Here is a 54,900-nt window from a genome sequence, read left to right as displayed (position 1 = left end):
CGCCCCGCCCGGCTGCACCGCCCCGACCGGACGCCCGTCGAGCACGCCCCCGGCGGTGTCGATCAGCGAGCGGACCGTGGTGCCCATCGGCACGCAGTACACCCCGGGGTTCGCCACGTGACCGGACACGGCGAAGAACTTCCAGCCGACCGAGTCGCCGAGCCCCTGGTCCCGCCACCAGTCCGCGCCGCGCCGCACGATGACCGGCACGTCGGCGAACGTCTCCACCGAGTTCATCAGCGTGGGCCGGCCGTGCAGCCCGTACGTGCCCGGGAAGGGCGGCTTGTTCCGCGGCTCGCCCCGGTGGCCCTCCATGCACTCCAGCAGCGCGGTCTCCTCGCCGAGGATGTAGCCGCCCGGCGAGACGAAGACGTCGAGCTCCAGCCGCCGGCCGCTGCCGCAGGCGTCCGGGCCGATCACGCCGGCCTCGCGCAGCGCGGCGATCTCCGCCCGCAGCACGCGTTCCTCCGGCCCGTACTCGTGGCGGATGAACACCCAGCCCTGCTCCGCGCCGACCACGGCCATGCCCAGCAGCAGCCCCTCGAGGACCAGGTGCGGCTGGTCGGCGAGGATCTGCCGGTCCTTGAACGTGCCCGGCTCGGACTCGTCGGCGTTGCAGACGGCGTACTTGACAGCGCCGTCGGCACCGTCGTCGGTGCCGGCGACCAGCTCCCACTTCTTGCCCGTGGGGAACCCGGCGCCGCCCATCCCGCGCAGCCCGGAGGCCGACAGCGTCGCCACGACGTCGTCGGCACGCACCTCGCCCGCCAGCAGGGCCCGCAGCGCCGCGTACCGATCGGCGACCCCGGACCCGGCCGGGTACGGGTCGTTGGGCCACGGCTCGGTGCGCACGGTCGCGGCGGCCTCGCCCACCCCGTCGTCCCGTGCCGCCGCCACCAGTGAGTCCACATCGGACACCGGGGTGGGGTGCTCGTTGACCGCCGCGGCCGGCGCCACGTCACAGCGCCCGAGGCAGGACACCTCGACCAGCTCGACATCGGCGTCCTCGCCGTAGCGGGCCCGCAGCTCAGCGAGCCGCTCCTCGCCGGAGCGCGCCCAGCAGGACAGGTCGTGGCAGACGTGCAGCGCGACCTTGGCCGGCGGCGTCGTGCGGAAGTGCGGGTAGAACGAGACGAGGCCCTCGATCTCGTACCGCGGTCGCCGCGCCTCGCGGGCCAGCTCCTCCAGCTCCTCGCGCGGCAGCCAGCCCAGCCGGGCCTGGATCGCGTTGAGCGCGGGGATCAGCGACGGCCCGGGGAACTTCCCCGCGCGCGCCTCCACACCCGCAACGCGACGGGTCTGTCCCGCCTCCCCGGAATTAACCCTTGTAGTCACCATGGGCGGATACCGTCCAGTTCGGCTCGTACTTGTGGCTGAGTTGCATCCCGTTCCCCTTGGGTGCGGTTGGCACACGTCATTCCTGCACCCCTACAACCGTCGCGGGCGGTGTGTGATCCGCGCCCAGGGCCTCCACCTGGACCGCGCAGAACTTGAACTCGGGAATCTTGCCGTACGGGTCGATCTCGTCGATCGTCAGCAGGTTCGCCGCCGCCTCCCGGAAGTGAAACGGGATGAAGCAGTTGCCCAGCTGCTCGCGGTGCGACACCCGCACCAGTAACTCGATCACGCCGCGTCGGGACCGCACCCGGACCAGCTCGCCGTGCGCGAGCCCGCGGTCGGCGGCGTCCTTGGGGTGCAGGTAGACCTCGGCGACCGGGGCGATCGTGTCCAGCGCGAAGGACCGGCGGGTCATCGAGCCGGTGTGCCAGTGCTCCAGCAGCCGGCCGGTGTTGAGCACCAGCGGGTACTCCGCGTCCGGCAGCTCCTTCGCGGGCAGCCACTGCGCCGGCACGAGGTGGGCGAGCCCGTCGTCGGTGTTGAACCGCTCGTCGAACATCACCACGGTCCCGTCGGTGTGCTCGGGGTCGTCGTTCGGGTACAGCTTGCCGGACAGCCCGAGGTTGTCGTGGCGCAGGTTGGCGTACGACGGCATGAGCGCCACCATCTCGTCGAACACCTCGCTCGGCGAGGAGTACGACCAGTCCAGCCCGATCCGCCGCGCGATGTCCTGGACGATCTCCCAGTCCACCCGCGCCTGGCCCGGCGGGTCCATCACCTTGCGGCCGAGCTGCACCCGGCGGTCGGTGTTGGTGTAGCTGCCGTCCTTCTCCAGGTAGGACGACGCCGGCAGGATCACGTCGGCGAACTCGGCGGTCTCGGTGAGGAAGATGTCCTGCACCACCAGGAAGTCCAGCGCCGACAGGGCCTTGCGCACCTTGTTGATGTTCGGGTCGGACAGGAACGGGTTCTCGCCCAGCATGTACATGCCGCGCACCCCGCCCGGTTTGAGCGCCGAGCCGACGATCTCGGTGACCGTCAGGCCGCGCTTCGGGTCGAGCTTCGCGCCCCAGGCCCGCTCGAACCGCTCCCGCGTGCCGTCCTTGTGCACGCCCTGGTAGTCCGGGTAGAACATCGGGATCAGGCCGGCGTCGGACGCGCCCTGCACGTTGTTCTGCCCGCGCAGCGGGTGCAGCCCGGTGCCGGGCCGGCCGACGTTGCCGGTGATCGAGCACAGCGCGATCAGGCAGCGGGCGTTGTCGGTGCCGGTGGTGTGCTGGGAGATGCCCATCCCCCAGTAGATGACGCCGGCTTTCGCCTCGCCCCACTCCCGGGCGACCTCGCGGATCAGGCCCGGGTCCACGCCGGTGATCTGCGCGGCTCGCTCCGGCGGGTAGTCCGCGACCGTGCGCGCCAGCTCCTCGTAGTTCGACACGCGCGCCGCGATGAAGTCCCGGTCGATGAGCCCGAGGCGGATCACCTCGTGCATGAGCGCGTTGTAGAACGCCACATCCGTGCCGGGCTTGACCTGGCAGTAGTAGTCGGCGTGCTCGGCGACCGTGCTGGCTCGCGGGTCGACGTAGACGATCTTCGTGCCGTTTCGGCGGGCCTGCTTGAAGAATGAGCTCGCGACCGGGTGGTTGGCGGTCGGGTTCGAGCCGGTGATGATCACGACGTCGGCGTTGGCGACGTCGCCGTAGGTGGTGGACACCGCCCCGGAGCCGACGCCCTCGAACAGCGCCGCGACCGACGACGCGTGGCACAGCCGGGTGCAGTGGTCGACGTTGTTGGTGCCGAACCCGACGCGGATCAGCTTCTGGAAGAGGTAGGCCTCCTCGTTGGAGCACTTCGCCGAGCCGAACCCGGCGATCGCGCCCGGCCCGCCCTCGGCGTGGATCTCCCGCAGCCGCCGCGCGACGAGGTCGAGCGCCTCCTCCCAGGTGGCCTCCCGGAAGTGCGGCATGACCTCGTCGTAGTCCACGAGCCCGCCCGGCTTGCGGCGCCCGTCGCGGCCCTTCTTCCCGCCGCCGCGATCGCCGCCGTCGACCCGGCGGTCGGCGGACATGTCACCGCGCACGTCCGCGGACAGCGGGCCCTTCGGGTAGGCCTCCTCCGTGCGGATCAGCGGCACGGTCAGCCGCTGCGGGGAGGCCGCGTAGTCCCAGCCGTAGCGGCCCTTGACGCACAGCCGGCTCTGCGAACCCGGCTGGTCGCGGCCCTCGGCGAACGCGATCGCGCCCCGCTCCCGGTCCACGTAGTAGGTGAGCGCGCAGCCGACGCCGCAGTACGGGCACACGCTGTCGACCGCGTCCAGCCGCTCGCGCGGCTGGATCGGGATGTTGTTGATGGGCTTGTTGGTCAGCGCGCCGGTCGGGCAGGCCTGCACGCACTCGCCGCAGGTCACGCACGAGCTCGCGCCCATGGGGTCGTCGAGGTCGAACGCGATGCGGGTCGAGTAGCCCTTGCCGGAGCGGCCGATGACGTCGTTGCCCTGGATGTCGTCGCACGCGCGGACACAGCGGTCGCAGAGGATGCAGGCGTCGTGGTTGACGTCGATGACCGGGTTCGACGAGTCGTGGCCCCGCCCGGAACCACACGGCAGGTCGGTGGTCTCGCGGGCGGCGTCGAACCGGTCGGCCAGGTCCAGCAGCAGGTTGTCGCCGGTGGTCGTCTGCTTCGGGTCCTCGGCCCTCGGCGGCTGGTCGGAGATCAGCAGCTCGGTCAGCACGGCCCGGTTGCGCTCCAGGTCCTCGGTGTCGGTCCGGACCGTCATGCCGTCCTCGCACGGGCGCACGCATGCGGCGGCGAAGACCCGCGCGCCGGTGTCGACCACGCACATCCGGCAGACGCCGACCGGGTCGTAGCGTTCGTCGTGGCACAGCACGGGAATGTCGACGCCGACCCGCTTGGCGGCGTCGTAGATCGTGGTGCCCTCCGGCACCGTCACCGAACGGCCGTCGATCTCGGCCGTCACCGTCCGAACGGCCGTGCTCGCCTCGTCGAGAGTCGTCATCCTCGCTCCGTCCTCGGTATTGCATACAGCATACCGTTCGCGCCCGCTGCCCGTGGTGCCGGCCTGGAAGGACGCCTTTCGGACATTGAGCGCCAGGAAGGCGTCCTTCCAGGCGCACGTGGCCGACGCTAGGCGTCGAGTAGAAGATCCGCTAGGTCCGCCGGAACCACCTTGCCTTCCTCGTCCAGCCCGCGTGCCGCGTAGTAGCCGGAGACCATCGACCACAGCCGGTCGGCGCTCAGCTCGGCGCTGCGTCCGGAGCCCAGCTCCAGCGGTGTCGCGAGCATCCGCGCGGGCAGCGTGTCGTCGGCCGCGGTGGCGCCTTCCCGCAGGTTGAACGCCCGCTTCGCCCGCACGATCCGGCGCGCGGCGCCGCGCAACTCGCCCGCGTCGAGGTCCCAGCCGGTGACCAGCGCGAGCAGCCTGGCCCACTCGGTGAAGGGGTCCTCGAACACGCCGCGGAGGAACTTGCACAAGATCATCGAGTCCATGACCGCGGCCCGGTCTTCGGTGTCGACGGCCGCGGCCACGTGTGCGGCGCCGCCGTCGAAGCGGTCCAGCCGCCCGGACAGGTCGGCCTCGTAGGCGCCAGAACGGTTGTGGTCGGCACCGCGGGCGTTCACGGCGAGGCCGAGTGCCATGGACTGCAGGCTGCGTGGCTCGTAGCCGGGCAGCTCGAGCCCCTTGACCTGCGGCGCGAAGTCGATCGAGCCCTGGCCGACCAGCGCGGCCGCGTGGCGTGAGCCGTGCGCGAGCAGCTCCCCCAGGCCCGCCTTGCGCTCGCCGATCTCCTCGAGCGCCCGCAGCAGCGCCGCGCCGTCGCCGAAGCGCAGCCACGGCGCGTCGATGAGGCCCTTCTCCACGCACTCCATGGCCCAGGCGATCGTGCCGCCGGCGGAGATCGTGTCGATGCCCAGCTCGTCGCAGCGCGCGCTGGCGGCGAACACGTCGTCGGGGTCGGACACCCCGCACAGCGGGCCGAGCGCGAACACGTTCTCGTACTCCATCCGCTGGCTGCCGCCGCCCTTGCGAGCGTAGATGTGCTCGCAGCCGATGGAGCAGGACGCGCAGCTGTTGCGGGCCACGCCACGCAGCTCGTGCAGCTCCTCGGCCGCGAGCCGGGGCGCGTCGTCGAACGTGGCGGCGGTGAAGTTGCGGGTGGGCAGCGTGCTGACCGCGTTGAACGCCAGCAGGTTCGCGAGCGTGCCCAGCTCGCGGTACTTGGCGGTGGCCGGGCCGAAGCTGCGCTTGCGCAGGTCGCGGGCGGCGGCGAGGACGCCGGCCTGGTCGGCGACGCCCACCTTGGTCGCCGACTTCACCAGTACCGCCTTGATGTTCTTGGCGCCCAGCACCGCGCCGAGTCCCCCGCGTCCGGCGTGCCGGCCGTCGTGGCTGATCGTCGCGTACCGCACGCCCCGCTCGCCGGCCGGCCCGATGGCCGCCGTTCGCCAGCCACGCCCGAACCGTTGCCGCGCCAGGGTTTCCGTCTCGGCGGCCGGCAGCCCGGCGAGCTCCGGCGCGGGCTCGAGGCGGGCACCGTCACCGTCCACGAGGAGCACGGACAGCTCGTCCGCACGGCCGCGGATCACGATCGCGTCGTGGCCGGTGAGCTTGCCGGCGATGGCGAACTGGCTGGACGCGAGCGCGTCGGTGAGCAGCCCGGTCAGCGGCGACTTCGCGACGACGGCGAACTTGGCGCTGGTGGTCAGCGGGGTGCCGACGAGCGAGGAGAACACGAACGCCAGCGGCGCGGCCGGGTCGAGTGGGTCGACGCGCGGCGGGGCGAGCCGGTGCAGGAGCCACGTGCCGAGGCCGACGCCACCGAGGTAGGAGCGCAGCACCCGGTCTTCCAGCTCCAGGGGCGTACCCGTCGCCGCGCGGCCGCCGGCACCGACACCCACGTCCCCGCCGATGTCCACGACCAGCGCGCGTCCGAAGAAGCCACCCGACGCCATACCCCGACTGTATGCCTCATCCACCGGCGTCGGCCGACAGGAAGGCCAGGGTGTCCCCCGCGACGAGCGGCTGCCGCCCGTCGCCAGTCATCTGGTCCCCGTTGAGCGCGGCCACGACGTGCCGGTCGAGGGTGAGCCCGACCCGCTCGGCCGCCTCCCCGATCGTCGCCGCGCGTACCCGGTGCGGCCGGTGCCCGCCGTTCTTCGCCAGCGCGCCGAACCGCTCGACCACGACCTCCGGCGGCTCGCGGTCCTGAGCCGCCCGGTAGTCCCGCGGGGTGTTGACGTTCACCACGGACTCCAGCTCCGGGTCGAGCCGTGCCAGCGCGGCGTCGGCGAGCAGCTCCGCGTCATCGAGCCGGCACACCGCGCAGTGCTCGAACAGCATGCCCGGGCGCAGCTGCCCCTCGCCCAGCAGCTCGCCGATCAGCCCGGCGAGGCTCGTGCGGTAGGCCGCGGCGAGCGGCTGCCGGTACCCGCGCGCCACGGGCAGCACGACGTCGACGCCGTCGGTCAGCGCGCGCAGCACCCGCCGGACGTACGCCGGGTGCAGGAACGGCAGGTCGGTGGAGCAGACGAACGCGCCCCCGGCCCGGTCCGCGACCGCGGCGAGCCCGCGCGCGAGACCCTGCATCGGGCCCAGCCCCTCGACGGGATCCTCGACCACGGTGACACCGGCGGGCAGGTCCGGCAGCCGCTGCCCGGGCGCGGCAACGACGACGACGGGCCCGTCGACGGTCCGCGCGAGCACGGCCGTCGCGCGGTAGAGCAGCGTCGAGCCGTGCCAGGCCAGCCAGGCCTTCGGCTCTCCCATCCGGGTGGAGCGCCCGCCCGCGAGCACGACGCCCGCCGAAGTCGCCATGTCCGCGAGAATAGCGCGTGGAAGGACGCCTTACGGACGTCGAGCGTCCGTAAGGCGTCCTTCCAGGCGGTTAGGCTTCGGCCTTCGAGAGTGTCCACTCCGGACGGACGTAGTGGCAGGTGTAGCCGCCCGGGTGCTTCTCGAGGTAGTCCTGGTGCTCGGACTCGGCGTCCCAGAACGTCCAGTCGCCGGACAGCTCGGTCACGACCTCGGCGGGCCAGCGCCCGGACGCGTTCACGTCGGCGATCGTGGCCTCCGCGATCCGGCGCTGCTCGTCGCCCGAGTAGAAGATCGCCGACCGGTAGCTGGTGCCGATGTCGTTGCCCTGCCGGTTCCTCGTCGTCGGGTCGTGGATCTGGAAGAAGAACTCCAGCAGCGCCCGGTAGCTGGTCACCGCCGGGTCGAAGACGATCTCGATGGCCTCCGCGTGCCCGTGGTGGTCGCGGTAGGTCGGGTTGAGCACCTCGCCGCCGGTGTAGCCGACGCGGGTGGATGCCACCCCCGGCTGCTTGCGGATCAGGTCCTGCATCCCCCAGAAGCAGCCGCCGGCGAGGACGGCCCGTTCGGTCGACGTGGTCATGGCTCTCTCCTTCTCGTCATGCCGTTCAGCGCCCGGCGGTGGCGTGCCCTTACCCGGCGGTGTGCCAACTCACAGCCGATGCCGGCTCACGAGCCCGCGCGGCGTGCGGCGGCGGACGAGCAGGGCACCCACCGCGAGCCCGGCGGCGGCCGAGCCCAGCACGACCCAGATCCACAATGGCACGATGTCCCCGCCATCGCCGGCGCGCCTGCCGGCGATGGCGGTCAACGCGGTCGGCTCCGCGGCCGCGGTCGCCGGCCGGCTCGCAACCGGCTCGGTCAGCGTGAAGCTCACGGTGCCGCGGACGGGATCGTCACCGGACGCGATCGTGTAGCGGGCGATGCACGGCCCGGCCGGCCCGGACGAGTTCACCGGCATGGTCAGGGTGTTGCCCTCGGCCGTGATCTCCCCGACCGTCCAGGCGACGCGGTCGGCACCGGTCACGAAGATGACGACCAGCTCGGGGTCGACGGGCTCGCTGAACGTCAGCGTGATCCGCTCCGGCGCGGCCGCGAGCGCGGCGCCCTCGGCCGGGTCGCTGCCGGTGAGCGTGATGTCGGCCGCCGTGCCCGCCGCCGTGCCCGGCGCCGTGCCCAGTGCGGCCAGGACGGCGGAGACGACCACGGCGACTGCCACTCGCTTCACGATCAGAACCGTCCTCCACCGGCCGCACCGACCCGAACGACGACGGATGGTAGTCGCCCGCACGCACCCGGCGCGGCGGTAACGTGCCGGACGGCGGTGAGTACCGCCTGCCGACGGGAGGGCCTGATGGCAGTGACCGACCGCGGGCCGACCGGCCTGCTGAGAATCGTGCTGCGCGCCCCGATCTGGCTCTACCGGGCCGGGTTGGGCCGGCTGGCCGGCCATCGGCTGCTCTACCTCGCCCACCGCGGCCGGCGCACGGGAGCACGCCGCGAGGTCGTGGTCGAGACCGTGCGGTTCGACCCGGCCGTCCCCGAGGCGGTCGTGGTGGCCGCGTGGGGCAAGAACCCGGACTGGTACCGCAACCTCCATGCCTCCCCCGCGCTCGAGGTACGCATCGGCGCGCACCGCTGGCCCGGCCCGGACCATCGCTTCCTCGACGCCGACGAGACGCTGGGCGTCCTGCTGGCCTACCGGCGGGCGCACCCGCACGCGTGGAAACGCCTCGCCCCGCTGCTCGGCTTCCCGACCGACCCGGCGGATCCCCGATGGCCGGAGGTCGCCGCCCGGGTGCACGCGATCGCGTTCACTCCACACCGGACGGACGGGTGAGGCGTCAGGCGAAGGCGAAGTAACGCAGCCACAGGTACGGCGCCGCGAGCGCGATCGTGAACAACGTGACGATCGCTCCCTTGCGGGTGAACGCCCAGAACGAGATCGGATGCCCGGCACGCTTGGCGATCCCGAGCACCACCACGTTCGCGCTCGCCCCGACCGCGGTCAGGTTCCCACCGAAGTCCGCGCCGAGCGCCAGCGACCACCACAGTGCCTCGGCATGCACCGGGTTCGCGATGCTCCCCGACAGCTCCAACACCAGCGGACTCATCGTCGCCACGTACGGAATGTTGTCGATCACACCCGACAACAGCGCCGACACCACCAGGATCAGCATGACCGCGAGCAACGCGTTGCCACCCGTGGCCTCGGTGACCAGCCCGGCCAACTCGCCGATCACACCCGTGTGCACCAACGCACCGACCATGATGAACAGCCCGGCGAAGAACAGCAGCGTCTCCCACTCCACACTGGCCAGGTAGTGCTCGGGCCGGCTGCGTGAGATGAGCACCAGCACCCCGGCGCCGAGCAACGCCACGACCGCCGGCTCCATGTGCAGCGCGGAGTGCAGCACGAACGCGACGAACACACCGGTCAGCACGATGCCGCACTTGACCAGCAGGCAGACGTCCTGAATGGCCTCCCGTTCGGTCAGCGCCATGATGTCGGCCACCCGCTCCGGGTCCGCGGTGAACGAGCCCCGGAACAGCCACGGCAGCACGATCATGAACGCCGCCACCGCCACGATCACGATCGGTGCCATGTGCACCAGGAAGTCGTTGAAGGACAGATCCGCCCGGCTGGCGATGATGATGTTGGGTGGATCACCGATCAGCGTCGCCGCACCGCCGATGTTCGACGCGAGCACCTCCGCGATCAGGAACGGGATGGGGCTGATCGCCAACCGGTCGCACACCAGCAGCGTCACCGGGGCGATCAGCAGGACCGTGGTCACGTTGTCCAGCAGGGCCGAGGCGACCGCGGTGATCAGCACCAGCAGCATCATGATCCGCAGCGGCGAACCCTTCGCGCGCTTGGCCGCCCAGATCGCGACGTACTCGAAGACACCGGTGCGCCGCAGGACGCCGACGATGATCATCATGCCGAGCAGCAGGAAGATGACGTCCCAGTCGACACCGGTGTCGTGAGAGAAGAACGCCTCGTCCGAGCTCACCACACCGAGCCCGAGGACGAGGCCCGCGCCGCCCAGCGCGGCGGCGGTCTTGTGCACGCGCTCCGTCGCGATGAGCACGTAGGCAGCCACGAAGACGGCGACCGCGATCCAGGCACTCATGCCGAGTACTCCGTCCGATTCGAGTCAAGCCCACCCCGGGCCGGGGTGGGCTGCCGACCAGACTTCCCGGCACTCCGCATCACAACATGGCGTATCGACCGCCGAGAAGCAAATCGTCCACAGTAGGCGGATCGCGCGCTACCGGCGCATCGTAGGGCACGGTGGTGGCGGTGTGCGGGACGTCTGGTCGGCGGCCGTTCTGGGTCGGCCCGCCGATCCCGGAGCCGTACCCGCGCCGACGCCCGAACAGACGTAGTCTGCGTGCGTGCATGCGAACGAGATGGCCGAGGAATTCCCCGTGGTCAGCGTGGAGGCCGATGCCTGGGACGCCGTTACCCAGCTGGCGGAACGCCGGCTGCCCGGCCTCGTGGTCACCGACTCCGGGGGCAAGCCGCTGTCGATCCTGCCCGCCTCCCAGGTCGTGCGGATCCTGGTACCGACCTACGTGCAGGACGACCCGTCCCTGGCCGGGGTGCTGTCGGAGTCGATGGCCGACCGGGTGGCGGACAAGCTGCGCGGGAAGAAGGTGGGCGCGCTGATCCCGGAGGACGTGCCGGAGCTCGCGGTGGTGAACGACGACGACACGCTCGTCGAGGTGGCCGCCGTGATGGCCCGGCTGCGCTGCCCGCTGGCCGCGGTCACGCGCGGCGACGAGCTGGTCGGCGTGATCACCGCGTCGCGGTTGCTGCAGCTCGCGCTCGCCCCGCCGGCGTAGTGCGGGTTCCCGGAGCGGATCCCAGGACGCGGGCCTTGTCCAACATGGACCGTCTGGGACGATCGTCGCGCGGCTACCCGAGGCGAGTCGGGTCGACATCGAGGCGTGGGGCGGCGAGCCGACGTTCCGCGTGCGTGGCAGGAACTTCGTGTTCGCGAGCCACGACGCCACGGGCATCACCGTCGATCACACTCGGCCGGGAGGACCAAAGCTGATCACCACCGAACGGCCACGCCACCCGGACGCGGGTCAGACGAGTGGCGTGGCCGGGGGTGGTGGCACTCAGGCGGTCGTCCAGTAGTAGCCGTCCGGGGTCGGCACCAGGCCGCCCGCGATGTCGGGTACGCCCTGGCGCTCGCCCTTGCCGTAGAGCACCTGGTCCTTCTTCGCCTTCATGGCCATGTCGACGTGGTCGATGGCCCGCAGCACGCCCTCGTCGAGCTGCTGGTCGGGGTAGGACTGCAACAGGTCGCTGATGCGCTGGCCGGTCGAGAAGACGTCCATGTCGACGGTCGAGACCCCGGACACGAGCCGCACGAACGCCTCGTTGTCCCGCTCGGGCGTGTCGAGGATCTTGCGAGCCTCCCAGAAGTAGGACTTCTCGTGCCGGTTGAAGTCGTAGAACGCGATGAGGAACCGGTAGATGTTCTCGAACTCGTAGCGGTAGCGGTTCTCGAACTCGGCGAAGAGCTTCTCCTCGTCCAGCCCGTGGACGCCCTGCAGCAGGCTGTTGATCGACCGCGCCGCGAGCAGGCCCGAGTACGTCGCGAGGTGCACACCGCTGGACAGCACCGGGTCGATGAAGCAGGCGGCGTCGCCGAGCAGGGCCATCCCGGGCGTCCAGTAGCTCGTCGTGGAGTACGAGTAGTCCTTGCGCACGCGGTACTTGCCGTATTCACCCTCGGTGATCCTGGTCGCCGGCTCCAGCATGTCCTGCATCACCGGGCAGGCGTCGATGAAGCCCCGCATGGCCGCGTCGTGGTCCTGCTGCTGGAGCGCGGCCGCGTGGTTCTTGTCCACGACCGCGCCCACGCTGGTCAGCGTGTCCGACAGCGGGATGAACCACATCCAGCCGTGCTCGAACGCCGAGCAGAGGATGTTGCCGCGGTTAGGGTCCGGCAGGCGCTTGGCGTTCTCGAAGTAGCCGAACAGCGCGATGTTCTGGAAGAACTTCGACACCACGCGCTCGCCGACGTACTTGTGGAACTGGCTCTTGTTCCCGGATGCGTCCACGACGAAGCGGGCGCGCGCGGTCCGGGCCGTGCCGGTGTCGTCGACGAAGTTCGCGCCGACCACGCGCCCGTTCTCGACGATCAGGTCCTTCACCTCGTGGTTCTCCCGCACCTGCACGCCGCGCTTCTTCGCGTTGTTCAGCAGGATGTGGTCGAACTTGGCGCGCTCGACCTGGTAGGAGTAGTCGACGCCCGCCTTCTTGAGCTCCTCGGCGTCGCCGAAGGTGAACGACCACGGCTCGTCGCTGCTACCCCAGCGGAACACGCCACCGTACTTCTTGACGAAGCCCGCGTCGTGCACGTCGTCCAGGCAGCCCAGCATGCCGCAGATGCCGTGCACGACGAGCGGGAGGAGCGACTCACCGATCTGGTGGCGGGGGAACGTCTCCTTTTCCAGCAGCAGCACGGAATGGCCCTGCATGGCCACCAGCGTGCTCACCGTCGAGCCGCTGGGACCTCCGCCGATCACGATGAGGTCGAACTCTTCGTCAAGCTCAGGCATTTGCATACTCCCAGCGATGTCGGGTCACGTCACGGGTCGTCGGGCCGCGGGAGCGGACATGCGAAAGTGGGATTCCGCCCACTACTGACTCCGTATTCGGCCGCGCGCTGCCGAATACGGAGAGTCCGACGTCCGGCTGAAATCGTCAACGGCTGCGGAGGACAATGGCAGCACGGCGAACTCCCGATGGCCTGATCATCAAGAACGAAATAGCCTGCTTCTGGAGTTGGTCGGAGGCGGACGCTACTACATATCCGCGCGAGTTCGGAAGCCTTGGGCCGAATGGCCCACGACGGTAGTGGGATGCACACACCGCTCTGGCAGACTCGTCGGCGTCCAAACGGTCCGTCCGCCTCGGACGTTCTCTCTTCCTTGCCCCACAGGGAATCCAGATACTAGGACCGGCCTCGGTGCCGCCGGACACCGGGTGGGTCACGGACCCGGGACGGTCGCATCGTTGCGAATTCGGCCGGGCGAAACCCACGGGGTCCCTTTTGGAAATGCGTGGCATTCAGAGGGCCGACGTCGACCCGTCCGACGGTTTCGGTGTGCGGGCGTAGCGGCTGGTACCCACCGAGTCGATCATCGAGCGCACCGCGCCGGGCTCGCCGGCGAGCATGACCGTCCGGTCCCGCACCGCCGCCAGCCAGCTCGTGTGGCCCAGCCAGACCCCGGTCAGCGCGCCGAGGGTGCACGTGACCCGTACCGAGATCGCCGTGCCGGGCTGCGCCCGCCGCGCCGTCGCGCCGAACTGGGACAGCACGAGCCACCACCGCCGGGCGGCCGAGGCGTCGACGAAGTCGAACTCGACGGTGAGCGGCTGGGCCGGCAGCCGGCCCGGGTCGATCTCCCGGCAGATGTCGAACATCAACAGCTCGGGGTCGAGGTCGCCGACGCGCGGGCTGTCCAGCCAGCGCTGCCCCCACCGGCCGAGCTGCGCCACGATCGGCGCCAGCTCGTGGCCCGCCTCGGTGAGCCGGTAGCGCTTCTCCCCGTCCGCCCCCGCCCGGCTGGTCACCACCCCGAGGCGTTCGAGCGTCCGCAGCCGGTCGCCCAGCAGCGACCGGGACAGCTTCGGCAGGCCCTGGGCGAGCTCGGCCCGGCGCTCGCCGCCGTGCAGGAGCTCCCGCACGATCAGCAGCGTCCAGGTCTCGGTCAGGACCTCGATAGCTCGCGCGGCCGGGCAGTGCTGCTCGTAGCGGTACACGCGATCACCCGTCCACCGGCGTGACCAGTACGGGCAGGTCGGCCCACCCGGCCTTCCCGGCGGCGGCGTGCTGGACGCTCCAGTCCGGGCACAGCCTGCGCACCAGCCGCAGCCCGCAGCCGAGTGGCCAGCCCGCGCCGGTCGACGGCGTGGCGTCGTGGACCTCCAGGCGGACGACGTGGCCGGGCGCGGGCAGGATCAGCCGGATCGTGTAGGGCGCCTGGGCGTGGTGGAAGGCGTTGGTCAGCAACTCCCCCACCACGACCGTCGCCTCCCGGACCGCGCCGGACGTGCACCCGCGCAGCGGCGTCTCGAGCCGGCGGCGCAGCTGCGACAGGAACGCGGCGTCGGCACTCGCGAGCCGTGCCTCGCCGAGCAGCCGGTTGAGGTCGGCCCCACCGGCTCGCGGCACGTCGGTCATCGCGGTCTCCGCCGCCCGGGCATCGGTGGTTGACCCGGCGGGGTGAGGCCGACGACCGGTACCTCGAGGGCCAGCTCGGCCCACGTAGTCCGGGCCCGCGGTCGCTGCTCCACACCCCACCGGGTCGAGAGGCCGGCGACCAGGACCAGGCTGGGGTCCGACAGGGAGTCGTCCGGCTGGGCTGTGCACTCGTCCACGAGGACTGCGAGCGCCCGGCGTCCGTCCATGACGGTCAGGCGCAGCACATAGGGCGCCGCCATGCGGCCGCGCGCGGCCGCGACCAGCTCGCCGGTGACCATGCTCGCCCACAGCCGGGGCAGCGCCGGCAGGTCGCGGAGCGCGCCGTGAACCCAGGCCGCCACCAGCTCGTCCGACGGTTCGTCGTCGGTCGGCAGCAGCAGGACCGCGCTGTCCTCACCGCGGTCGTCACCCCATGGCGAGCTCACGACGACAATCCTCAGTGCTTTTCACGCTGATCAACCTGACGACTAGCTGACAATTCACCTGCCGTACCGCGCCGAGCCGTACGATCGGCGCTGACCATGGGTAGTACGACACGATGACCACGACCCTGCTGCTCGTCGAGGACGACGCACGCATCCGCGAGGCGCTGCGGCTGGCGCTCGCGGACGAGGGCTACCGGGTCGTCGAGGCCGCCACCGGCGAGCAGGCACTGGACCACCTCGCCACGGACGCGCCCGACCCGGACGTGGTGCTGCTCGACCTGATGCTGCCCGGCATCGACGGCCTGCAGGTGTGCTCGCGGATCCGTGAGCGCAGCGACCTGCCGATCATCATGGTCACCGCGCGCACCGCCTCCCACGAGGTGATCGCCGGGCTGGAGGCGGGCGCCGACGACTACGTGACCAAGCCCGTGGACGCCGGCGAGCTCGCCGCCCGGATCAAGGCCCTGCTGCGGCGTACCCGCCCCGCCGGCCAGGACGACACGATCGAGCTGGGCGAGCTCATCGTGCGGGTCTCGGAGGGCCGGGTGCTGCGCGGCAGCGGGAAGGACGCCGAGGAGATCCCGCTGACCAAGACGGAGTTCCGGCTGCTGTGCACGCTCGCGGCCGCGGGCGGCGCCGTCGTGACCCGCGAGCAGCTGCTGGAACGAGTCTGGGACTACGGCTACTTCGGCGACACCCGCCTGCTCGACGTCCACATCAGACGGCTGCGGCGCAAGATCGAGCCGGACCCCGGGCAGCCGACGGTGATCGTGACCGTCCGCGGCGTCGGCTACCGGGCCGAGGTGGAGGACGGCGGGCCGTGAGCCGGATTCCCTTGCGCGCCAGGGTGATGGTGTGGTTCAGCCTGGTGACGCTCGTAGTCGCCGGAACGTTCGCGCTGGCGACCTGGTACCTGTCCACCGGCTACATGATCGACCAGCGCGAGCGCAGCGCCATCAGCCAGGCCGGCGGCAACGCCCGGCTCGTCGAGGCCGTGCTGCGCCGCGACCGCACCGGGCTGGAGGAGCTGCTCACCGGTCTCGGCGCGGAGGCCGAGTCGGCCGTGCTGCTCGTCGACGACGGGGACTGGATCAGTGGCGGCAACCTGGTGGATCCCAACCGCCTGCCCACCGGGTTCCTCGACATGGTCAAGCGCGGCACCTCCGCACACCAGCGCACGACGCTGGACGGGGCGCCCGTCCTGGCGGTCGGCCTGCCGCTGCACGAGGCGTCCGCCACCTACATCGAGGTCTCGCCCCTGCGCGAGCTGGACCGGACCTTCCGGTTCCTGAGCTGGATCCTGCTGGCCGGCACCGTGGCGAGCGGGTTCGCCGGGGCGCTGCTCGGCCGCTGGGCCACCACGTACGCGCTGCGCCCGCTGCGCAAGCTCACCGACACCGCGGCGGAGGCCGCCCGCGGCGACCTCGGCGTCCGGCTGCCGCCCACCCGCGACCCGGACCTGATCCCGTTCGCCGACGCGTTCAACGACACCGCCGAGCGGCTGCAGCAGCGCGTCGCCCGGGACACCCGCTTCGCCGGTGACGTCAGCCACGAGCTGCGCTCCCCGCTGACCACGATGCTGAACGCGATGTCGGTCCTCCAGCGGCGCAGCGGCGAGCTGCCGGAGGGGACCCGCCAGGCGGTCGACCTGCTCGACACCGACCTGCGCCGCTTCCGGCGGATGGTCGACGACCTGCTCGAGATCTCCCGTGGCGACCAGGACACCGACCGGTCCACCTTCGAGCTCGTCGACCTCGCCGCGCTGGTCCGCGTCACCGCCGGGCAGCACGGGCCCGTGTCGGCCGGCGCGCTCGACGTCGAGGCCGCGCCGTGGGTGCTCGCCGACCGCGTTCGGCTCGAGCGGGTGCTGACGAACCTGCTGGACAACGCGGCCCGGCACGGCAAGGGCTTGGTGCGCCTGGGCGTTCTGACCCGGGACGGCCAGGCCCGCGTCGAGGTCGACGACGCCGGCCCGGGCGTGCCCGCCGAGGCCCGCGAGCACGTCTTCGAGCGCTTCGCCCGCGGCTCGCCCGCGGACCGCGACGCAACCGACAGCGGCGTGGGGCTCGGGCTGGCGCTCGTCAGCCAGCACGTGCGCCGACACGACGGCCAGGCATGGGTCGAGGCACGGCCCGGCGGCGGCGCGCGGTTCGTGGTCGAGCTCCCGGAGGTGGCCGAGTGACCCGCCGGGCGGCCGCGGCCGTCGCCGGCCTCGTGCTCGCCGTCGTCGGTTCGGTCAGCTGCGGGGTGAGCACCCAGGACGAGCCGCTGCCGATCGAGGACACGTCGATCCACCAGACCCCCGCCACGCCGAGCGTCGAGACGGGGCCCGCGACCGCCCCGTCCCCGCCCGACGACTCTCCGCAGTCGTCCACGCAGTCGTCCACGGTCACGCCGCCCGCGGTGCCCACGACCACCCCCGAACCCTGACTACGATCTCCGTCGTGTCGGGCGAGGAGCTCACGGACGTCACAGAGGTCACCGCGCTCGCCGAGCGGTACGGACTGACGCCGCTTCCGGTGGAGGGCGGCCTGTTCCGGCGGACGTGGGCGGGCCCGCCCGACGCGGAGGGCCGGCCGGCGGGCTCGGCGATCATCGCGCTGTTCTCGGCCGACGGTGACCTATTCTCGGCCATGCACCGGCTGCCGATCGACGAGGTGTGGCACTTCTACCGCGGCGACCGCCTGGAGCTGCTGCTGCTCGACCCGGACGGCGGCGCCCGGGTGGAGACGCTGGGTCCCGGGCCGGGCGAGCACGTCCAGCTCACCGTCCCGGCCGGCACCTGGATGGGCGCGCGGGTCGCGGCCGGTGGCCGGTGGACCTTGTGCGGCACCACGATGGCTCCCGGCTTCGTGCCCGCCGACTACGAGAGTGGCGACGCCGACGAGCTGTGTGCCCGCTACCCGGAGGTGGCCGGACGCATCCGGGCGCTGTGCCGGCCGGACGCCGCGCGGCGGTTCGCCGACGAGTCCAGCGACGAGTCCAGCGACGAGTTCACCGACGGGCTCGCCGATGGGTGAGCTGCCCGACCTGGCCGGCACGGTGACCCTGGTGACCGGCGCGAGCGGCACCATCGGGAGCGGCATCGCGCTGCGGTTCGCCGCGGCCGGCAGTTCCGTCGCCGTGCACTACCACCGCGACCGCGCTCGCGCCGTCGCCCTCGTCGAGCGCATTCGGTCCTCCGGTGGCACGGCCCGCGCCCTGGCCGCCGACCTCACCGACGAGGCGGCGTGCCGGCGTCTCGTGGCGGACGCCGCGGCGTGGTCCGGCCGGCTGGACGCTCTCGTCAACAACGCCGGCATCCAGCCGGTCGCCGAGCTCGCGTCCATGTCGGCCGGCACGTGGCGCGCCATGTTCGAGGCGAACCTGACGAGCGCGTTCTCCTGCACGCAGGCCGCGGCGCGGGTCATGCGCGAGACCGGCGGCAGCATCACCCACATCGCGTCGATCGAGGCCGCGCGACCCGCGTTCGGGCACGCCCACTACAGCTCGGCGAAGGCCGCCCTCGTGATGCACGCCCGGGCGGCGGCCCTCGAGTACGGCCCGCACGGCATCCGCGTCAACACGGTGTCCCCCGGTCTGATCGACCGTCCGGGCCTCGCCACCGACTGGCCCGAGGGCATCGACCGCTGGCACCGGGCCGCTCCGCTGGGCCGCCTCGGCGATCCCGCCGACGTCGGCAACGCGTGCGTCTTCCTCGCGTCACCGCTCGCCGCCTGGATCACCGGCCACGATCTCACCGTGGACGGCGGAGTCTCCGCGCGACCCGGCTGGTAATCGTCCACACGAGACGGTTTCGTCCCGTGTGGACAGAGCGGTGAAACCGGCTCAGTACCAGTGCGGCCGCCCGAAGACCCGACGACCCGTGCCGCCGAGGAGGGCGAGAACCGCGCCCACGACGACCAGCACGATGCCGATCGTCCACAGGATTGAGATGTTCGCGACCAGGCCGATGACGAGTAATATCGCGCCGAGAACAATCACGGGGGACTCCTTCGGAGAGAGTCGACGAGCGACTACCGGATCCCGGTCGAGCGAATACCGGATCCTCGTCGAGGGAGGTACCCCCCGCTCCGACCGCCAAACGCGGGGCCGGTCCGCGTCCGCCTACGCGCCGACGTCGCGTCCGGGCAGTGCCGGGTTCGTCGTCGCCCCGGCGCTCGCGCTCCCCACCTGAGCCTCGTACTTGGCGAGGACCCCGGTGCGGTGCGGGTTCGGCGCACGGTGCCACCGTGCCGCGCGCGCCGCGATCTCGTCGTCGGGCAGGTCCACGTCGATGCGCCGTGCCGCCACGTCGATGGTGATCGTGTCGCCGTCGGCCACCGCGGCGATCGGACCGCCACGCGCCGCCTCCGGTGCGAGGTGGCCGGCCATGAACCCGTGGGTGGCGCCGCTGAACCGGCCGTCGGTGATCAGCGCGACCTCGGGTCCGAGGCCCGTGCCCTGCAGCGCTCCGGTCACCGAGAGCATCTCGCGCATGCCCGGCCCGCCCGCCGGTCCCTCGCCGCGGATCACCACCACGTCGCCGGCCCGCACGCGCCCGTCGAGGACCGCGGCCATCGCCGCCTCCTCGCCCTCGAACACCCGCGCCGGGCCGCGGTGCCACAACCGCTCGTGACCGGACAGCTTCACGACCGAGCCGTCCGGCGCGAGGTTGCCGCGCAGGATCGCGAGCCCGCCGGTCGGCTTCAGCGGCCGGTCCAGCGGCCGGACGACCTCCTGGCCCGGTGTCTCCGGCGCGTCCCGGGCCGCCTCGCCGAGGGTGGCGCCGGTGACGGTCAGCGCGTCGGGATCGAGCAGCCCGCCCTCGAGCAGACGTCGCACGAGCAGCGGCACACCGCCCGCCGCGTACAGGTCGGTGGCGACGAACCGGCCGCCCGGCCGCAGGTCGCAGATCAGCGGGGTCTTCGCGCTGATCTCGTCCAGGTCGTCAATCGTGACGTCCACGCCCATCTCGGCGGCGACGGCCAGCAGGTGCAGCACCGCGTTGGTGGACCCGCCGGACGCGGCCACCGCGACCATCGAGTTGCGCACCGACGCGCGGGTGATCACGTCGTGCGGCCGGACGTCGTTAGCCAGCACGTCCATCGCGAGCCGGCCGGCCGCGTGCGCGACCTCGCCCTTGCGCTCGTCCTGGGCCGGGACCATCGCCGAGCCGAGCGGGCTGACGCCCATCACCTCGAACACCATCGCCATCGTGTTCGCGGTGAACTGCCCGCCGCACGCGCCGAACCCGGGTGAGGCGGCCTCCTCCAGCTCGCGCAGCTCGGCGTCCGTGAGCCGGCCCGCGGAGTGCGCGCCGATGCCCTCGTACACCTCCTGCACGGTCACGTCGCGGTCGCGCCAGCAGCCGGGCCGGATCGACCCGCTGTAGAGCAGCAGACTCGGCACGTCGAGCCGGGCCATCGCCATCACCGCCGCGGGAATCGTCTTGTCGCAGCCCGCGATCGCGACCAGCGCGTCGAAGCAGTGCCCGCGCGCGACCAGCTCGATGGAGTCGGCGATGACCTCCCGGGACACCAGCGAGGTCCGCATCCCGGGCGTGCCCATGGTGATGCCGTCGGAGATCGCGATCGTGTTGACCTCCATGGGCGTGCCACCGGCCGCCCGTACACCGTCCTTTATGGACTCAGCGAGCGTGCGGTGGGTGAAGTTGCACGGCATGGTCTCGGTCCAGCAGTGCGCGACACCCACGAAGGGCTTCGCGAGCGCGTCGGCGTCGTAGCCCATGCCCTTGAGCTGAGCTCGCGCCCCGGCCCTGGCCGGACCCTCCACAAGAGACCGTGAACGATGCTTGAGATCCATGGCGACTCCTCAGTGACTCCCCGGGCGTCCGGCCGGAGGGCGCGAGACAACGGTAACGCCGCGCGCGCCCCACGCCGCAACGACGACCGGGCCGCACCCCCGCGGATCGGCGTGGCCGCCGGTCGCCGCGCCGGGTGCGGCTCGCTCGGTTCGTGGAGTCCTCCGGGTGCCTGTCGTCGCTATCGGCCGCTGATCGCGGGCCGGGTGGTGCTCAGCGGCGCAGTCCCGGTGGCAGGCTGAACGCGTCCGCCCGAGCGAGCGGGGACCGGTCGTCCGGGCCCACCGGTGCCAGCTCCTCGCGAAGGATCGTGTCGATCTGGTCGGACGCGCGCCGCAGAGCGCGTCTCGCGGCGGCGACCGCGCCGACGACCAATGCGATGCCGAGCACGACCGCCATTGCCGGGATGACGACGGCCGGTGGCGTGCCACGCCATCCGGCGAGCGCGCCGGCCAGGAACAGAATTCCCAGTGCGGCAAGGATAATCGCGGTTCGGTGGACCGGACGTGCCGCGACCCGGGACCAGGTGTACATATCTCGCTCCCCTGACGGTGTTGGAAATTTCATCGCGGCCGCTGCGAGTCGTGTTACCAAAGCCGCAGGTCAGGCGGCTTCACTACGATACGTAGCCGAGTGCAGGTCCAGCTCGCGGCGCCGGTTACGCCAGGTGAGGACGCCGGACAAATTATGAGCGGGATTCATTTCGGCGGGCCGATACCGGTCCGGTCACGTTGAATTCACTCAGAGAATTCCGGCGGCCCGCCTTACCCCACCCGAGTGATAACCGGCCGTTGAGCTGCGGGGAGAATGATCGCGTGGACGCGGCGCGCGTGATGATCGTCGAGGACTCCGAGGCCATCCGGCTCTCGGTGGAGTCGGCACTCGCCGAGGCCGGGTACACCGTGCTGGCGCGGCCGGACGGGACGGACCTCGAGCAGCAGCTGGCGACCTTCCGGCCCGACCTCGTCGTGCTGGACGTGATGCTGCCCGGCCGGGACGGGTTCACGCTGCTGGAGTCGATCCGCCGGCAGTCGGCGGTCGGCGTCGTGGTGCTCACCGCGCGCGACGCGGTCGACGACCGGCTGCGCGGGCTCGGCGGCGGCGCGGACGACTACGTGGTCAAGCCGTTCGTGCTGGCCGAACTGGTCGCGCGGGTGGAGGCCGTGCTGCGCCGGCTCGGCCGCGGGCAACCGGTGATCGAGGTCGGCGACCTGGTCATCGACGCCGAGGCGGGTGTCGTGCACCGCGGTGGCGTGCCCGTCGAGCTGACCGCGACCGAGCTGCGGCTGCTCGTCTTCCTCGCCCGCCGCCGCGACCGGGTCGTCGGCAAGGTGGCTCTGCTCGCCGCGGTGTGGGGCTACGACGACTACGCCGCGAACCTGGTCGAGGTGCACGTCAGCGCGCTGCGCCGCAAGCTGGAGGAGCACGGGCCACGGCTGCTGCACACCGTGCGCGGCCGCGGGTACGTGCTGCGGGACGGGCCTGGATGAGCACGCCCACGGGGTCGCTGCGCCGCCGGGTCACGCTCACCGCGCTCGGGGTGCTCGGGGTCGTACTGCTGGCCGCCGGGCTGACCGTCAACGCCGTGTTCAGCACCCAGGGCGAGCGCAGCCTGGGCGCCCTGCTCGCCGGCCGGGTGCAGCTCGCCAAGCAGCTGGCCAGGCAGAACGTCGCGCCGGACGCGCTGGTCCGGCGGGTCGACGCGCCGGGGCTGCGGGTGTCGCTGCGGCTGCCGTCCGGCGAGCTCATCGGTGCGCGGCCGGTGTCCGCCGGCGGCGAGGCGCGGCAGGCGCGGGCCCGGCTGAGCGGGCCGTCGCGGATCGACGGCGCCCGGCTCGTGGTCAGCGCGGACACGCGGCTGCTGTCCGGTGCGCAGCGGACCCTCCAGCAGGTGCTCGTGATCGCGGGCGTCGCCGCGCTGGCGCTGACCGCGCTGGGTCTGGTCGTCGGCATCCGGGTGGCACTGTCACCTTTGGACGCGATGACCGGGCTCGCGCGCTCGATCGCCGGCGGGCAGCGCGGTGGACGGTTGCGACCGTCCCGCCCGGACACCGAGCTCGGCCGCACGGCGACCGCGTTCGACGAGATGCTGGACGCGCTGGAGGGTGCGGAGCGCACGGCCCGGACGTCGGAGGAGCGCACCCGCCGGTTCGTCGCCGACGCCGCGCACGAGCTGCGCACGCCGATCGCCGGGGTGCGCGCCGCGGCGGAGGCGGTGCTGGATCTCGGGCCCGACGCCGACGAGTCGCTGCGGGACCGGCTGCACGTGTTGCTGGTGCGGGAGTCCGAGCGCGCCGGCCACCTCGTCGAGGACCTGCTGGACATGGCGCGGATCGACGCCGGCCTGACGCTGCGCCTCGACCCGGTCGAGTTGCGGGCGCTGGCCGCGGCGCAGCTGGAGCGGCTGCGGTTGGTCGCGCCGGGGATCGAGACCGGGCTGACGGGCGAGCGCGTATGGGTGACGGGCGACGCGCACCGGCTCACCCAGGTGCTCGCGAACCTGATCGACAACGCCCGCCGCGCGATGGGCGACACGGGTACGCTCACGGTGTCGGTGAGTCGGGCGGGCCCGGCGCGGGTGCTGGTGACCGACTCCGGCCCGGGCGTACCGGAAGCGGACCGCGAGCGGATCTTCGACCGCCTCGTCCGCCTGGACGAGGCCCGCAACCGCGACGCCCCCACCAACCCCATCACCCCGGGCCCCGAGGACCCCCGCACCCAACGCGTCGGTGGCACGCGGGAAGAGGCCGAATGGGCCACGCAACGCGGCGTCGGCGCCCGAGGCAGTGGGGGAACCCGAGGTGGCGCCGGCCTGGGCCTGGCGATCGCCCGCGGCATAGCCCGCGCCCACGGCGGCGACCTGCGCTGCGTCCCCCGCACCGACGGCCTCCCGGGCGCGGCCTTCGAACTCACCCTCCCCTAGGCCAGGAAGGACGCCATCCGGTCATCGAGCGTCCGGAAGGCGTCCTTCCTAGCTTTTTGCCGCGGTCCAGGGACCCGCCAGCGTCGGACTCGCGGGTCCGGAACGTCGGACTCGCGGGTTCAGGTGTGGAGTAGGGCGGTCAGGCGGCCCTCGTGGTTGTCGAGGATCTTGGCCGGGTCCGTGCCGAGGACGTCGGCGAGCATCGCGGCGTACACGTCGCGGAAGTCCGTCGTGGACTTGAGGTCGTCGTCGTCCAGGTCGGTCAGGCTCGGCTGCTCGCCGTAGAAGCCGCCCGCCACCCGCTCGCCCAGGACGAACACCGGGCCCGCCGTGCCGTGGTCGGTGCCGTCACTCCCGTTGCCCTTCACCCGGCGGCCGAACTCCGAGTACACCAGCACCACCGCCTGCTTCCCGCGTTCGCCGCGCGCCAGCCGCTCGGCGAACGGCGTCAGCGCCGAGTCCAGCTCCGTGAGCAGCCGCTCCTGCGTGTCCCGCTCGTCGGCGTGGGTGTCGAAACCCCCGAGCGACACCGAGTACGCCCGGGTCGGCACGCCCGCCTCGATCAGCCGCGCCACCACGTCCAGCTGCGCGGCGAGCCCGCCGGCACCACCGGCCGACGCACCCTTGTTCCGCTCCTCGTCCTGCTCACCCGGATCGTCCGGCCCCGCCACCGCCCCACCCAGCACGCGGGCCGCGCTGTGCAGATCGGCGATCGAGCGCGCCGCGGTCGCCCGCCACCGCTCCTCCCCCGCCACCGGCTCGCCGAGTCCGGCGAACGCGGCGGCCATGTCCCCCTTCGGCAGCTTCAGGCCACCCGCGGGCAACGACGCCGCCGCGGTCTTCTCCCCCGCGAACAGCGGTGGCAGCACCGGGTCCACGGCCAGCGCGTGCAGCGGGTTGCCGTCGGTCTCGTCCAGCCAGCGGCCGAGCCAGCCGCTGCGCACCGAGCTCTTCGGCGAGCCGGTCTGCCAGATGCCCATCGACCGGAAGTGGCTGTGGTCGGGGTTCGGGTAGCCGACGCCCCGCACGATCGCGAGCTTCTTGCTGTCCCACAGGCCCTTCATGCCCTTCATGCCCGGGTTGAGGCCGAGCCCCTCGCCGAGGTCGAGCACCTCGTCGGGCTGGTAGGCGAGCTCCGGGCGGGCGTCCTGGTAGGCGTCGTCGGCCGCGGGCACGACGGTGTTCAGGCCGTCGTTGCCGCCGTACAACGTGAGCACGACGAGTACGCCCGCCTGCGGGTCCAGCGGCTCGTCGGCGGCCGCGGACATCAGGCTGTCCCAGTCGACCTGGGTCGCACCCGCGGCCAGCGCACCGGCCGCGGCGACCCCGGTCCAAGCCAGGAAACGCCGGCGGGTCAGGGGATTCAGGTGGTCGTTCATCCACTCACCACGTATTCCGGTGCGCACGCCGCGAGGGCGGCCACCTTCGCTCGGTCTCCCGCGACCTTCGTGAGGGCCGCGCGGGTGCGGTCCGACCAGGCGTCGACGGCGAGCAGCTCCCGCATGCCCTCCACCCGGTCCGCGTTGCTCAACGACTCGAGGTTCGCCTGCCCGACGACCAGCCGGGCGACCTTCAGGCGGGTGAGCCCGGCCGCGGTGGTCAGCCAGGACGCGCCGGACGGCCAGCCGCCGACGCTCGGGGGCCGGAACGGCTGCTGGCCGAGCCCGTGGAGTCCCTTGTAGACCTTCGCCTGGACCTTCTCGTCCAGCGTGGACGGCCGGACGCCCAGCGCGCGCATGAGCCCGACGAGCCACTCCACCGGCTGCTTGACCAGGCTGGCGGCCTCATCGCGGAACGCCGGCTCCTCGGCCATCGCGCGCAGCGTCGCGCGGATGTCGCGGTCGCGGCCGTACGCGGCGACGAGCCGGCCGCGGGCCGCCTCGTCCGGCGGGGTCGGCGACACCAGCCGGTACCACAGCCGACCGATCACGAACGGGGCCGACTCCTCCCGGCCGAGCACGAGGTCCACAAACGACGTCGCGGTGTAGGAGTCCTCGGTGCCGAAGATCTCCGCGGGCTCGTCGTCGTGCCTCCGTGGCACCAGCTTCACCTCGCCAGTCTCCCGGTCGACCGTCCAGCCGGTGAGCGCCCGGGCCGCCTCGCGCACGTCGTCCTCGCTGTAGTGACCGACGCCGAGCGCGAACAGCTCCATGAACTCGCGCGCGAGGTTCTCGTTGGCCGCGCCTGCCTTGTTGTCGTTGCCGTCCAGCCAGATGATCATCGCCGGGTCGACGATCATCGCGTGCGCGAGGTCGGTGAAGCTGCCCAGACCGAGCCGGCGGAACATCTCGTTCTGGGCGAGCATCAGCGCCGCCACCTTGACCTTCTGCGAACTGGTGGCGAAGTGGCCGTGCCAGAACCAGGTCAGCCGCTCGGTCGTGGCGACGTCCACGGCCACCATCCGGTCCAGCCACCACGCGGCGAGCTGCTTCTGCTGCTCGCCACGCTCCCGGCTGGCGCGCTTCTTCGCCTCCTGGTCGTCCTTCTCGGGCCGCGGTGGCGGCGGCAGGTCGGGCGGCGCCGGCGCGTCGCCATCCGGCGGGGCGGCGAGCAGCCGGTCGAGCGCCACCGCGAACGGCTGGTCCAGCTCTTCCGGCCGGGCACCGAAGCCGAACCGGTCGTAGAGCCGGCGCACCGCGCTCCGTTCGTTGAGTGCGACCATGTGCCGATCATGTCGACGGGCCCGCGCGAGGGCCACCGAACCGCGTGCTTCTTCAGCAAACCCTCAGCCGCAGGCCCGGCGCCCGGAATACAGGCGCGCGAAGGGGCGTTGACCTCCTACGATGCCCTGTGCCGGCGATCGGCCGTGCGACCGGCATTCCCTCTCGGCGCTCCAGCAGTGGGGCGCCACCCACCGACTCACTTCCACGGGCACGCCCGCGCGCGGGCGGCCCGGCGCCGTGATTGGAGGCGGCACCGTCATGGACAAGACGACCACCGACTGGCGGAACCGTGCCGCCTGCCGGGACGAGGACCCGGAACTGTTCTTCCCCATCTCCGACGTCGGCCCCGCAGCCCGGCAGGCGGAGCAGGCGAAGGCCGTCTGCGCACGTTGCCCGGTGCGGGCGCAGTGCCTGAACTTCGCCCTGGACAACGGGCTCGACCACGGCATCTTCGGCGGCACCACCGAACGCGAGCGCCGCGAGCTCGCCCGCCGCACGCGCCGGGCACACCAGGCCGCGTGACTGGAAGGACGCCTTCCGGACGCCCAGCGTCTGGAAGGCGTCCTTCCAGGCCGTTCGGTCCACTATGGACGACGCCTCGGGTACCGGTGCAGGAGCACGGCCAGGAGCAGGACGAGCCCACCCGCTACCACGGCCACCCAGGCCACGATCGTCGCCGGCGAAGTGCCGGTGACGTAACGGTTCTGGATGACCACGGCGCGGTACGGCTCGTCCGCCACGGCCCGCGTCAGGCGGATGTCGCCGGTGATGTCCTCCGGCTGGAACGTCGCGTCGTAGCGGGTGAGGAACGTCGGCCCGTCGACCATCCCGGCGAGGACCGGGTGGCCGGACAGGTCGGCCGGGCGCACCCAGTTCGCGTAGGTCAGCTCCGGCTCGCCACCCTCCCGGGCCGGGTTGCCGGCGTCCATCCGGTGGTCGGCGAGCACGTAGAGGCGCAGCGGCTGCGCGTGCTCGGCGGTGGCGGACAGCCGCATCGGGTACACCGGCTCCTCGGTGCCGAAGGTCAGCCGCATCGGTGGCAGCCCGTCGGCGAAGGTCGCGCCGCTGGTGTCCGGGGTGAGCCGGACGGCGACCACGAGCCAGCCCTCGGCGAGGTAGGGCGTGAGCGCGCCGGCGAGGTCGTCCGGGAGCGTGAAGTCGTGTTCCGCCAGCCAGTCGGTCACCGCGCCGGAGTCCGTGCCGGCGAGCTGGGCGACCTCGAACGGCCCGACCTTCGTATGGTCGGTCACGGTCACCCGCTCACCACCACCCGGCGCGGCGGCCCCGTCGGAGCCGTCCTCGTCGACGACGACCTCGCGGTACACGACGCGCGGCCGGCTGATCCGGTCGAGCTCGGCGAACACCTCGGCGTCGGCGAGCTCGAAGCGCGCGCGGGCGGGCACGGGCATGAGGAACGCCGCCCGGGTCGCGTCGGTCCGCGTCGCGACGTTGAGCGTCACGGTCTCGGTGTCGCCGGTGAACCGCACCAGGGCCGTCTCCTGCACGGCCCGCAGGCGCTCGTCGGCGATGATCGCGCCACACGCGCACGCTCCGGCCACTCCGGGCCCCAGGCCGAGTACACCGAGGGCAACGAGCGGCAGGATGAGCAGCTTCGCTAATGTCCTTCGCACGGCCGTGGGACGTGGCGCTCGGCGACGCGGGTTGCGGCCGTGATCCTTTCGTCACAACGCTGCCCTCGTGGGAAGGTGCCGGAAATGACGAGAAAACCCACCGTGGCGGAGCTGCGGGAGCTGTGGCGGCTCACGTCGCTGATGCCCCAGGAGGACGTGCTCTTCACTGCCACGTACGAGTCGCCGATCAGGGGCGCGGACGGTAAGCCGCTCGGCACCGCGATGGTCGCGTTGCTCACGGCGGACGAGAGCTCCTTTTCCGACATGCACCGCCTGCCGACCGACGAGGTCTGGCATTTCTACCTCGGCGACCCGATCGAGTTGCTGCTGCTGCATCCCGACGGACGCGACGAGCTGGTGATACTCGGCACGGACGTGCTGAATGGGCAACGCGTCCAAACGGTCGTTCCGCACGGCACCTGGATGGGTGCACGACTTCGTCCCGGTGGGGAATACGGCGTGTACGGCAACACGATGGCCCCGGGTTTCGTACCGAGCGACTTCGAACGCCCGAATGCCGGCGAGCTCGTCGAGCGCTGGCCGCACCGGGCGGAATTGATCACGGCCCTTATACGGTCGCCGCACGCCTGAGCGACGGGTCCGGCATTTCCACGTCGAGCGCGACACGACCACTCCCCGAAGCGGAATCCTCACGGTCCGAGACGGGTCGGCCCTGTCAGGGGCGCTGCAACTTGCCCTCCGCAAGCAGCACGCGACGTTGCGTATTCCCACAATTTGACAGTCCACTTGGAGCAGACCGAATTTATTGATACTGTTTGTCTCGAACTGATAGTTGTGTTCGCAACCCACGTCTCAGAAGGTGCTCTTCAATGGCTCAGAAGGTTCTTGTTCAGCTGGTCGACGACCTTGACGGTACGGCGTCGGGCAGCGTTAGCACCGTACAGTTCGGGCTGGACGGCGTGACATACGAGATCGACCTCACAGATTCCCATGCCGAGCGACTCCGCGGCGCGCTCGCGGATTACGTCAATTCCGGCCGCCGCACGGGCGGGCGCATCAAGCGCGGCTCCGGCACCGGCCGCAATGGCGCGGCGAACAACGACGCGAGCCAGATTCGGGAATGGGCGCAGGCGAACGGCATCGAACTCGCCGCCCGCGGCCGGATTCCCGCTCATGTCGCCGAGTCATACCGCCAGGCTCAGCAGGAGGAGAAGGCCGGCGGTTCGACCAAGCGCCGCTCGCGTGCGAAGAAGGGCTGACCGAACGCCCCCGCGAAGGCCCGGCCGGAGAAATCCGGCCGGGCCTTCGCATTTCCACGGCGGACGGGCCGGTCAGGAGAGAACGGCGACGGCGAGCTCGTGAACCCGGTCGTAGGCGTTGATCTCGACGGGATTGAAGCGGTTCTTGGTCACCGCGACCGTGATCCCGGTGGCGGTGTCCGCGTACGCCGCGCTGCCGCCGACGCCGACCATGCCGAAGACCGTCGGGGCGACCGGGCGCTGGCCGAGGGTGCCGACCGTGTAGCCCAGGCCGTAATGCGCGGGGGCGCCGGTCATCTCGTCGGTGCCGCTCGTCGCCACCGTGCTCATGGCCCGCAGCCGCGCCGGCGAGACCAGGCGCACGCCGTCGACCTCGTCGAGGAGCGCGGCGTACATGCGGGCGACGGCGCGGGCGGACAGCACGCCCCAGGAGGGCGCGTCGGCGGCGAGCAGATCGGTGCGGTTGGCGAGCGTGGCGCCGGGCGTGAGGTCGGGCGGGCCGGCGTTGAACAGCGGTAGGTCCGCCGCCACCGAGGCGAACATCGCGGCCCCGGCGGGATCGTCGGTGAACCGGGCCAGCCGGCCGTGCGCCGCGGCGGGCACGCCGAAGTACAGCTCGTCGGCCACGCCCAGCGGCCCCGCCACGTCCTCGGCGAGCACCCGCGAGATCGGCCTGCCGGTGGCCCGGCGCACGATCTCGCCGAGCAGAAAGCCGAAGGTGAGCGGGTGGTAGCCGGCGCGTTCCCCCGGCACCCAGCGCGGCTCGAGGCCGGCGGTGAGCGCGCACATGGCGTCCCAGTCGGTGATGGTGTCCGCGGCGAGGTCCTTGGGCAACGCCGGCACGCCGGCGGAGTGCGTCAGCGCGTGCCGCACGGTGGCGCGGTCCTTGCCGTGCGCGCCGAACTCCGGCCACAGCTCGGCGATCCGCGTGTCGTAGTCGAGCACGCCGCGCTCGGCCAGGACGTGGACGACGGTCGCGGCGACACCCTTCGCCGTCGAGGCCGCGAAGAAGACGGTGTCCGGCGTGACCGGCCGCCCGGTCGCCGGGTCGGCCGCCCCGACGGCGACGTCGGCCACCAGCTCGCCACGCCGGTAGACGGCGGCCTGCACGCCGTTCTCGGCCCCGGACTCCACCATGCCCTCGAGGAGCACCTGGATCTGCTCGGAAAGATCGCTCATGTCATTCCTTCGGTCGCGGCGCCGGTCGCCGGCGCCTCCTCGGCGGTAAGTCGGAGCGCTCGGACCATTCTCGACACAGCGCTTGACCTGGTCCCACGCGAACGGCGACGCGGGCAGGCACACGGGCACCAAAGAGGTTTCGGCGCTCGCCGTAGTTCCGCACGCCTCGGGAAAGCGTCCACTGCTCGTTCGTCGGGCGAACCTACAATGAAGGCGCTTACAGAGCGTGCCGAACCGTCGAATTCTCTTCACTCGGATGCGGGGCTGCTGTTGATCTCCGTGGTCGCCACACTTGTCGGTGGTCCGCACGCCGCATGGAGGAATGCCACCGGTGGGTCCGCGATCAGCTCCGTCCCGTCACGATGCCACGGCGGTGTGCTTTCTCGACGTCGCCGCGGATCTCCTCGACGGCTACCTGCGGGCAGAGCCGTTCGACGAGGACGAGTCGAACCGCCTGCGGCACATACGGTTCCCCGCCGCGCTTGACTGGTTGCGCGTCGAGGACGTGATCCGGCTGGCGCCGTCCTGGGGCCAGGGCGCGAGCCGGCGGGCCTTCTTCAGCCGCTGGCCGACACGCGCGGAGTTCCTGCCGGACGCGGTCGTCTACGCGCTGCTGCGGGAATACGAGACCCCCGTGGTCGATCCGGCCGCACCGCTTTCCCGCGTCGTCATCAACACCGCCGACGAGCTTCTCGCCGACCTCGTGCGCCACCCGCGGAGCTTCCTCATCCTCCACCTCGGTCCGCTGCTGCCGCGGCACCCGCAGCTGTCCGGCGCGCTGGTGCCGGCCTCGCGCGCGGCCACCACCGTCTGGCACGGCATCTACCGCCGGCTCGCCCAGGGGCAGGACCTCGTCATGCGTCCGGAGTGGACTCATCACCGGATGTCGTCGGTGCTGCAGGCGATGCTGGACGGTTTCGTGCTGCGCCACCGGACCCACCCGGACGAGCAGGCGGCCAACCGCTGGAAGGGCGCGAGCGTCCTCGCCGACGCGATCATCGCGTTCCTGCTCGGCGCGGTCGACTGGGACCTGACCGGTCAGCCCGGGCGTGCCGCATTGGACCTGCTCGCCCGGCCGTGACGGGTCCATGATGGTCGCATGACTGGGCCCATGACACGGCGCGCACTCGTCCTCGGCGGCGGCGGGATCACCGGGATCGCCTGGGAGTGGGGAATCCTGGCGGGGCTCGCGGCGGGCGGTGTGGATCTCGGCGACGCCGACCTCGTCGTGGGCACGTCCGCCGGCTCGGTGGTCGGCGCGCAGGTCGCGAGCGGGCTGGACCCCGAGGAGCGCTACCAGGTGCAGCTCGCCCCACCGGACGGCGAGATCGCCGCGGCGTTCGGGCCCGGGCTGCTGCTGCGCTACGGGTTCGCGATGGTCGCCGGCCCGCGGGCGCCGCACAAGGTTCGGGCGCGGATCGGCAGGCTCGCCGCGCACGCCGGCACGGTGCCGGAGGCGGACCGGGTCGACGTGATCGAGTCCAGGCTGCCGGTACGCGAGTGGCCGGACCGGGCGCTGCGGATCACCGCGGTCGACGTCGAGACCGGCGAGTTCCGCGTCTTCGACCGCACCGCCGGGGTGCCATTGGCGCGCGTGGTGGCGGCGAGCTGCGCGGTGCCCGGCGTCTGGCCACCGGTCACCATCGATGGCCGGCGCTACATGGACGGCGGCGTCCGCTCCGGCACGAACGCCGACCTCGCCGCCGGCTACGAGCGGGTCGTCGTGCTCGCGCCGCTCCCCCACGGCATGGGCACGGGCGCGGCCCGGCTGGTCGAGCGGCTGCGCGCGAGCTCGCGGGTGGAGCTCGTGACCCCGGACGCGGCAGCGCGCAAGGCGTTCGGGCGCAACCTGCTCGACCCCGCCCGGCGCGCGGGTGCCGCGCGGGCCGGCCGCACGCAGGCCGCCTCCTTCGTCGACCGGGTGCGTTCGGTATGGACGTAGGCCGTGCGAACACATCGAGCTACTCTGTGTGTTCACTGACGGTCGAGCTCCTTTGTGAGGACGAGAGCATGGATACGCCGACGAGGTCACCGAGCCAGATTCCGGTGGGCGTGGACCCGACCCGGCCGAGCATCGCCCGCGTGTACGGCGGGTTCCTCGGTGGGAAGGACGTGTACGACGTCGACCGGCAGGTGATGAACAAGATCAACGCCGCGGTGCCGGAGGCGGTGGACATCGCCCGCGGCAACCGTGGCTTCCTCAACCGCGCGTGCCGGTTCCTCGCCGTCCAGGCCGGCCTCGACCAGTACCTCGACTGCGGGTCCGGCCTGCCGACCGCGGAGAACACGCACGAGATCGTGCAGCGCTACAACGACGAGGCACGCGTCGTGTACATCGACAACGACCCGGTGGTGCTCGCACACGGCCGGGCGCTGCTCGAGAGCAACGACAACGTGCACATGGTGTCCGCCGACATCTTCGTGCCGCCCGAGGTGCTGGAGAACGAGACCGTGCTGCGCGGCATCGACTTCTCCCGCCCGGTCGTGCTGCTGCAGGTCGGCACGCTGCACCACCTCGAGGGTGACAGCGGGCCGGCGGTGATGAGGCAGTACATCGACGCGCTCGCGCCCGGCAGCTACGTCGTGTTCTCGCACTTCTTCGACCCGGAGGTGCCGGAGCTGACCGAGATCGCCCGGCGCATCGAGAATATCCTCGTGAACGGGCCGATGGGCGCGGGCCGGTTCCGCACCCGCACGGAGATCGTGGCGATGCTGGAGGGACTAGAGCTGATCAAGCCCAACGCGCTCGCCGAGCCCGGCCCGGCGCCGTGCGACGAGTGGTGGCCGGACGGGCCGCGGCTGACGCCCCTGAGCGGTGCGGCGCGATGCATCGTCGGGGCGGTGGGGCGCAAGCCATGAGCCAGCCGGCGGGAGACACGGTTCGCGTGCGGTACATCGTGCACGACGTCGACGCGGCGCTGGCGTTCTACACCGGCCTGCTGGGGTTCACCGAGGTCATGCACCCGGCGCCGACGTTCGCGATGCTGGCCCGCGGCCCGCTGCGGCTCGTACTGTCGGCACCCGGCGGTCCGGCCGGCGGCGGTCAGGCCATGCCGGACGGCCGGGCCCCGGAGCCCGGTGGCTGGAACCGGATCTCCCTCGACGTCGAGGACGTCGAGGCCGAGGTCGCCCGGCTGCGCGAGGCGGGCACGGTGTTCCGCAACGACGTCGTGACCGGTGTGGGCGGCAAGCAGGTGCTCGTCGACGATCCGTCGGGCAACCCGATCGAGCTGTTCCAGTCCACCAGGTGACCCGATGGAGCCGGGTGACCTGATCGCGGACCGGTACCACATCGTCTCGCTCATCGGGGGCGGCGGGATGGGGGTCGTGTGGCGCGCCCACGACGAGCGGCTCGACCGCGCGGTGGCGGTCAAGGAGCTGCTGCTGCACGCCGCGCCCGACGACCCGAAGGCCGAGGAGGCCAACACTCGCGTGATCCGGGAGGGGCGGATCGCGGGCGGGCTGCGGCACCCCAACGCGATCGCGGTGTACGACGTCGTCGCGCACGACGGGCGGCCGTGCCTGGTCATGGAGTACCTGCCGGCGGAGAGCCTGGGTGCGGTGATCGAGCGGGGTGTGCTGCCGCCGGACGAGGTGGCGGCGATCGGCGCGCAGGTCGCCGGTGCCCTGGCGGAGGCGCACGCGGCGGGCATCGTGCACCGGGACGTCAAGCCGGACAACGTGCTCATCACCGAGGACGGCACCGCGAAGCTCACCGACTTCGGGCTGTCCCGCGCGGCCGGCGACGCGCGGGTCACCGCCACCGGGTTCATGCCCGGGACGCCCGCCTACCTCGCGCCCGAGGTGGCCGGCGGCCAGGAGGCGGACGTCCGGTCGGACGTGTTCTCCTTCGGCGCCACGCTGTACGCCGCGCTGGAGGGCGAGCCGCCGTTCGGGGTGGACGAGAACCCGATCGCGATGCTGCACAAGGTGGCGGCGGGCGACGTGCGTCCGCCGCACCGGGCCGGGCAGCTCTCCGGGTTGGTGATGTGGCTGCTGCACCGCGACCCGGCGAAGCGCCCTGACATGCGCGGCGCGCTCGACGCGCTGGCCGCCGCGGTCCGGGGAGAGCCGCTGCCGGAGTACGAGCCGCGGACGCCCACCTTGGTGCTGCCCGCCCGGCGGGTGTCGCGGCGCACCGTCGTGGCCGGGACCGCCGCGGCGGGCCTGGTGGCCGCCGGTGTCGCCGTGGGCGTGCTGATCGGCGACCCGGAGTCGTCCGGCGCGCCCGCGCCGGGGCCGGCCACGGCCTCCCCGACGACCACGCCGTCCTCCCCGCCTGTCCCGGTATGCGTGGCCCGGTTCGAGATCACGAACTCGTGGCCGGACGGCTACGAGGCCGAGGTGACCGTCCGCAACGACGGCGACGCGACGATCACCGGCTGGGCGGTCCGCTGGACGATGCCGGACGGGCACGAGATCAACAACGTGTGGAACGGCGTGGGCGACGAGGAAGCCGTCGAGGGGGTCACGTCGGTGACGGTCACGAACGCGGAGTGGAACATGACGGTCCCGGTGGGCGGCTCGACGTCCTTCGGAATGACCGTCGACGCGGCGAACGAGTCACGCGACGCACCGCCCGTCGACTGCGAGGGCACCTGAGCGCGGCCCGGCCCCGGCTGAACGGCCTGGAAGGACGCCTTCCAGACGCTGAGTGTCCGGATGGCGTCCTTCCAGGCGGATACCGCGCTAGCTGGGATCACCTGTCCCGTCGTAGTGCGACTCACCGAACGCACGTACGCCGAGGTAGTATTTGCCCGCCATGTCGATACAGCTGTACCGCAGCGGGTTGTACTTTCCGAATTCGGCCTTGCAAGCCTTCACGAGGTTGACCGCGAGTCGTTTGTCGCAATCCAGCCGGTCCGTGCTGCTATCGCTGCTGTAGCAGTTGTCGTGTTTGTCGCAAGCCGGCCGGAAGTTGGCCCCGAGGTACGAGTCCGGCACCTTGGTACAACCGTCCCCGTAGGCCAGCTTGGCCGGCGCCCGAACCGTTTCCACCACACCACCGCCGGTGGACGTGGTCGTAGCCCCCGCCGTTCCGGCACCCAGCACGACGAGCGCCAGGACACCGACGACAACACCGGCGAATCGCATTCTTGACATTTCCCCACTTCCTTTGCACTGGAATCTCCGCGCTGAGGAATTCCCCAAGGAGCACCATCCCGTATCGGGCAGCATCACCGTTCGGAAAGATAACAGCACAAATCGCGTTGGCGATGGGAAATGCGCACCCGTCCACTCTTGTGAGTGGCGAGGACCAACTATTCCGGGCACCGCACGAGCCTGGAGTTACCGCACGTGCATTCTTGCCGGACTCAGGAGCCCAGCTCCGCGCGCAGCAGGCGCGCCGCCTCGGCCATGGCACGCAGCTTGCCCTCCGCGGACTCGCGGGGCAGGTACTTCATCCCGCAGTCCGTGGCGATCACGAGCCGCTCCGGCGGCATCCGGTCGAAGGCCCGCCGCACCCGTCCCGCCACCACCGACGCCGGCTCCACGTCGTGGTCGGACAGGTCGATCACGCCGAGAATGATCGTCTTCTCGGACAGGTCGGACAGCACGCCGAGGTCCAGTCCGGACTGTGCGGTCTCGATCGAGATCTGGTCCACCGGGCAGCCGGCGAGCTCCGGGAGGAACGAGTAGCCGGAGGGCCGCTCGTGGATGATCGCCGCGTAGCCGAAGCAGATGTGCACCGCGGTCGTGCCGGTGACAGTGCTGGCGACACCGTCCAGCGCGGCGTTAAGGGCGGCCAGGCCGTACGCGCGCGCCGCGTCGGGGCGGGCCTGCATGTACGGCTCGTCGATCTGCACGATGTCCGCGCCCGCGGCGAACAGGTCGCGAACCTCCGCGTTGACCGCGGCCGCGTAGCCCATCGCGGCCGCCTCGAGGTCCGGGTAGTGGTCGTTCTGCGCCTGCTGGCTCATCGTGAACGGGCCGGGCACGGTCATCTTCACGACGTGCGTCGTGTTGGCGCGCAGGAACGCCAGGTCGCCGACCTCGACCGGGCGCGATCGGCGGATCGGGCCGGTGATCCGCGGGACCGGGTTGGGATGGCCGCTGCGGTCGAGTGCCGTGCCGGGGTTGTCCACGTCGACACCGTCGAGCTCGGTGGCGAAGTGGTTCGAGTAGCTCTCCCGCCGGATCTCGCCGTCGGTGACGATGTCCAGGCCGGCCCGCTCCTGGGCATGGATCGCGAGCAGCGTCGCGTCGTCCTGGGCCTGGGCGAGGTACTCCGGCGCGACCCGCCACAGCTCCTTCGCCCGCACCCGCGGCGGAAAGCGCCCGGCGAGCTTCGAACGGTCGATCAGCCACTCGGGTTGGGCGTAGCTGCCGACCAGCGACGTCGGCAGCAGGGGCAACGAAGGCACGGGCGCTCCTCGATGTCAGGGCGGTCCGGAGTGGGTCGCCCTGACATCGTCGGCCAGCGCCGCGGGTGGGGCAATGCTCCGGGTACCACGGTTCCCGCGCCAGCGGGTTGCCGCAGCGGAGGGTCGCCGCGTCAGACGCCGGTCCCCGCCCGCGCCGGGCGCACGTTGTGCCACCGGTTGAACACGTTGTCCGGGTCGAGCTCGGCCTTCAGCTTCGCGAGCCGCCGGTAGTTGTCCAGCCCGTAGCCGGCCACCACCCGCTCCTCGCCCTCGTCGCCGATGAAGTTGAGGTACACGTCGCCGGTCGACCACGGGCGGACGTCCGCCTGGAGGTTGCGCGCCCACGCCCGCGCGCGGTCGTCGTCGGCCGGGTCGGACCACAGGCCCAGCGGGTGGACCATCCACGAGTCGTTCCGGCTGAAACCCGGCCACGCCGCGCCACGCGCCACCGCGCCGCCGAGCGGCAACAGGAGGTGCTGCGACGGTGACGGGACGATCATGTCGTAGGCCCGCTCGCAGAACCGGTCCAGCGCCTCGTCCGGGAGGTCCTTCAGATGCTCGGCCGACCAGTAGTTCCGGTACCCGGGCGGGTCGTCGAGCATCGACTGGAACTCCACGTAGGGGATGTCGGTGATCAGCCGGCCTTCCGGCGCCATGGCGAGCAGCGGGGCGATGAGCTCACGCAGCTCGGCCTCGGGACCGCAGTAGGTCACCAGCACCACGGCACACAGCGTGCCGTGCAGGTGTGCCGGCACGAACTCCTCGGCCGGGCCGGTGAGATAGATGAGCCCGCCGCCGGCCTCGTCGGGCGCGTCGGCCAGCAGCGACCGGTACGCCGTGGCGACCGCGCGGCTCTGGTCCGCCGGCCACACCAGCAGCGCCATCGAGAAGTCCGGCAGCTCGTGCAGCCGCAGCGTGAACGCGGTCGCGATGCCGAAGTTGCCACCCCCGCCGTGCAGCGCCCAGAACAGCTCCTGGTTCTCCTGCTCGTTCGCGGTCAGCCGGCGGCCGTCGGCGGTGACGAGGTCGACCGAGAGGAGGTTGTCGCAGGCGAGGCCGAACTTGCGCTCGATCCAGCCGGATCCGCCGCCCAGGGTCAGCCCGGCGACGCCGGTCGTGGACACCCGGCCACCGGTGGTCGCGAGGCCGTGGTGCTGGGTCGCCCGGTCCACATCGGCCCACACCGCGCCGCCGCCGACGCGCACGGTGCGCTGGTCGGGGTCGACCCGGACGTCGTCGAGCCGGCGCAAGTCGATCACGAGCCCGCCGTCGGCCAGGCTCGCGCCCGCGACGCTGTGCCCGCCGCTGCGGATCGCGACGTCGAGGCGGTTCATCCGGGCGAAGTCGAGCGCGATCGGGATGTCCGCGGCGGTCTCGACCTGGGCGATCACCTGCGGCCGGGCGGTGATCATCGAGTTGAAGACGGCACGCACGTCCTCGTAGTCGGCGTCCGAGGTGGTCACGACCCGACCGCCGAACCCCGCGCGGAGAGCATCGATCGACGCCGGTTCGAGCAGATTTCTCGTCATGCGCAGCTCCTAGCGATTCCCCGATAGTCGGGGGTCGCGGGAGTTCGCCGACCCGTTACGGAAACGCCGTCCGAAAGTCCTTGACGAACCGGGAGCTTGTGCGGGCGATCACCTGGGCCAGGCGGCGACGGGGCCGTCCCAGGACCAGTGCGGCATGGGCAGCCCGGCCGCCGGCGGCTCGTCTCCGTAGGACAGCACCTCGTCCACCGCGGCCCTCATGTACGCCCGCATCGCCGCGCGGAACTCGGGGTCCTCGGGAAGCCCGGCGTCGTCCATCGCGGCGACGAAGCACTCGTAGAACCGGCGGCCGAGGTCGGTGATCTCCCCCTCGCCGCTGTGCATGCGCATGACAGCCGAGTGGTCCCCGCACGACTCGGAGAACCGCGGCGGGCCGCCGAGGACCTCCGCCCAGTAGTGGGCCAGCCGCTCGACGTGCCGCGGGTGCTGGTCGGGATGGGAGAACGGGTGGTTCAGCTCCGGGTCGGCGAGGCAGCGCGCGTGGTGCGCCGTGGCGAGGGCCAGGAACGCGGGCTCACCACCGGCGAACTCGTACAGCGTCGGACGCACGCGGGCAGGCTCGCACACGGTCGGGGTGAAACGCCAGCCTCACGCTCCGGCGCGGACGACGTGTGCGGCGATGCGCCCGCGCGCGTCGAGCCAGCCGTGGTCGCGGGCGTAGTCGAGCATGCGCTCGTACGGCTCGCGGCGGTGGTCCGCGTCGTACGCGCCCAGCTCGCGCAGCCACGACTCCTCGACCCACGCCTGGTCGCCGGTCAGCTCGAGCCGGCCGGCCAGCGCCGCAGCCGCCGCCTCGGCGCCGACCGCCAGCTCCACCGCGAAGTCCGCGTAGTCGTCCGGGGCGACCAGTCGCGCCCGCACCGCTGCGGCCTCAGCCTCCACCCGTATCCGCATCGCTCGACGATCGCAGGCCGGGCGTGGCACCGGCCACCGCGTGCGTGCGTGGTTCGCCCGCCCGGGCCTGCGCGAGCCGGACGACCACGTGCCCGACCACGTGATCCACCGGAATGGCCCCGAAGGCCCGTGAGTCGAGGCTGCGCTCGCCGTCGCCACGCACGTAGATCCGGCCCGCGGAGATCGTCTCGCCCTCGCCGCCCGGATCGCCCGGCACCGGGTCCCCGGCGACCGCGACGACCCGCTTGATCAGGTACGAGTACGGCCCGGGCATGCCGTCCGGCCGCCGGCACACGACCACCTCGCCGCGCCGGACGGTGGGTCGCAGGGTGCGGCGGATCGTCAGCACCGTGTCGCCGGACCGGAAGGTCGGCGCCATGCTCGCACCCTCCACTTTGATCACGAGCAGCGCCAGCCGGGCGGCGCCGATGCCCGCGGCCAAGCCGGCCAGTACAAGCAACCCCTGTCGCACAGTTCAAACAGTGTATCGACCGATCAAGAAAGACACCGTGCCTCCATTCGGTTACAGAATTTCCATCTGCCCAGCTCAGCCGCCACGGATCGTTGACCGTCACCAGTTCCGTACCTACCTTTGATGCCCGCCGAACGGGGAAGGGACCGGCGCATGCGTAACCAAGGCATCGGCTCGTGGACCGCCCGCCGGGCGCGGATGTCGCCCGACGCCACGGCAGTGGTGGCCGACGGTCGCAAGTGGACATACGCCGGGCTGCACCGGCGCTGCACCAGGTTGGCACACGCACTCGCCCGCGTCGGCGTCGGCAGCGGGGACCGGATCGCCTACCTCGGGCCGAACCACGGGGTCTTCCTGGAGACGCTGTTCGGCGCCGGCATGCTCGGCGCGATCTTCCTCCCGCTCAACTCCCGGCTCGCCCCGGCCGAGCTGGCCTACATCATCGGCGACAGCGGCACGACGGTGCTCGTGCACTCCCCCGCACACCGGGAGACCGCGACGGCCCTGCGCGACGTCGTGCCGCACGTGATCGACTTCGACACCTACGAACGGCTTCTGGCCGACGCCCCGGAGGACCCGCTCGACGAGCCGGTCGACCAGGAGGACATCGCGGTCGTCATGTACACCTCGGGCACCACCGGGCGGCCGAAGGGCGCGGCGCTGTCCCACGCCAACATCCACTGGAACAGCTTCAACGTGCTCATCGACGTCGACCTCACCAGTGCCGAGGTGACCCTGGTGAACGCGCCGATGTTCCACGTCGCCGCGCTCAACCAGACCGTGCTGCCGACGCTGCTCAAGGGCGGAACGGTCGTGCTCATGCCGGCCTTCGACCCGGCACGCTCGCTCGAGCTGATCGCCGAGCACCGCGTCACCTACCTGTTCGGCGTGCCCGCGATGTTCCAGGCCATCGCCGCCTCGCCCGGCTGGGCGGACGCCGACCTGGCCTCGGTGCGCACGATGATCTGCGGTGGCGCGCCGGTGCCCGAGCAGGTCATCACCACCTACCAGGCGCGCGGGCTGACCTTCCTGCAGGGCTACGGACTCACCGAGTCCGGGCCGAGCGCGCTGTTCCTGCGTGCCGGGGAGAGCCGGCGCAAGGTCGGCTCGGCCGGCACGCCGTGCTTCTTCACCGACGTGCGCGTGGTCGGCCCGGACGGCGCCGACGTCGCACCGGGCGAGCCGGGCGAGGTCGTGGTTCAGGGCCCGCACGTCATGCACGGGTACTGGGACAAGCCCGCCGAGACCGCGGCCGTCCTGTCGGCCGACGGCTGGCTGCGCACCGGCGACGTGGCGGTCGGCGACGGCGAGGGGTACCTCTACATCCGCGACCGCATCAAGGACCTGATCATCTCCGGTGGCGAGAACGTCTACCCGGCCGAGGTGGAGGACGCGCTCCGCCAGCACCCGGCCGTCGCGGACTGCGCGGTCATCGGCGTCGCGCACGAGACGTGGGGCGAGGTCGGCCGGGCGGTCGTGGTGCTGCGCGACGGGGCCGGCGTCGAGCCCGCCGAGCTGCGGGAGTTCCTTGCCGCGCGGATCGCGAGGTACAAGATCCCGGCGTCGGTCGTGTTCGCGACCGAGCTGCCCCGCACCGGGTCGGGCAAGGTACGCAAGACCAGGCTGCGGGCCACCTACGGCGACGGCTGACGTACTACAGGTCGTTGCCCGCCACGGACAGGTTGAAGCTGCGGGTGGCCAGCGGGAAGTCGGCCACGTCCGTGCCGGTCAGCGCCAGCGGCAGGGTCGCCCAGTTGACGAAGCTCGGGTCGACGACCTTGGCCCGCGTGAGGGTGCCGTCCGCGGACAGCTCCACGCGGTGGGTGATCGTGCCGCGCCAGCCCTCGACGATGCCCACGCCGGTCGCCGGTGCGATGCGGCGGGCCAGCGGCGGCTCGGCCGTGTGGTCGAAGCCCTCCTCGGTGAGCGCGGTGATGAGCCGGACCGAGTCGGCGAACTCCGCCGCCCGGGCGAGGAACCGCGACAGCACGTCGCCGTCCATGCGGTCGTACGCGCGCGGCGGGTCGCCGGGCAGGAACGGGTGGTCGTGGCGCGCGTCCACGGTCAGGCCGCTCGCCCGCGCCACGTAGCCCAGCGCGCCGTGCTCGCGCGCCCGCGCCTCGGTCAGCACCGCGGTGCCGGTGAACCGGTCGACCACGACGCTGCTGTCGAGCACCAGCTCCACGACCTCGGCCAGGTCGGCGGCGAGCGACTCGAGCCGGCCCGGGTCGGGCAGGCTGCGCACCGTCACCCCGCCCGGGTGGACCGCGCCGCGGAGCAGCCGGTGGCCGGTCACGGTGTCGTTGAGGCGCAACAGCTCCTCTCGAATCCGCTGCGCGTGCGCGTCCAGCATGCTCTGCCCCGCGTGGCCGCACAGCGCGCCCAGGTCGCCGGCGTGGTTGTACAGCCGCTCCAGCTCCAGCAGGACCGCCCGGATCCGCTGGACGTCCGGCGAGACCCGGTGACCGCTCGCGTCCTCGACGGCGAGGCAGAACGCCAGCGTGTGACCCACGGCCGTGTCGCCGCTGATCCGCTCGGTCAGCTCCACGGCCGCGGCGGGCACGCGGCCGTGGAACAGCCGCTCGATTCCTTTGTGGACATACCAGAGCCGGCCGCCGACCGCGGTGATCCGCTCGCCGTCCACGGTGAGGCGGAACTGGCTCGGCTCGGTCACCCCGGCGTGCACCGGGCCGAGGGAGACCTCCGCCTCGTCGATCGGGGCCGGGACCTCGGCGGCGGCGAACTCCGGTGGCTCACCGGCACTCGCGAGCATCGGGTACCAGCCGCGCGGCCAGTGCCCGTGGCGAACCAGCCGTCGCGGCATCGGGTGGCCCACCGTGGCGATGCCGAACAGGTCGTGCAGCTCGCGTTCGAACCGGCCCGCCACCGCGGACATGCGCGCGAGGCTCGGCACCCTCGGGGTGTCGCGGGGCACCGGGACCGCCAGCTCGACGCGGCGGTCCGGGTCGGCCGCGGTGAACAGGTACACCGCCCGCAGCCCGGTGTTGCCGACGTCCTCGTGGCCGGCGACCAGGGCCACCCGGTATCCCTTGTCCAGCAACGACTTCGCCCGCGCCGGCAGGTCGTCGGGGCTGATCGTGAGCGCCGTGCGGTGGTGGCCGACCGGGTCGCCGGGCGGGCCGGGCGTCGGTGTGATCCGTGCGGTCATGGTGCCCCCACAAGCGTGCCGGTGACCGGTGTGCCTACGAGTGTGTCCGCGGCCAGCCGCAGCAGGGTGGCGAGCGGCTCGGCGGCCACGCCGAGGGCCGCGCACACGACCAGCCCGCCGAGCAGCGTGGCGGTGGTGGACGCGGGCAGCGGCTGGCCCGCGGTGGCCGCGCCGGGGCTGTCGGGCGGATCGCCGAGCAGCATGCGGCTGGTGTGGGCGATCAGCGCCACCGCGATGACGAGCACGCCGACCAGCGCGATCGCGACGAGCCAGCCGAGACCGGCCGCGAACCCGGCGCGGGCGATGCCGAGCCCGCTCGCGAACAGGCTGAACGGCGGCAGCCCGAGCAGCGCGAGCACCCCCGCCCCCACCGCCGCGGCCAGCATCGGGTGCCGGGCCGCGAGCCCGCGCACGCCATCGGTCCGGCTCGTGCCGGTGAGCTGCCGGATCCGGCCGGCGCCGAGGAACAGCACGGCCTTCGCGAGCCCGTGCCCGAGCAGGTGCAGCAGCGCCGCGGCGAGCGCGAGCGGGCCGCCGATGGCCGCGCCGAGCGCGACGAGGCCGAGCTGGCCCGTGCTCGAGTAGGCGAGCATCCGCTGGTAGTCGCGCTGGGCCAGCAGCAGGGAGGCGGCCACGAGGAGCGAGACGACCGCGAGCGCCGCGAGCAGCACCCGGCCGAACGTCGGCCCGAGCACCACGTCGGCGACCGCCTTGACCCGCAGCATCGCGTAGGCGGCGACCGGCAGCAGCACACCGGAGAGCAGCGCGGCCACCGGTGCCGGCGCCTGGCCGTGCGCGTCGGGCACCCACGCGTGCAGCGGCGCGAGCCCGGCCATCGTGCCGAACCCGACGACGAGCAGCACGACCGCGATCCGCACACCGTCCACATCGGACCCGGCGTGGTCGAGGAGCACGATGCCCAGCAACGCGAGCGCGAGGCCGGCCGAGCAGATCACGACGAGCTTCCAGGCCGCCTCGGCACCCGCCCGCCCGGCTCCCTGCCCGACGAGGAACCCGGTGACGAGGACGGCGGCCTCGATCGCCACCCACAGCAGGCCGAGGTCCGCGGCGAGCACGGCCAGCACGGCCGATGCGAGGAACAGCTGGACGGCCGCGCAGTGCCAGCGCGCGGTCCGCTCGGTGGCGCGACCGGCCTCGACCTCGGCGGCGAGGTGGGCGGGCGTGGCGGCGGTCGCGAGCAGCGCCACGGCGCCGACCACGACGAGCAGGAACGCGGTCAGCGCGTCCGCCCGCAGCACGCCGGCCGCCGCGGTGTGCTCCCCCGCCCCGACTACCTCCACGGCCGCGCCGATCGCGGCGGCCAGCACCAGGCCGGCACTCGCCGCGCCGGCCCACGCGGTCGCCGGCCGCCAGCCGAGCACGGCGTACGCGATCGCGCCGAGCAGCGGCACGACGAGCGGCGCGAACATCCACACGGTCATCATGAGTCCCGCAACTCCCGAAGCTCGTCGAGATCGATGTCGCCGACGGTCTCCCGCGTGCGCGTGGCGGACAGGCGCAGGATCACCAGCACCAGCAACACGTCCAGCGCCACGCCGACCTGCACCAGCAGGCCCAGCCCGGCACCGGTGAGCAGCGTGACGGCGGTGATCCCGTTGTCCATCAACAGAAGTCCCGCCAGCTGCGGCAGCGCGCCCCGCCGGGTGGCCAGCACGAAGAAGCCGATCAGCACGACGGCCACACCCACCGGGATGGCAGCGCTCGCCGGGGACGGCGCCCGCTCGACGAACGGCCGGGACACCACGAACGCCAGCAGGGTGAGGCCGGCCACCGCGAGCAGCGACACCGCCCCGCCGGCCAGCGGCCCAGGCTCCGGGCGCGGCGGACCGGCGGACGCCCGCCGCATCAGGTAGGGCAGCACGACCGCGCGCAGCACCAGCAGCCCGGCGGCCACCGCCCACAGCTGGACGGACACCTGGTAGACGGCCAGGACCGCGCCGAGCCCGGCCAGCGCCACGCCCTGCAGGACGAAGGCCCGGACCACCACGGCGAGCCGGTGGCGCCACAGCGCGAGCGCCGCGGTCAGCAGCAGGGCGCCGCAGGCCAGGTAGAGCAGCTGCGTGTACAGCGAGTCGGTCACTGTCCCGCCTCCCGTTCCGCCTCTCCGGAATTAACTGCTGTGGTCGCCTTGGGTTGGTGCCTTCCGGTTGAGCACGTACTTGTGGCTGGGTTGCGTCCCGTTCCCCTTAGGTGCGGTTTCATGTCATTCCCCTCAGGCCAGGAAGAACGAGGCGGAGACGGCCAGCAGGGCGAGCACGAACGAGCCGGCCAGCAGCTCCGGCACCCGGACCAGCCGCAGCCGGGCCACGAACACCTCGGCGACCGCCACCAGCACGCCGAGCACGCCGACCTTGACCACGAGCGCCGCCACCCCGACGAGCACCGTCCCGGCATCCGCCCCGCCCGCGTCACTGGTCGCGATCCCCCACGGCACGAACAGGTTCGCGAGCAGGCCGAGCAGGACGGTCAGCCGCATCGCGGACGCCAGCCGGACGAGCGCGAGGTCCGGGCCGGCGTAGTCGAGCTCGGTGGCGCCGTGGATCATCGTCGCCTCCTCGCCCGTGGCCGGGTCGTCCACCGGCCGCCGCCCGGTCTCCGCGACGATCGCGACGACGAGCGCGGCGGCGGCGAGCAGGCTGCCGGGCGAGATCACCCGCATTGGGTCGTCGAGCGTGGCGGACACGATCTCGCCGAGGTTCGTGGAGCCCGCACGCGTGGCCAGCGCCAGGACCGCGACGAGCAGCGTCGGCTCGGCCAGCGCGAGGATCGTCAGCCGCCGACCCGCCCCCAGCCCGCCGAACCCGGTGCCGGTGTCCAGCCCGCCGAGCACCAGCGCGACCGCGCCGAGCGCCAGCAGCGCGACGACCGCGAACAGGTCCGCCGCCGCGCCCACGGCCGACTCGGCCGCGACGAACGGCGCCACGACGGCGACCACGACCGTGGTGGCGAGCAGCAGCAGCGGCGCCGTGCGGAACACCTCGCTCGTGCCGCCCGGGTCGACCGGCTCCTTGCCGAACAGCTTGCGCAGGTCCCGGTACGGCTGCCAGATCCCGGCGCCGACCCGGCCCTCGAGCCGCGCGCGGACCTTGCCGAGCACGCCGACCAGCAGCGGCGAGCCGGCGACGATCAGCACCGGCTGCGTGATCCCCGCGATCACCCCGAGAGCACTCACCGTGTCACCGCCAGAAGTAGGAGCAGCCCGCAGACCGCGAAGAATCCGTAGCCGACGTAGCGGTGCACGCTGCCGGTGGCGAGCAGGCGCCCGGCCCGGCCCCACGCGTCGAGCGCCGCGAGCGCGGGGCGGTAGACGCGCCCCTCGGTCCGCGCGGAGACGTACCCCGGCACGGCGAACGTCGTGGCCCGGCGCGGCGCCGGACCAGCCCCACCGTCCCATGTGGACACCGCACGGCGCGCGGCCGAGCGGCGGGCGAGCAACCTCGCGGCGCCGATCGCCAGCGCGAGCGCGGCCGCCAGTGCGACGGCGACGATCAGCGGCGACAGCGTGCCGGCCAGCCCGGCCAGGCGCACGGTGATCACGCCGGTCACCACCGGGTCCCCGGCTTGGTCGGCTCCGCCCAGCACGCTCCCGCTCGCGGTGCCGAGCGCGGGCAGCACGAGCGTCGGCGCGAGCGCGAGCACCAGGCACGCCGCCCCGCCGAGCCCGAGCCCGGCGAGGACGGCCGGCGGGCTCTCGCTCGCCTGCTCGGCCGCCGCGCTGCGCGGCCTGGCGAGGAACCCGATGCCGAACGCCCGGCCGAACGCGGCCACCGCGAGCCCGACGGACAGCGCCACCGCGGCCAGCGCGACCGGCACGGCCATGCCGACGGACATCCCGCCGTCCTGCGGCGCGTGGACCAACGCCTGCAGCAGCAACCACACCGACACGAACGCGGTGCCGGGCGGCAGGGCCGACGCGGCGAGCGCACCCAGCCCGAACGCGGCCGTGGTCGCCGGCATCTTGCGGCGCAGCCCGCCGAGCGTGTCGAGCTCGCGGGCACCGGTCGCGCGCACCACCGACCCGGCGGCGAGGAACAGCGTGCTCGTGACCGCGGCGTGGCCGAGGACGTGCAGCAGCGCGGCGGTCAGCGCCAGCCCGGCCGCCACGCGGTCGCCGGCGGCCGCGAAGAGACCGGCCGCGCCGACGCCGACGAGCACCAGGCCCAGGTTCCCGATCGTCGTACGGGAGAGCAGCCGCTTCAGGTCGGTGCTCGCGGCCGCTCGCAGCAGCCCGGCGACCGCCGACAACACACCGAGCCCGACCACCGCGAGCCACCACCAGCGCGGGCCGCCGCCGAGCAGGTCGAACCCGACCCGGACGATCCCGTAGCCGCCCAGCGTCACCATGGCCGCGGACATCAGCGCGGACACGTGGCCCGGCGCCTCGGTGTGGGCCCGCGGCAGCCAGACGTGCAGCGGCACGATCCCCGCGGCGGACGCGAATCCGGCGAGCGTCAGCAGGAACGCGACCCCGCGCACCGCGCCGGACGGCTCGGCGTCGCGCAGCGCGGCGAAGGAGTCACCGGCCGGTCCGGCGAGCATGAGCAGTCCACTGAGGACGGCGAGGAAACCGAGCTGGGACATGGCCGCGTACCACCGGCCGGCGACCGCCACCTCGGGATCGCGCCGGTGCTCGACGAGGACCAGCACCAGCGAGGTGACCGCGACGAGCTCCCAGCAGAGGAGGAACGTGCCGACCCCGCCGGCCGCGGGCACCAGCAGCATCGCCACCACGAACAGTGGCACGATCGCCTGTGCCACCCGGGATCCCGCGTGCCCGCCGTCAGGCCCGATGTCACTGCCGACCGCGTAGACCCCGGCCGCGACGGCGACCGCGCCGACCGCCGTGAGGAACGGCCCGGACAGCGCGTCCAGCTCGATCGTGAGACCGGACAGCGGCAGCAGCCCCGGCACGGACGCGTCGTAGGGCTCGCCGGTCATGGCCGCGATCCCCGCGACGACACCGGCCAGGCCGGTGACCGCGGTGCCGAATCCGGAGACCGCAGCGCGGAGTTCCGGCCTGAGCACGTAGTCCGGCAGCGACCCCGCGAGCGCGGCGAGCACCCCGGAGATCGCCGCGACGGCAAGGAAGGTGGCGGCCAGCGACACTACCGAGTTCATCGCCCGGTCAGCCTTCGCAGGCCCTCGGTGATGGCCTCGGGCCGGGGCGGGCAGCCCTCGATCTCCAGGTCCACCGGCACGACGTCACGCACGGCGCCGGTGACCCCGTAGGCGTCGGCGAACACGCCGCAGTTGCGCGCGCAATCCCCGACCGCGATCACGGCCTTCGGCCCGGGGACCGCCTCGTGGGCGCGGCGCAGGGGCTCGGCCATGTTGCGGGTGACGGGACCGGTCACCAGCAGGGCATCCGCATGCCGCGGCGAGGCGACGAGCCTCGCGCCGTAGCGCTCCGCGTCGTGGACGGGTCCGAACGCGGAGCCCACCTCCACCTCACAACCGTTGCAGGAGCCCGCGTTGACGTGCCGGACCTGCACCGAGCCGGAGAACTCGGCGGCCACCGCGAGGTGGCCGTACCCGGGCCGCCCCGGATCGCGCTCGGCCACCCGTCCGGTCCTGAAGATCCTGCGCAACAAACCGAGCATGCGTGCTCCCGCGTCGATCCGGTGATCTCCTGAGGGCAGGCGGACACAGTACCGATCGCGAGCAACCGGCGGTCAACGCCCCGGCGGGCGATCGTCGCTTTCCGCTACCATTCGATTACCGCATCTCGTGGTTTGGGCCGTCGACATGGTCAAGAAGCGAAGACGTCGTGGTGGCGTCGAGGAGCATCACGTCCTCTCCACCACGACCATCGCACTCTGGGCAGCGGGGCTGCTCCTCACCGCCGCTGTCATGGTCGTCGTGCTGTGGTCGCTGTTCGGCACCGGCGACGCGGCCGACTCGGCCCGCCTCGACGTCATCCGCACCGCGGCGACCATCGTCGTCGGCACCGGCGGCGCGGCCGCGCTGCTGTTGACCGCGCGCCGGCAGCGGGTCACCGAGCTGGACGTCAAGCAGAAGGACCACGACGCGACCGAGCGCCGGCTCACCGAGCTGTACGGCAAGGCCGCCGACCAGCTCGGCAGCGACAAGGCACCGGTCCGGCTCGCGGGGCTCTTCGCCCTGGAACGCCTCGCGCAGGAGAACCCCGCGCACCGGCAGACGATCGTCGACCTCGTCTGCGCGTACCTGCGGATGCCGGCGAGGCCGCCCACCGCGCCGCCGTCCACCCCGCCACGGCTGCGCGGCCGCGGCGGCGGTTCCGGCGAGGAGGGCGAGGTCCGGGCAGCGGCGATGGAGCTGCTCGCGAAACACCTGCGGCCCGGTCCCGGCGACCCGTCGCCGACCTTCTGGCCGGACATCGACGTCAACCTGTCCGGCGCGACGCTCGCCAGGCTCGTGCTGACCCACTGCGTCGTGCGCACGGCCCGGTTCGCGGGCACGACGTTCGTCGGTCCGGCGACCTTCCGCGGCACGACCGTCGAGCGGGCGGCGGACTTCCGCGACGCGCGCTTCCTCGGCCTGGCCGACTTCCGCCGAGCGAGCCTCGGCGACGAGGGAAAACCCTTCCGTGGCGCCAGTTTCGAGGGCGAGGTCGACTTCGGGACGCAGACGAGGGCGACCCTCGCGGGCGCGCGGACCCGCACCGACCGCGAGCCCCATCGCCGCTGGCCGGCCGGCTGGGTGGAGCACGGCATCCCCGAGCAGCGGTCGTGGGCGACGCTGGTTCCCGTGCCACGCAAGGAAGATCGTCCGGAACCACCCGCCCGGTGACGGCGTCTTCCCTTACGAGCAACCACGACACCTCGAGGGAGGTGCTCCCCGATGTTCGAACCGCAGAACGCATACCCCGCGCGGCGATGCCACGGACAGCGCGTCCGGGGACGCCGACAGCTCCTCGACAGTCGTCGCACGGCTTGGGGGTCGTGACCGCGTCGTCGGGCCGCCGGCCGACCCCGGACTCACCGCTCGCGGCGAGTCGGATGACCGGGCCCGGCGAGACCCACGGCTTGGTGGCCGGTCTGGCCTCCCGGACCCGTCATCCGACCCGTCGTCCAGCACGACGTCAGCCGGTGCGGGGCACGACGAGCCCGGACTCGTAGGCGCACACCGCCGCCTGGGCCCGGTCGCGCAGGCCGAGCTTGCGCAGCACCCGGCTCACGTGGGTCTTCACGGTCTCCTCCCCCACGACGAGCCGGGCCGCGATCTCGGTGTTGGACAGGCCTTCGGCGATCAGCCGCAGCACGTCGGTCTCGCGCGGGGTCAGCGCGGCCAGCTCCGGCGCGGCCGGGCGGGGGCGCAGCCGGGCGTGCTCGGCGCGGCCACGTTCGCCGCCGGGCTGGTCGCGAGCTTCGGGGCGTACCTGCTGGCGTCGCCGATCCTGCGCTCGAACGGGCTCCGGCCCGGCTCACTCACCGACGGCCCGGTGCTGCGCGCGGTCGTCGGCACCGCCGCGCTGCTGGCCGTGGTCGCGGTGTTCAGCCTCGGCGTGGCCACGATCCTGCGGCGCAGCCTCCCGGCGGTCACCGTGGTGCTCCTGCTGCTGCTCGTGCCGCAGATCGTCGCCACGGGGCTCCCGGTGGCGGCGGCCGTGTGGGTGGAGCGGCTCACCCCCACCGCCGGGTTCGCCATCCAGCAGACGATCCGAACCTACGACACGGCTATCGGCCCGTGGGCGGGGTTCGGCGTGCTGTGCGCTTACACGGCGGTCGTGCTCGCGATCGCGGCCCGGCGACTCGCCCGGCGGGACGCATGAGGCACGCGCTGCACGCCGAGTGGACCAAGCTCCGCACGCTGCCGTCCAACGCGTGGCTCGCGCTCGCGATCGCGGGAGCCACGGTGGCGGCGAGCGTGGCGGTGGTGTGGACCGTGGACACCTCGCACTGCCCGTCGCCCGCGGAGTGCTTCGAGGACACCACGCGGCTCAGCCTCACCGGTGTCCGGCTCGGCCAGGTCGCGGTCGTCGTGCTCGCCGTCGGCATCATCGGCGGCGAGTACGCCACCGGGCTCATCCGCGCCACGCTGGCCGCCTGCCCGCAGCGGCGGACGGTCCTCGCCACGAAGGCGGCGGTGCTGACCGCGACCGTCGCGGTGGCGGGCGCGTTCGGGGTGGCGGGCGCGCTGCTCGCGGGCCGGATCATCCTGCCGGGCAACGGGTTCAGCGCGGCGAACGGCTACCCGCCGCTGTCGGTGACGGACCCGGCGACGCTGCGCGCGGCCGCCGGCACGGTGCTCTACCTGGTGCTGGTGGGCCTGCTGGCGCTCGGCGTGGCGGTCGCCGTCCGTGGCACGGCGGCGGCGGTCGCCGGGGTGCTGTCACTGCTCTACCTCGCGCCGGTGCTCACCGAGCTGGTGGCCGACCCGGACTGGCACGACCGGCTGGCGAAGCTCGCACCGATGACGGCCGGGCTCGCGGTCCAGGCGACCCGCGACCTGGACCGGCTGCCGGTCGGGCCGTGGGCAGGGCTGGGCGTGCTCGCCGCGTGGGCGGCGGCCGCGCTGGTCACCGGCGGTGTGCTGTTCGCCGCCCGCGACCAGTAGTCACTTGACCTCGGTCTGTGGCGGGGGTGGGCCGTGGATGTCGCCCTTCTCGATCTTGCCACCGAACTTGTCCTGCAGTGGCGAGATCTCCGCCAGGGTGTTGCCGGTCACCAGCCACCGCTCGCCGACGAGGTAGACGCCGCCGTACCACTTGGAGTGCTCAAGCCATGCGCGCTGGCCCTTTGCGGTGTCGAAGTCGGTGAGCACGTGCTTCGTGCCGTTGACCTCGCACCAGGCCAGCCGGTAGTCGGCGTACTTGCCGCCGAGCTGGGGTTCGCAGCCCATGCCGCTGGCCAGCTCCTGAACGGTCATCGGCTTCGAGGGCTTGCTGGGCAGGACGGACACCGGGACCTCGTCGCCGTGGCCGGTGCCGTGCCCGCCCGACGCGGAGGACGAGCCGCCGCAGCCGGCCAGCAGGGCCGCGGCGAGCGCCAGCACGGGCAGGCACGCCGGCACCACCCACCGGCGGCGCCGGGCATCTCTCGGGCATGCGACAGCTGCGTACCTCACGAACTCGTATACGGAGCCGGCCTACGTTTCGTTCAACGCGGGCGCCCGTTTGTGAGCACCGCCGCCGCCAGCACGACCGCGCCGACCAGCAACATCAGCCAGCCGCCGGCGACCAGGCCGGCCGGCACGCACAGCAGCGCGGCGGCCGCCGCCACGAGCCGCGACCACGGCCACGCCGTGGCCAGGCTGCGGTGGAACGCGGCCAGCCCCACCAGGTACGCCGCCAGGCCGAGCGGCATCAGCCACAGCTCGAAGTCGTGCAGCGGCTCGGTGAAGTAGGTGATCGCCTTCTTCATGCCGACCGCCGCCGTCGTGACGCCCACGATCATGACGAGGTAGGCGTAGCCGAACGACAGCAGCGCGGCCGGCCCGCGCCGCTGCGGCGGCATCGCGTCCAGCAGCCGCTCGCTGTCGCGGTCCTCGCGATCGAAGTAGATCCACCACATGCCCGCGCTCACCACGAGCGCCAGCACCGAGCCGAGCACCAGGGTGAGCGCGTCGCCCCGCTCGGAGGCGACCGCGCCGACGGCGATGATCGACTCGCCGAGCAGGATGATCAGCGCGAGCCCGTGCCGCTCCACGAAGTGCCCGGCGCCGACCACGAACCCGCCGATCCCCACCAGCTGGGGCGACACGTAGTGCAGGACCGCCGCCCCGAGCAGCACCCACGGCCGCGCGGGGGGCGGCACCACCCCGGCGACCACGACCAGCACCGCGCACGCGAGGTTCACCGAGCCGAGCCGCACGATCGCGGCCCGGCCGGAGGTACCGAGGAACGCGGCCATGTGCACGGCGACGACCGCGAGGTAGGCGAGCCCGAAGACCAGCCCGAACGGCCCCTCGGCGAAGAAGCGGGGCACCGCGAGCGACATCACGAAGTAGGCCGCCATGCCGGTGAGCAGCAGCAGCCGCGGGCCGGTGCGCGCCAGGTCCAGCGCGTTGGTGAGCCAGGCGTAGCCGCCGTACATCCACCAGATGATCGCCAGCAGGACGGCGGTCCGGCCCAGGCCGCCGACCGTGGGCGCCGCCGTCAGCACCGCCGCCACCTGCGTGATCGCGAAGACGAACACGAGGTCGAAGAACAGCTCGAGGGTCCGCACCCGCTCGGCCGGCGCGCTCACCGCTCGCGATGTGCTCATCGCGTTGATCGTAAGGGTCGCCGGGAGCGGAGCGAACCATCAACACTGCGGGCAAATGCTGCGAGCAAATAAGGTCGAGCCGGACGGATGGGAGGTCCGACGTGGCACGCTACGGAGCCCAGCACGGCCCGGACATCACGTTCCTCGGCGTGCCCGCTGCGACTGGGCCGATGCCTCGACCCACGCGGGTGCCGACGTGGTGATCCTGGGCGCGCCGTTCGGCGGCGGCACTCGCACCGGCCCCGGCACCCGGTTCGGCCCGCAGTACATCCGCCAGTCGTGCTACCCGCCGCACGACGGCTCCACCTGGGACCCGGCGCGGCCCCTGCTCGCGGATCGACCGGACCGCCATGCCTGACGACCCGGCCTCGGACGACTACCTGGAAGTGCCCCCCGAGGTCCTGGCCCGGCTGCGCCCGGTCTGCCTCGGGCTACCCGAGGCCTACGAGGAGCAGGCTTGGGTCGGCACCCGGTGGCGGGTCCGCAAGAAGACGTTCGCGCACGTGCTTCGGGTGACCCCGGGGCGGCCGCCGGTGCACGCGAAGGAGGCGTCCGTCGACGGGCCGAGCACCGTGCTGATCTTCCGATCGCATGGCCCGGAGCTGAGCGTGCTGACCGACACGGGCTACCCGTTCTACCGGCCGCAGTGGGGCCGGGATGTCGTCGGCATGATCCTGCACGCGGACGTCGACTGGACCGAGGTCGCCGAGCTCGTCACCGAGAGCTACTGCGTGCAGGCGCCGCGGAAGCTCGTGCGCCTGGTGGACCGGCCGGGCGTCTAGATCACTTCGCCGGGCCCGGGTCCGGACGCAGCACCGACGGCAGCCGGCACTCGGGGTGCAGCCGCAGCAGCTGGTAGGCGACACCGGCGGCACCGGGCAGCAGGCCGGGCACGAACACGTCCCGCGCCAGCCCGGTCACCACGCCGAACTCCTCGACCGCGCCGACCACGTGTGCGTCCACAGTCGACCGGTCGAGCCCGCCCGGGCCGAGGTCGCGCGCGATCGCCTCGGTGACGATCTCCCACACGCCGAGGTCACCGTGGCAGAGCGTGTGGTTCCAGCCGACGCCCTGCTCCCAGGAACTCGCGGCGGCCACCCGGACGGTCTCCCGCCAGTCGTCGGCGTACGGCCCGCCGAGCCCCAGCAGGTCGACCGCGGCCACACCGATCCCGGCGCCGCCGTGACACCACGCGCCCCCGACGCGGCCCTCCTCGCGCAGGTCCCGCCAGCCGCCGCGCTCGGGGTCGTACAGCGTGCGCTCGTAGGCGAATGCGGCCGCGGCGGTGTCGGCGTGCGCCTGTTCGCCGGTCACGTCCGCGAGCCGGGCGAGCGCCCAGCCGATCCCCGTCGCGCCGTGAGCGAAGCCGCCGACGCCCTCGGGGAACCGGTCGGTGGGCCAGCACACGGTGTCCACTTCGGACTCCGCGGCGGCCGGGGTGGCCGCCGCCACGAGCGCATCGCCGAGCTCACCGGCGAGCTCGGCCCAGCGCCGGTCCCGGGTGTGCTCGGCGAGGCGCAGCAGCGGGACTATCGCACCGGCCCGGCCGGCCAGCACGTCGTGGGCCGGATGCTCGGCGGCCGCCCGGGAGACCTGCCCGGCGAGCGCGGTGGCCCACTCGAGCGCGTCGTCGCCGACCGCCCCGAGGCGACGCAGCAGCAGCCAGGCCCAGATGCGCGAGCCGAGGCCGAGATAGCCGCCCGCGAGCGGCGGCCCGCCGGTCGCCCGCTCGGCCAGGCGCATCGTGCGCATCGCGGAGCGCAGCACGCGGTCGAGGCCGGGTACCTCGTCGGCTCGGCCGGCGGCCTGCTCACGCAGATAGCCGGCGGCGAGCACGGCCACGCCGGCGGTGCCGCCGTACAGGTCGCCGGACAGGGGCCGCGCCGACCAGCCGTCGTGGTCGAGGACCGGCGCGACCCAGGTGACCGTGCCGTCCGGGCCGGTGATCGCGGCGTCGACGACCTGGCCGGCGACGACCGCGGCGAGCGCGCGGCGCCGGCG

At 72.7% G+C, this 54,900-nt stretch carries 55 protein-coding genes and 2 pseudogenes (1 of these 57 only partly in view); 23 read left to right on the top strand and 34 right to left on the bottom strand.

The genetic code is table 11. The features are described 5' to 3' along the window. From ACRDTB_RS09845 to ACRDTB_RS09820, 6 genes are all read right to left on the bottom strand, one after another. Nucleotides 1-1,281 carry the 5' portion of an NAD(P)H-dependent oxidoreductase subunit E gene (locus ACRDTB_RS09845; protein WP_431429723.1) on the bottom strand. 381 nt of this gene lie to the left of the window's left edge, so the window shows 1,281 of its 1,662 coding nt (coding positions 1-1,281); its start codon is at nt 1,279-1,281; the stop codon falls past the left edge of the window. 133 nt (nt 1,282-1,414) lie between these two features. Further along, on the bottom strand, nt 1,415-4,351 hold the full coding sequence (gene fdhF, locus ACRDTB_RS09840; protein WP_431429722.1) for a formate dehydrogenase subunit alpha: 2,937 nt from the start codon (nt 4,349-4,351) through the stop codon (nt 1,415-1,417). 128 nt (nt 4,352-4,479) lie between these two features. Further along, on the bottom strand, nt 4,480-6,306 hold the full coding sequence (locus ACRDTB_RS09835; protein WP_431429721.1) for an aldehyde ferredoxin oxidoreductase family protein: 1,827 nt from the start codon (nt 6,304-6,306) through the stop codon (nt 4,480-4,482). Nucleotides 6,307-6,322: 16 nt separating this feature from the next. After that, nucleotides 6,323-7,168 (bottom strand): molybdenum cofactor guanylyltransferase, encoded by an 846-nt coding sequence (mobA, locus tag ACRDTB_RS09830; RefSeq protein ID WP_431429720.1) that lies wholly within the window; start codon nt 7,166-7,168, stop codon nt 6,323-6,325. Between the two features lie 70 nt (nt 7,169-7,238). After that, a complete protein-coding gene (gene msrA, locus ACRDTB_RS09825) occupies nt 7,239-7,748 on the bottom strand; it encodes a peptide-methionine (S)-S-oxide reductase MsrA (RefSeq protein WP_431429719.1) in 510 nt (169 codons plus the stop codon). Nucleotides 7,749-7,817: 69 nt separating this feature from the next. Then, on the bottom strand, nt 7,818-8,393 hold the full coding sequence (locus ACRDTB_RS09820; protein ID WP_431429718.1) for a copper resistance CopC family protein: 576 nt from the start codon (nt 8,391-8,393) through the stop codon (nt 7,818-7,820). Nucleotides 8,394-8,519: 126 nt separating this feature from the next. Between ACRDTB_RS09820 and ACRDTB_RS09815 the strand changes: the two genes are divergently transcribed. Next, on the top strand, nt 8,520-9,005 hold the full coding sequence (locus tag ACRDTB_RS09815; protein WP_431429717.1) for a nitroreductase family deazaflavin-dependent oxidoreductase: 486 nt from the start codon (nt 8,520-8,522) through the stop codon (nt 9,003-9,005). Nucleotides 9,006-9,009: 4 nt separating this feature from the next. Here the strand turns inward: ACRDTB_RS09815 and ACRDTB_RS09810 are convergent, their stop codons facing one another. Beyond that, the gene (locus tag ACRDTB_RS09810; protein WP_431429716.1) at nt 9,010-10,302 is read right to left on the bottom strand and encodes an ArsB/NhaD family transporter; all 1,293 of its coding nucleotides are present in this window, start codon (nt 10,300-10,302) and stop codon (nt 9,010-9,012) included. Between the two features lie 265 nt (nt 10,303-10,567). Here ACRDTB_RS09810 and ACRDTB_RS09805 point away from each other — a divergent pair, with 265 nt between their 5' ends. Continuing rightward, nucleotides 10,568-11,017 carry a CBS domain-containing protein gene (locus ACRDTB_RS09805; RefSeq protein WP_431429715.1) on the top strand — a complete coding sequence of 150 codons (450 nt, stop codon included), beginning with the start codon at nt 10,568-10,570 and terminating at the stop codon, nt 11,015-11,017. 282 nt (nt 11,018-11,299) lie between these two features. Here the strand turns inward: ACRDTB_RS09805 and ACRDTB_RS09800 are convergent, their stop codons facing one another. The 4 genes from ACRDTB_RS09800 to ACRDTB_RS09785 all read right to left on the bottom strand — a co-directional run bounded on the left by ACRDTB_RS09800 (nt 11,300) and on the right by ACRDTB_RS09785 (nt 14,825). After that, entirely contained in the window at nt 11,300-12,751 is a 1,452-nt protein-coding gene (locus ACRDTB_RS09800) for an FAD-dependent oxidoreductase (RefSeq protein ID WP_431429714.1), read from the bottom strand. A gap of 511 nt (nt 12,752-13,262) precedes the next feature. Then, complete coding sequence (locus ACRDTB_RS09795; protein ID WP_431429713.1) at nt 13,263-13,958, bottom strand: winged helix-turn-helix transcriptional regulator; 696 nt, start codon at nt 13,956-13,958, stop codon at nt 13,263-13,265. A gap of 4 nt (nt 13,959-13,962) precedes the next feature. After that, on the bottom strand, nt 13,963-14,379 hold the full coding sequence (locus tag ACRDTB_RS09790) for an ATP-binding protein (protein WP_431429712.1): 417 nt from the start codon (nt 14,377-14,379) through the stop codon (nt 13,963-13,965). Beyond that, nucleotides 14,376-14,825, bottom strand: a complete 450-nt coding sequence (locus ACRDTB_RS09785; protein WP_431429711.1) for a hypothetical protein — start codon at nt 14,823-14,825, stop codon at nt 14,376-14,378. Before ACRDTB_RS09785 ends, ACRDTB_RS09790 begins: the two co-directional genes overlap by 4 nt. 113 nt (nt 14,826-14,938) lie before the next feature. Between ACRDTB_RS09785 and ACRDTB_RS09780 the strand changes: the two genes are divergently transcribed. Genes ACRDTB_RS09780 through ACRDTB_RS09760 form a run of 5 tightly spaced genes read left to right on the top strand, consistent with a single transcriptional unit; the run spans nt 14,939 to nt 18,602 of the window. Then, on the top strand, nt 14,939-15,649 hold the full coding sequence (locus ACRDTB_RS09780) for a response regulator (RefSeq protein WP_431429710.1): 711 nt from the start codon (nt 14,939-14,941) through the stop codon (nt 15,647-15,649). Further along, nucleotides 15,646-17,007 (top strand): HAMP domain-containing sensor histidine kinase, encoded by a 1,362-nt coding sequence (locus ACRDTB_RS09775; RefSeq protein WP_431429709.1) that lies wholly within the window; start codon nt 15,646-15,648, stop codon nt 17,005-17,007. Before ACRDTB_RS09780 ends, ACRDTB_RS09775 begins: the two co-directional genes overlap by 4 nt. Next, a complete protein-coding gene (locus ACRDTB_RS09770) occupies nt 17,004-17,255 on the top strand; it encodes a hypothetical protein (RefSeq protein WP_431429708.1) in 252 nt (83 codons plus the stop codon). The genes ACRDTB_RS09775 and ACRDTB_RS09770 overlap by 4 nt, the downstream gene beginning before the upstream one ends. A gap of 14 nt (nt 17,256-17,269) precedes the next feature. Continuing rightward, nucleotides 17,270-17,845: a cupin domain-containing protein gene (locus tag ACRDTB_RS09765; RefSeq protein WP_431429707.1), complete on the top strand. Its 576-nt coding sequence runs from the start codon at nt 17,270-17,272 to the stop codon at nt 17,843-17,845. A gap of 1 nt (nt 17,846) precedes the next feature. Beyond that, on the top strand, nt 17,847-18,602 hold the full coding sequence (locus ACRDTB_RS09760; RefSeq protein WP_431429737.1) for an SDR family NAD(P)-dependent oxidoreductase: 756 nt from the start codon (nt 17,847-17,849) through the stop codon (nt 18,600-18,602). A gap of 51 nt (nt 18,603-18,653) precedes the next feature. Here ACRDTB_RS09760 and ACRDTB_RS09755 read toward each other — a convergent pair whose 3' ends face one another. From ACRDTB_RS09755 to ACRDTB_RS09745, 3 genes are all read right to left on the bottom strand, one after another. Then, complete coding sequence (locus ACRDTB_RS09755; RefSeq protein WP_431429706.1) at nt 18,654-18,809, bottom strand: hypothetical protein; 156 nt, start codon at nt 18,807-18,809, stop codon at nt 18,654-18,656. Between the two features lie 123 nt (nt 18,810-18,932). Then, entirely contained in the window at nt 18,933-20,630 is a 1,698-nt protein-coding gene (gene ilvD / locus ACRDTB_RS09750) for a dihydroxy-acid dehydratase (RefSeq protein ID WP_431429705.1), read from the bottom strand. A gap of 211 nt (nt 20,631-20,841) precedes the next feature. Then, complete coding sequence (locus ACRDTB_RS09745; protein WP_431429704.1) at nt 20,842-21,162, bottom strand: hypothetical protein; 321 nt, start codon at nt 21,160-21,162, stop codon at nt 20,842-20,844. Nucleotides 21,163-21,461: 299 nt separating this feature from the next. On the opposite strand from ACRDTB_RS09745, the gene ACRDTB_RS09740 reads away from it, so the two are divergent. Together ACRDTB_RS09740 and ACRDTB_RS09735 are read left to right on the top strand one after the other, a co-directional pair. Beyond that, a complete protein-coding gene (locus ACRDTB_RS09740) occupies nt 21,462-22,118 on the top strand; it encodes a response regulator transcription factor (protein WP_431429736.1) in 657 nt (218 codons plus the stop codon). Further along, nucleotides 22,115-23,275, top strand: a pseudogene (locus ACRDTB_RS09735) (sensor histidine kinase); the annotation flags it as partial. The gene ACRDTB_RS09740 and the pseudogene ACRDTB_RS09735, both read left to right, overlap by 4 nt. 395 nt (nt 23,276-23,670) lie before the next feature. Here ACRDTB_RS09735 and ACRDTB_RS09730 read toward each other — a convergent pair. Together ACRDTB_RS09730 and ACRDTB_RS09725 are read right to left on the bottom strand one after the other, a co-directional pair. Beyond that, nucleotides 23,671-24,930, bottom strand: a complete 1,260-nt coding sequence (locus tag ACRDTB_RS09730) for a DUF1501 domain-containing protein (protein ID WP_431429703.1) — start codon at nt 24,928-24,930, stop codon at nt 23,671-23,673. Continuing rightward, a complete protein-coding gene (locus ACRDTB_RS09725; protein ID WP_431429702.1) occupies nt 24,927-26,213 on the bottom strand; it encodes a DUF1800 domain-containing protein in 1,287 nt (428 codons plus the stop codon). Before ACRDTB_RS09725 ends, ACRDTB_RS09730 begins: the two co-directional genes overlap by 4 nt. Nucleotides 26,214-26,472: 259 nt before the next feature. Here ACRDTB_RS09725 and ACRDTB_RS09720 point away from each other — a divergent pair, with 259 nt between their 5' ends. Next, nucleotides 26,473-26,736, top strand: a complete 264-nt coding sequence (locus ACRDTB_RS09720; RefSeq protein WP_431429701.1) for a WhiB family transcriptional regulator — start codon at nt 26,473-26,475, stop codon at nt 26,734-26,736. Nucleotides 26,737-26,798: 62 nt separating this feature from the next. On the opposite strand, the gene ACRDTB_RS09715 is transcribed toward ACRDTB_RS09720, so the two are convergent. After that, nucleotides 26,799-27,845 (bottom strand): DUF2330 domain-containing protein, encoded by a 1,047-nt coding sequence (locus ACRDTB_RS09715; protein WP_431429700.1) that lies wholly within the window; start codon nt 27,843-27,845, stop codon nt 26,799-26,801. Nucleotides 27,846-27,929: 84 nt separating this feature from the next. On the opposite strand from ACRDTB_RS09715, the gene ACRDTB_RS09710 reads away from it, so the two are divergent. Then, complete coding sequence (locus ACRDTB_RS09710; protein WP_431429699.1) at nt 27,930-28,436, top strand: cupin domain-containing protein; 507 nt, start codon at nt 27,930-27,932, stop codon at nt 28,434-28,436. A 239-nt stretch (nt 28,437-28,675) separates the two neighbouring features. Then, nucleotides 28,676-29,065 carry a histone-like nucleoid-structuring protein Lsr2 gene (locus ACRDTB_RS09705; protein ID WP_431429698.1) on the top strand — a complete coding sequence of 130 codons (390 nt, stop codon included), beginning with the start codon at nt 28,676-28,678 and terminating at the stop codon, nt 29,063-29,065. A 72-nt stretch (nt 29,066-29,137) separates the two neighbouring features. Here ACRDTB_RS09705 and ACRDTB_RS09700 read toward each other — a convergent pair whose 3' ends face one another. Beyond that, entirely contained in the window at nt 29,138-30,244 is a 1,107-nt protein-coding gene (locus tag ACRDTB_RS09700) for a serine hydrolase domain-containing protein (RefSeq protein WP_431429697.1), read from the bottom strand. Between the two features lie 373 nt (nt 30,245-30,617). Here ACRDTB_RS09700 and ACRDTB_RS09695 point away from each other — a divergent pair, with 373 nt between their 5' ends. The 5 genes from ACRDTB_RS09695 (at nt 30,618) to ACRDTB_RS09675 (ending at nt 34,846) form a co-directional block, all read left to right on the top strand. Next, on the top strand, nt 30,618-31,325 hold the full coding sequence (locus ACRDTB_RS09695) for a hypothetical protein (RefSeq protein ID WP_431429696.1): 708 nt from the start codon (nt 30,618-30,620) through the stop codon (nt 31,323-31,325). Between the two features lie 18 nt (nt 31,326-31,343). Continuing rightward, the gene (locus ACRDTB_RS09690) at nt 31,344-32,186 is read left to right on the top strand and encodes a patatin-like phospholipase family protein (protein WP_431429695.1); all 843 of its coding nucleotides are present in this window, start codon (nt 31,344-31,346) and stop codon (nt 32,184-32,186) included. A gap of 68 nt (nt 32,187-32,254) precedes the next feature. Beyond that, complete coding sequence (locus tag ACRDTB_RS09685; protein WP_431429694.1) at nt 32,255-33,103, top strand: SAM-dependent methyltransferase; 849 nt, start codon at nt 32,255-32,257, stop codon at nt 33,101-33,103. Then, the gene (locus ACRDTB_RS09680; protein WP_431429693.1) at nt 33,100-33,495 is read left to right on the top strand and encodes a VOC family protein; all 396 of its coding nucleotides are present in this window, start codon (nt 33,100-33,102) and stop codon (nt 33,493-33,495) included. The genes ACRDTB_RS09685 and ACRDTB_RS09680 overlap by 4 nt, the downstream gene beginning before the upstream one ends. A 4-nt stretch (nt 33,496-33,499) precedes the next feature. Continuing rightward, nucleotides 33,500-34,846 (top strand): serine/threonine-protein kinase, encoded by a 1,347-nt coding sequence (locus ACRDTB_RS09675; protein ID WP_431429692.1) that lies wholly within the window; start codon nt 33,500-33,502, stop codon nt 34,844-34,846. 87 nt (nt 34,847-34,933) lie between these two features. Here the strand turns inward: ACRDTB_RS09675 and ACRDTB_RS09670 are convergent, their stop codons facing one another. The 6 genes from ACRDTB_RS09670 to ACRDTB_RS09645 all read right to left on the bottom strand — a co-directional run bounded on the left by ACRDTB_RS09670 (nt 34,934) and on the right by ACRDTB_RS09645 (nt 39,522). Next, nucleotides 34,934-35,338 carry a phospholipase A2 gene (locus ACRDTB_RS09670; RefSeq protein WP_431429691.1) on the bottom strand — a complete coding sequence of 135 codons (405 nt, stop codon included), beginning with the start codon at nt 35,336-35,338 and terminating at the stop codon, nt 34,934-34,936. Nucleotides 35,339-35,559: 221 nt separating this feature from the next. Continuing rightward, nucleotides 35,560-36,609 (bottom strand): 5-methyltetrahydropteroyltriglutamate--homocysteine methyltransferase, encoded by a 1,050-nt coding sequence (locus ACRDTB_RS09665; protein ID WP_431429690.1) that lies wholly within the window; start codon nt 36,607-36,609, stop codon nt 35,560-35,562. A gap of 131 nt (nt 36,610-36,740) precedes the next feature. Beyond that, on the bottom strand, nt 36,741-38,138 hold the full coding sequence (locus ACRDTB_RS09660) for an FAD-binding oxidoreductase (protein ID WP_431429689.1): 1,398 nt from the start codon (nt 38,136-38,138) through the stop codon (nt 36,741-36,743). Nucleotides 38,139-38,246: 108 nt separating this feature from the next. Next, nucleotides 38,247-38,705, bottom strand: coding sequence for an oxidoreductase (locus ACRDTB_RS09655; protein ID WP_431429688.1), 459 nt, complete (start codon nt 38,703-38,705; stop codon nt 38,247-38,249). Nucleotides 38,706-38,744: 39 nt separating this feature from the next. After that, nucleotides 38,745-39,050: a hypothetical protein gene (locus ACRDTB_RS09650; RefSeq protein ID WP_431429687.1), complete on the bottom strand. Its 306-nt coding sequence runs from the start codon at nt 39,048-39,050 to the stop codon at nt 38,745-38,747. Continuing rightward, complete coding sequence (locus ACRDTB_RS09645; RefSeq protein WP_431429686.1) at nt 39,028-39,522, bottom strand: S24/S26 family peptidase; 495 nt, start codon at nt 39,520-39,522, stop codon at nt 39,028-39,030. The genes ACRDTB_RS09650 and ACRDTB_RS09645 overlap by 23 nt, the downstream gene beginning before the upstream one ends. A 153-nt stretch (nt 39,523-39,675) precedes the next feature. On the opposite strand from ACRDTB_RS09645, the gene ACRDTB_RS09640 reads away from it, so the two are divergent. Next, nucleotides 39,676-41,172 carry an acyl-CoA synthetase gene (locus tag ACRDTB_RS09640; RefSeq protein ID WP_431429685.1) on the top strand — a complete coding sequence of 499 codons (1,497 nt, stop codon included), beginning with the start codon at nt 39,676-39,678 and terminating at the stop codon, nt 41,170-41,172. 4 nt (nt 41,173-41,176) lie between these two features. On the opposite strand, the gene ACRDTB_RS09635 is transcribed toward ACRDTB_RS09640, so the two are convergent. The 6 genes from ACRDTB_RS09635 to ACRDTB_RS09610 all read right to left on the bottom strand — a co-directional run bounded on the left by ACRDTB_RS09635 (nt 41,177) and on the right by ACRDTB_RS09610 (nt 48,312). Then, nucleotides 41,177-42,691: an NADH-quinone oxidoreductase subunit C gene (locus ACRDTB_RS09635; RefSeq protein WP_431429684.1), complete on the bottom strand. Its 1,515-nt coding sequence runs from the start codon at nt 42,689-42,691 to the stop codon at nt 41,177-41,179. After that, nucleotides 42,688-44,136 (bottom strand): proton-conducting transporter membrane subunit, encoded by a 1,449-nt coding sequence (locus ACRDTB_RS09630; RefSeq protein WP_431429683.1) that lies wholly within the window; start codon nt 44,134-44,136, stop codon nt 42,688-42,690. Before ACRDTB_RS09630 ends, ACRDTB_RS09635 begins: the two co-directional genes overlap by 4 nt. Then, complete coding sequence (locus ACRDTB_RS09625; protein ID WP_431429682.1) at nt 44,133-44,792, bottom strand: hypothetical protein; 660 nt, start codon at nt 44,790-44,792, stop codon at nt 44,133-44,135. Before ACRDTB_RS09625 ends, ACRDTB_RS09630 begins: the two co-directional genes overlap by 4 nt. Nucleotides 44,793-44,924: 132 nt before the next feature. Next, nucleotides 44,925-45,884 carry a respiratory chain complex I subunit 1 family protein gene (locus tag ACRDTB_RS09620; protein ID WP_431429681.1) on the bottom strand — a complete coding sequence of 320 codons (960 nt, stop codon included), beginning with the start codon at nt 45,882-45,884 and terminating at the stop codon, nt 44,925-44,927. Next, nucleotides 45,881-47,830, bottom strand: coding sequence for a proton-conducting transporter membrane subunit (locus tag ACRDTB_RS09615; protein ID WP_431429680.1), 1,950 nt, complete (start codon nt 47,828-47,830; stop codon nt 45,881-45,883). Before ACRDTB_RS09615 ends, ACRDTB_RS09620 begins: the two co-directional genes overlap by 4 nt. Beyond that, the gene (locus tag ACRDTB_RS09610) at nt 47,827-48,312 is read right to left on the bottom strand and encodes an NADH-quinone oxidoreductase subunit B family protein (protein WP_431429679.1); all 486 of its coding nucleotides are present in this window, start codon (nt 48,310-48,312) and stop codon (nt 47,827-47,829) included. The genes ACRDTB_RS09615 and ACRDTB_RS09610 overlap by 4 nt, the downstream gene beginning before the upstream one ends. A 145-nt stretch (nt 48,313-48,457) precedes the next feature. Here ACRDTB_RS09610 and ACRDTB_RS09605 point away from each other — a divergent pair, with 145 nt between their 5' ends. After that, entirely contained in the window at nt 48,458-49,483 is a 1,026-nt protein-coding gene (locus ACRDTB_RS09605; protein ID WP_431429678.1) for a pentapeptide repeat-containing protein, read from the top strand. A 292-nt stretch (nt 49,484-49,775) separates the two neighbouring features. On the opposite strand, the pseudogene ACRDTB_RS09600 reads toward ACRDTB_RS09605, so the two are convergent. Then, a pseudogene (locus ACRDTB_RS09600) lies at nt 49,776-50,012 on the bottom strand (response regulator transcription factor); the annotation flags it as partial. Nucleotides 50,013-50,018: 6 nt separating this feature from the next. Here ACRDTB_RS09600 and ACRDTB_RS09595 point away from each other — a divergent pair. Further along, a complete protein-coding gene (locus tag ACRDTB_RS09595; RefSeq protein ID WP_431429677.1) occupies nt 50,019-50,465 on the top strand; it encodes a hypothetical protein in 447 nt (148 codons plus the stop codon). Then, a complete protein-coding gene (locus ACRDTB_RS09590) occupies nt 50,462-51,250 on the top strand; it encodes an ABC transporter permease (protein ID WP_431429676.1) in 789 nt (262 codons plus the stop codon). The genes ACRDTB_RS09595 and ACRDTB_RS09590 overlap by 4 nt, the downstream gene beginning before the upstream one ends. Here ACRDTB_RS09590 and ACRDTB_RS09585 read toward each other — a convergent pair whose 3' ends face one another. Next, the gene (locus ACRDTB_RS09585; protein WP_431429675.1) at nt 51,251-51,760 is read right to left on the bottom strand and encodes a hypothetical protein; all 510 of its coding nucleotides are present in this window, start codon (nt 51,758-51,760) and stop codon (nt 51,251-51,253) included. A gap of 32 nt (nt 51,761-51,792) precedes the next feature. After that, entirely contained in the window at nt 51,793-52,899 is a 1,107-nt protein-coding gene (locus ACRDTB_RS09580) for a low temperature requirement protein A (RefSeq protein WP_431429674.1), read from the bottom strand. A 196-nt stretch (nt 52,900-53,095) separates the two neighbouring features. Between ACRDTB_RS09580 and ACRDTB_RS09575 the strand changes: the two genes are divergently transcribed. Together ACRDTB_RS09575 and ACRDTB_RS09570 are read left to right on the top strand one after the other, a co-directional pair. Next, nucleotides 53,096-53,257 (top strand): arginase family protein, encoded by a 162-nt coding sequence (locus ACRDTB_RS09575; RefSeq protein ID WP_431429673.1) that lies wholly within the window; start codon nt 53,096-53,098, stop codon nt 53,255-53,257. After that, nucleotides 53,250-53,681: an MmcQ/YjbR family DNA-binding protein gene (locus tag ACRDTB_RS09570; RefSeq protein ID WP_431429672.1), complete on the top strand. Its 432-nt coding sequence runs from the start codon at nt 53,250-53,252 to the stop codon at nt 53,679-53,681. The genes ACRDTB_RS09575 and ACRDTB_RS09570 overlap by 8 nt, the downstream gene beginning before the upstream one ends. Nucleotide 53,682: 1 nt before the next feature. Here ACRDTB_RS09570 and ACRDTB_RS09565 read toward each other — a convergent pair. Beyond that, the coding region (locus ACRDTB_RS09565; RefSeq protein ID WP_431429671.1) for a lanthionine synthetase LanC family protein at nt 53,683-54,900 on the bottom strand (1,218 nt) is incomplete at its 5' end.

The sequence above is a fragment of the Actinophytocola sp. genome (genome assembly GCF_050699935.1).
Lineage (GTDB): Bacteria > Actinomycetota > Actinomycetes > Mycobacteriales > Pseudonocardiaceae > Actinophytocola.
The sequence above is the reverse complement of the archived record's forward strand: the minus strand, read 5'-3'. Positions and strand labels throughout refer to the sequence as shown.

What these genes read in the sequence shown, in the direction of transcription:
- fdhF (WP_431429722.1), bottom strand. Translation starts at nt 4,351, where the DNA reads ATGACGACTCTCGACGAGGCGAGCACGGCCGTTCGGACGGTGACGGCC.
- ACRDTB_RS09835 (WP_431429721.1), bottom strand. Translation starts at nt 6,306, where the DNA reads ATGGCGTCGGGTGGCTTCTTCGGACGCGCGCTGGTCGTGGACATCGGC.
- mobA (WP_431429720.1), bottom strand. Translation starts at nt 7,168, where the DNA reads ATGGCGACTTCGGCGGGCGTCGTGCTCGCGGGCGGGCGCTCCACCCGG.
- msrA (WP_431429719.1), bottom strand. Translation starts at nt 7,748, where the DNA reads ATGACCACGTCGACCGAACGGGCCGTCCTCGCCGGCGGCTGCTTCTGG.
- ACRDTB_RS09815 (WP_431429717.1), top strand. Translation starts at nt 8,520, where the DNA reads ATGGCAGTGACCGACCGCGGGCCGACCGGCCTGCTGAGAATCGTGCTG.
- ACRDTB_RS09810 (WP_431429716.1), bottom strand. Translation starts at nt 10,302, where the DNA reads ATGAGTGCCTGGATCGCGGTCGCCGTCTTCGTGGCTGCCTACGTGCTC.
- ACRDTB_RS09800 (WP_431429714.1), bottom strand. Translation starts at nt 12,751, where the DNA reads ATGCCTGAGCTTGACGAAGAGTTCGACCTCATCGTGATCGGCGGAGGT.
- ACRDTB_RS09790 (WP_431429712.1), bottom strand. Translation starts at nt 14,379, where the DNA reads ATGACCGACGTGCCGCGAGCCGGTGGGGCCGACCTCAACCGGCTGCTC.
- ACRDTB_RS09780 (WP_431429710.1), top strand. Translation starts at nt 14,939, where the DNA reads ATGACCACGACCCTGCTGCTCGTCGAGGACGACGCACGCATCCGCGAG.
- ilvD (WP_431429705.1), bottom strand. Translation starts at nt 20,630, where the DNA reads ATGGATCTCAAGCATCGTTCACGGTCTCTTGTGGAGGGTCCGGCCAGG.
- ACRDTB_RS09745 (WP_431429704.1), bottom strand. Translation starts at nt 21,162, where the DNA reads ATGTACACCTGGTCCCGGGTCGCGGCACGTCCGGTCCACCGAACCGCG.
- ACRDTB_RS09740 (WP_431429736.1), top strand. Translation starts at nt 21,462, where the DNA reads ATGATCGTCGAGGACTCCGAGGCCATCCGGCTCTCGGTGGAGTCGGCA.
- ACRDTB_RS09730 (WP_431429703.1), bottom strand. Translation starts at nt 24,930, where the DNA reads ATGAACGACCACCTGAATCCCCTGACCCGCCGGCGTTTCCTGGCTTGG.
- ACRDTB_RS09725 (WP_431429702.1), bottom strand. Translation starts at nt 26,213, where the DNA reads ATGGTCGCACTCAACGAACGGAGCGCGGTGCGCCGGCTCTACGACCGG.
- ACRDTB_RS09720 (WP_431429701.1), top strand. Translation starts at nt 26,473, where the DNA reads ATGGACAAGACGACCACCGACTGGCGGAACCGTGCCGCCTGCCGGGAC.
- ACRDTB_RS09710 (WP_431429699.1), top strand. Translation starts at nt 27,930, where the DNA reads ATGACGAGAAAACCCACCGTGGCGGAGCTGCGGGAGCTGTGGCGGCTC.
- ACRDTB_RS09705 (WP_431429698.1), top strand. Translation starts at nt 28,676, where the DNA reads ATGGCTCAGAAGGTTCTTGTTCAGCTGGTCGACGACCTTGACGGTACG.
- ACRDTB_RS09700 (WP_431429697.1), bottom strand. Translation starts at nt 30,244, where the DNA reads ATGAGCGATCTTTCCGAGCAGATCCAGGTGCTCCTCGAGGGCATGGTG.
- ACRDTB_RS09690 (WP_431429695.1), top strand. Translation starts at nt 31,344, where the DNA reads ATGACTGGGCCCATGACACGGCGCGCACTCGTCCTCGGCGGCGGCGGG.
- ACRDTB_RS09685 (WP_431429694.1), top strand. Translation starts at nt 32,255, where the DNA reads ATGGATACGCCGACGAGGTCACCGAGCCAGATTCCGGTGGGCGTGGAC.
- ACRDTB_RS09680 (WP_431429693.1), top strand. Translation starts at nt 33,100, where the DNA reads ATGAGCCAGCCGGCGGGAGACACGGTTCGCGTGCGGTACATCGTGCAC.
- ACRDTB_RS09675 (WP_431429692.1), top strand. Translation starts at nt 33,500, where the DNA reads ATGGAGCCGGGTGACCTGATCGCGGACCGGTACCACATCGTCTCGCTC.
- ACRDTB_RS09670 (WP_431429691.1), bottom strand. Translation starts at nt 35,338, where the DNA reads ATGCGATTCGCCGGTGTTGTCGTCGGTGTCCTGGCGCTCGTCGTGCTG.
- ACRDTB_RS09660 (WP_431429689.1), bottom strand. Translation starts at nt 38,138, where the DNA reads ATGACGAGAAATCTGCTCGAACCGGCGTCGATCGATGCTCTCCGCGCG.
- ACRDTB_RS09650 (WP_431429687.1), bottom strand. Translation starts at nt 39,050, where the DNA reads ATGCGGATACGGGTGGAGGCTGAGGCCGCAGCGGTGCGGGCGCGACTG.
- ACRDTB_RS09640 (WP_431429685.1), top strand. Translation starts at nt 39,676, where the DNA reads ATGCGTAACCAAGGCATCGGCTCGTGGACCGCCCGCCGGGCGCGGATG.
- ACRDTB_RS09635 (WP_431429684.1), bottom strand. Translation starts at nt 42,691, where the DNA reads ATGACCGCACGGATCACACCGACGCCCGGCCCGCCCGGCGACCCGGTC.
- ACRDTB_RS09630 (WP_431429683.1), bottom strand. Translation starts at nt 44,136, where the DNA reads ATGATGACCGTGTGGATGTTCGCGCCGCTCGTCGTGCCGCTGCTCGGC.
- ACRDTB_RS09615 (WP_431429680.1), bottom strand. Translation starts at nt 47,830, where the DNA reads ATGAACTCGGTAGTGTCGCTGGCCGCCACCTTCCTTGCCGTCGCGGCG.
- ACRDTB_RS09610 (WP_431429679.1), bottom strand. Translation starts at nt 48,312, where the DNA reads ATGCTCGGTTTGTTGCGCAGGATCTTCAGGACCGGACGGGTGGCCGAG.
- ACRDTB_RS09605 (WP_431429678.1), top strand. Translation starts at nt 48,458, where the DNA reads ATGGTCAAGAAGCGAAGACGTCGTGGTGGCGTCGAGGAGCATCACGTC.
- ACRDTB_RS09590 (WP_431429676.1), top strand. Translation starts at nt 50,462, where the DNA reads ATGAGGCACGCGCTGCACGCCGAGTGGACCAAGCTCCGCACGCTGCCG.
- ACRDTB_RS09580 (WP_431429674.1), bottom strand. Translation starts at nt 52,899, where the DNA reads ATGAGCACATCGCGAGCGGTGAGCGCGCCGGCCGAGCGGGTGCGGACC.
- ACRDTB_RS09570 (WP_431429672.1), top strand. Translation starts at nt 53,250, where the DNA reads ATGCCTGACGACCCGGCCTCGGACGACTACCTGGAAGTGCCCCCCGAG.